The following is a 57671-nucleotide window of genomic DNA, read 5'->3' as shown; positions in this document are numbered from 1 at the left end:
GTAAGGCCTCAGCGCGCTTACTCGCGGCAAATTCTTCTGCGGTCACGCCGCTGGTGTCTTCCACCGTGTCAATGATTAGAGGCACCGCCATAGCGAAAAAATCACTCAGTGCCGACTGCACCTGTTCATATCGTGCTTGGTTCAACATGTGCCCATATTCTAAAGGCACTTGCAAGCGAATACCTTGATCACTAGCATCAACTAAACTCGAGTTCATGACAATATTTTGCACCAAGCCTGTCAGACTCAAACGCGGCGCCACCAACCACCAAAGCTTCATGGTTAAGTCTTGAAAATGCGCCAGTTCTGGCATAGGCATCCCTAATGCCGGCTGGGCAATGGTGTCTGGCACCTTCGCCAGACGAGTATCCATTCCGGTGCTTTCTAAACTCGTCTCGTCGGATGATTCACTCTCTGACGGTACAGGATCTGCGGCCAACGCATCGACTAAATCCGCCGCTGGATTAAAAGGATCGGTCACATCGGCGATCGCTTGCTCTTCGGCTTCTTCCTCATCCTCGTCTTCATCGCTGATGCTGTCATCATCGGCAAACGATGTCGCCGCCACGAAAGGCGTCTGTTCCTGTTGTTTTGGCTCGACATGATCGCTCGGCGCCGGCGACGCCACTTGCTCGGTGTCATTTATATGGGTTTGAGGCGCTACACTTTCAACGGGCGCGACCTCAACCGCTGTTTTTTTTTCATCTGAGCTTGGCGAATCTTGCCAAGGTGGGCGCTCGGCCTGCAATTGGGCTGTTGTTTTGCTTTCTACTGCTATGGCGGTTGGCTCAGGTTCAACGGGCGCTTGCGTATCTACTGGAGGCGGCTCAGACGCTACAACCGGCTTTGGTTGAGCCTCTTCGTAAGTCTTTTCGTATGTCTCAGTGTTCGTGATCGGTGCCGCTTGATGGCTCACCATCATGGGCGGCGCAGGGCGAAAGGCAATAAGCCTTAGCATCAGCATTTCAAAACCCGCACGAACCGAATGAGCGAGCGGCAAATCACGTCGACCGATCAACAAGCTTTGATACATCATCTGAATTTCTTCGGCGCTGACGCTGGACGCTACCGCTTGAATTCGAGGCAAATCTCCCAATTGATCCACCAGCGCGCCCGGCACCTGCTGTTCGATCGCTACACGGTGCAACACATCCAATAAACTGCCACAAATAGCGCCAAAATCAGGCTGATAATCCGCAAGCTGCTCGATGCGTGATAACACTTGTGCGGCGTTTTTTGCCGCCACACTTTCTAATAAATCTAGAATTTGTGTCTGATTGACCAAGCCCAGCATGGCCGTAACGCCAGATTCAGAAATGGTCCCGTTACCAAAAGCAATGGCTTGATCGGTTAAGCTCAACGCGTCTCGCATGCTGCCATTAGCCGCTTGGCCGATTTGCCACAAGGCGGGCTGGTCAAAACTCACTTCTTCTGTATTCAATACGGTTTGCAAATAATCCACCACCCGTTGTGGCGACATGTTTTTAAGGTTGAATTGCAAACAACGTGACAACACAGTCACGGGCAGTTTTTGTGGATCTGTGGTCGCCAATAAAAATTTAACGTGTGCAGGCGGTTCTTCTAGCGTTTTCAACAAGGCGTTAAAGGAGTGAGTCGAGAGCATGTGAACTTCGTCTATCAGATAGACCTTAAAGCGCCCACGAGTTGGTGCATATTGTACGTTTTCCAGCAGCTCGCGAGTATCTTCGACCTTGGTTCGAGACGCCGCATCCACTTCAATCAGGTCGACAAAACGACCCTCGGCGATTTCACGGCAACTGTCACAGGTACCGCATGGCTCAGGAGAAATACCGTTGGTTTCACAGTTTAAGCATTTGGCGAAAATACGTGCAATGGTTGTTTTACCCACGCCACGGGTGCCGGTAAACAGATACGCATGGTGCAAACGCTGTTGGCGTAGTGCGTTGACCAACGCTTGAAGAACATGGTCTTGCCCAGCCATTTCTAAGAAGGTTTGCGGGCGCCATTTACGTGCTAAAACTTGATAACTCATGATGGGTACTGGCTGATAAAAAAGCGGTTTTTCATTGTACGGCAGTACGAAGCATTTCGGAACCACTCATCGCTTACGAGGTGATCAGGAAAGGGAAGAAATAACAAAAAATGACGTTATAAAGATCTAAAATAAAAGATTAGAATGACTTTTGCTCACTGTATTGTTTGCAGCAAACAAAAGTCGTAACAAAAACAAGGATTAAGCCAATCGATTTAGCTGGCTTGCGCTTCGCGTATTTTACGTTGACGCTCTTTTTCGAGGGCTTTTTCAACGCGATGCTTCTCTACGGCATCCAAGACTTCGGCTCCAATGTGCTCTTCGCCTCGAGCGCGAGCCAATTGCACTTGACGTTCACGCTCGATAAATCGCTGGCGCTGTTCATCGGTAAACTTATCGATACAATGTACACAGCTGACGCCCTGAACATAATGCTCGCTTTGTTTTTCTTCTTCCGTGATCGGCATACGACAAGCATGGCACTGGTCGTATTCGCCCTTTTGAAGGTCATGGTTTACCGAAACGCGGTTATCGAACACAAAGCACTCGCCTTCCCACATGGTGTCTTCTTTTGGCACGTCTTCAAGGTATTTTAGAATGCCGCCCTCAAGGTGGTACACCTCTTCAAAGCCTTGCTCTAGCATGTAAGCCGTGGACTTTTCACAACGAATACCGCCGGTGCAAAACATGGCGACTTTTTTCTGCTTCGCTGGGTCCATATTCTCTTTCACATAACCTGGGAACTGGCGGAAAGTATCGGTTTTTGGGTTCACCGCATTTTTAAAGGTGCCAATTTGCACTTCGTAATCGTTACGGGTGTCGACCAACATCACATCGGGATCGGAGATCAACGCATTCCAATCGGAAGGTTTTACATAGGTTCCCACAACACGCTTAGGGTCTATACCTTGAATCCCCATGGTGACGATTTCTTTTTTCAGTTTTACTTTTGTACGGTAGAAGGGCATGTCTTCGTCGTAAGACTCTTTGTAGCCGATATTTTCTAAGCCAGGCTGCTGATCTAGCCAAGCTAACAAGGCATCGATGCCTTCACGAGAACCCGCAACCGTGCCATTGATGCCTTCGCTGGCCAATAGCAAGGTACCGCGAATAGCGTTGTCTTCAAGGGTATTTAATAAGGGTTCACGCAGAGATTCAAAATGCGGCAATTCAACAAACTTATACAAGGCACACACAACAACTTTAGACATACTTTCTCCTATGCGATCTGGAACGTAAAACCAGAGCAATTAAACAAGGCGCGCATTATAGAGACTTATCGATGTATTTTCGAGGCAAACAGCCTATAAACATCAGGATTCAAGGGAATATAACCGTACTTTTATTGATCTGGGTCAAGCGTCATGCTTGTGGTGTTGTTCACTCGAAACCACCCTGCGATGCTGTGTCGAGTGCGCTTGGCGACAATCACTTCATGATGAAAGCATTCACTCAGAAAAACCGCCAAGCGGCCTTTTTTTGGGAAAAAACGACCTATTTCAATATCGGGGTTGTTTTCATCGTAAATCACCAGCTCTCCGCCATCGCCATCTTGCCAGTCGTCATTAAGGTACAAAACCGTAGACAAAATTCGATTACTTTCACCTTTAAAGGCGTCTAAATGCTTTTCATAAAAGGCGCCTTTTTCGTAACGAGCGAAGTGCGCCTCATAATCAAACAAACCTAAAAAAAGTCGTCGATTTAACGCAATGCGAAGCTCTTCCATGGTACGCAAAAAGTCTTTCCGTATCGGTTTATCTGGGTCAATCCATTGAATGTAGTCACGTCGCGCGTCCAATACCAATTGATGATCTTGCTTGCGCCCCACTCCCGCTTGTAGCATAAAAGCATTTTGAATGTTTTCTGCCTCATCTTTGAGCGCCTGGGTAAATCCAGTTGAAAAAAAATCATCCTGTACGCTCCAACCCTGCGTTTGCAAATCCATTAGTAATGAAGAAAAAGGCGCCTCTCGGCTAAAAGCTGGGATGGAATTTTCAACATAAAGACGATTTAAGTCGGGTTCAAGGGTAGGCATAGATAGATTAATCACTGTCAAAAAGGCAAAATCACCGTGACGGCTATAGTACTGCAGCGCCCCCTTCAACACACCAAGATTTCGATACGCTATGACGACAAATCACACTTTTAAATTACGGGATTACCAAACACAAGCCGTTGAAGCGGCTTTGTCGCATTTTCGTCAAAGCAGCGATCCAGCGGTTATTGTTTTGCCCACGGGCGCAGGAAAGAGCTTGGTGATTGCCGAGCTAAGCCGCCTTGCTCGGGGTCGAGTCGTTTGTTTGGCTCACGTAAAAGAATTAGTGGAACAAAATCACAGCAAATTTTTAGCCACGGGCGCCACGGCAGGTATTTTTTCGGCGGGTCTAAATCAAAAGAATCACGCGTCTAAAACCACCTTTGCCAGCATTCAATCCATGGCCAGCAACCTAAACGCCTTCAATGATCCTGTTAGCCTCATTATTATCGATGAATGCCATCGTGTTGCCATGGAAGAAAGCGGCCAATATCAACAAGCCATTGAGCACTTCAAAGCGCTCAATCCAAAGGTAAAAATCTTAGGCCTAACCGCAACACCTTATCGTCTCGGCAGTGGCTGGATCTATAAACGGCACTACCACGGCTATATTCGAGCCGTCACTGATGCCTTTTTTAGCGACTGTATTTTCGAGTTACCCTTGCAGCACATGGTCAAAAAAGGCTATTTAACCCCTCCTATTCATTATGACGCTGCCATCACCCATTATGATTTTAGTTTACTCACCGAGAGTCTTGATGGGGAACAAAACACCGACGACATAGCCTTAAACGAACTCATTCACAAGCACCCTCGCGTTACCCAAGCGGTTAGCGAGCAAATTGTACAGTTAAGTGAACACCGCCAAGGGGTAATGATTTTCGCCTCATCCATTGATCATGCCGAGGAAATTGTCGGTTATTTGCCCAACCATAATACTGCACTGATCACAGGCAAAACCGCACTCAAACAAAGAGATAGCATTATCTCGGCATTTAAAGCCAAACAGATCAAATTTTTGGTCAATGTGTCGGTATTAACCACAGGGTTTGATGCTCCCCATGTGGACGTGATTGCAATCTTAAGACCGACTCAGTCCATTAGCCTGTTTCAGCAGATTGTGGGTCGTGGCTTACGTTTGAGCCCTGGTAAAAAAGACTGCCTAGTATTGGATTACACCAATAATGGCTATGATATTTTTCAGCCAGAAATCGGTGAAAAACGCCCTACTCCGGACTCTGTGGCGGTACAAATCCACTGCCCTGAATGTGATTTTGCCAACACTTTTTGGGGAAGAAAAGACTCAGAAGGTAATGTGTCAGAACATTTTGGGCGACGTTGTCATGGCTTGGTCGAAACAGAGCAAGGGGAAGCACAATGCGCTTATCGTTTCCGTTTTAAACGCTGCCCCCATTGCAATGAAGAAAACGACATTGCCGCCCGTCGGTGCCAACACTGTGACGAAAAACTCATCGATCCAGATGATCTACTCCGCAACGCTCTCAACTTAAAAAACAATAAGGTACTACGCTGTTCGGGCATCACAACAGAACTGGATAAAAACAAACAAGCACTAAAGATCGTCTACCATGATGAAGATGGTGTCACCTTATCAGAGACTTTTCGATTTAATTTAAATAAATCACGAAAGGTGTTTAATGAGCAATTTGCGAGAAGATTAGCTAATGGAAGCCACGTCATTGAGTTTGAAAAAGTAGAAGATGTCACACAGTTTTTAGAATACCTACCCTTTCCAGACTTTGTTATCGCAAAGAAAATGAAACAATATTGGCAAGTTACAGAACGATTATTTGACTACGAAGGCCCTTATCGTAAAGCAAATGAGCAGCACTAAAAGTCGACTAACGAACGGAGCTCATGTTTGGCATATCAGACCGTTCAAGCGCCAATGACAAGTCTGCCATAAAGGATTCAATTCGCTGAGCGTTGACGCCAAAATCTCCATTCCCCACTCTGGAGCAAGAACGCATATCCACCTTCACTTCGCCATCTTTAAAATCCGCCACTCGAATTACCACATCATCACGAAAGCCAAAAATGGGTGTGCGTGCTGTAGCTTCAATAATACCGGCGGCTGAATACAGAGCAACAATTTCCCAACCACGTTCTTGTACAAGCCTTACAGCTAGAGCGTATACATAGGGTTTGTCTTTATCAGAAAAAACAGGCTGCACATCTGGGTAATACTCTTGCTGAATAGGTGCAAAATCGGCATCGTAGTGAAGGTCGTTTTCTTTGGATTTTCGGATGAAATTAACGTTTAAGTAAGCTGGCGGCATGACGGTATCTGTAGTGATATCGCTAATTTTAGGCAAGTTTATGCGCTGTATGTAAAAACCTATCCACATGATGCTGTAGGCCACTGAAACAATGAGCACAAGGGAGAAGAAGCGCTTGTAAGCAGGGTTAGACTCTCGACGGCAAACCCCTAGAGACAAAGCTGCCAAAATAGATAAGATCAAGGAGGCAAAAACGCTTTTACGCAATAAAGAAAATCCGGTCGTTGGCTCAAACATACCAACACGAACTCCGGCAATAGAAATAAATGCTACACACCCGACCAACATAAGCAGAATGTACAAAACCGGAGAGATATAACGACCCATAAACAACTCATACCTAAAAAATAATATCTGTCACCATATCGCGACTAAAGAACCACGAACAGAAGCAAATCTTAGCTTTGTAAGCATTCCTTGGTATTTGCATATTTTATGTAAGGTTTTAGTGAAAAAAACCAATATGACAGGACTTTGTTTACGATCTGAAACATTCGAAACAAAGCAAACTGACCTAGACATTTTGAAAGAAAGGGAGATAATAATTGCTCAAATTTCGAGTGCAGCCTCTTCCATCTATGACAGCCTACAAGCACAGTGTCGATATATTACGCGAGCAATGCAGAGTCGACTCCACAAGACCCTTTTTAGCAAGAGGTTCTAATACCCGTCGTTGTGAAAATTGCCTTATGGCAGAGTTTGCTTGCTTTTGTTTTAACCGAACAAGCCAAACATCTCCCATTCATTTTATCTTGTTATTTCACCGTGACGAAATTCACAAACCCACGAACAGTGGTCGACTGATTGCAGACCTCTTCCCCCACGACACTGAAGCATTTCTATGGGATAGAACCCAGCCATCAAAGGCATTGTTGGCTTCGCTAGAAAAAGCTCAAAATAATTGCACCGTTTTATTCCCACGCACAGACAAAGCAAAAGAGCAGAAACGGTCAGAAAGAGCCCTGCCCATTCAACAATGTCCAGATAATACTAAACACACCTTTGTTATTTTGGATGGTACTTGGAAGCAGGCTAGTAAAATGTTTCATCAAAGTGAATGGCTTAAAGCACTTCCACACCTTGAGCTAAACAGTGATGTGCAACGCTCATTCCTTGTACGCCACTCAAAGCATCAAATGCAATTCGCTACCGCAGAAGTGACGGCTATGCTGCTGTCTGCACTAGGTCACAACACTCAAAGCGACACACTACTTCAATACTACACTTTGTTTAATGAGCGCTGCTTAGCAAGTCGAAAGCGTGGCAATGAGCTGACAGTGTGAAAGAAAATAACGTAATTTAATAACTTAGAACACGCGATAGAGCAAGTTCACCCAGCCATTTGAATGGAACTGAGCTGCTTGCTTCTTTTTCTTACCAACCAAAACTGGGCCATTATCCAGAAATAAACATGCCTTCCAAACTCTTTTGAACACCCCCCAGGGCATTTCAAACACCAACTCATTATGGCAACAAAAGTAAACCGTCGTATCTTCTCCCCATGCAGAAAAGTGCGCCAATAATAGCTCAGGCAAATCGTCATGATCGCTGTCCCATGCTTTTTCCCACAGCAGCTTACCATTTGGCACCTGAGCAGCCTCTTTTTGTTGCCAATCTTGTGTCGAGAAATGATCCGGATGCAATTGATCAGCACTAATGTAGTTACGCCAAATTTCTCTCGCCGCCAACTCAGTCAACATCTTAATTTGAGCAACATCTTCAGGCGCAACACTTGGGTCGCTGCGTTTAAATATCCAGCTTTTTGAAAAACCTTCTAACGGTTGGTACAAGACAACTCCTAGATACAATCTATATGATGAAAAAAACTAACGAAACAGATGAAAAACGATCGTTTGCTCGATAATCATCTCCCCCTTACACTTCTTTTTGTTGTAATAAAACAACATTTTTTAAGTAAATCAACAGGAGATAATCATGGACTCACAAGAACAGTATGAAGCACTTTTAGCTAAATGGGGCTATACAGACAACTCGGCTAAAATCCAACGTCGCCGTCAGGCTCGCGCTAAAATAGTCAAAGCCTCATTGGTATTTTTAACCTCGATCATTAAACGGGCCAAAAAACTCACCCACTCCCCTGCACAAGCAGGACAATTAAGTCATTAATTATTTAGCTATAAGAATCATCTACTTTTTCATGCTCATAATAAGCAGTCACTAAGTTATCGTAAACACTTCTTTTCCAAGGGATAAAAATAACAACCCGCCCTTTCTTTCTGTCATAAGAATTCGTTACTATCCAAACACAGCTTCAATATGGATTTTATCGTTATGGCTTATTCTTACAAAGCAATTATCTTTGATTGTGATGGCGTTATTGTCGATACGGAAACGCTTTCTAACAGAATACTCAAATCTCTTTTAATCGAACAAGGCTTACACCTAGACGACAAAACACTGCACGCGCAATTCACCGGCTTTACCAACCAAGAAAACTTGGCAAACGCAGAAAAGCTTTTGGGTCGAGCCTTACCTGTAGACTTTGATGCTAATTATCGCCAACAATTCCATAACGCCATCAACAACAAACTCACACCAATCAAAGGTGTCCTGCAACTATTGGAAAAAATACAAGTTCCCATTGCGATGGCCACTAATGCCCGTCGCGAAGAAATGGAATTTAAACTTCACAAAATACAATTGAGCCAACGATTTGCTACTCGTTTCTGCGTGGAGGATGTGAAAAATGGAAAGCCTGCTCCCGACCTTTACTTAAAAGCTGCGGCCGCGCTTAGTGTTTTACCCAAGGATTGTTTGGTTATCGAAGATTCAGTAGCAGGAATTGGCGCCGGCCGTGCCGCCGGCATGAAGGTGCTCGCTTTTAGTGAAAGCGTAGACAAAGCAATACAGCTAACAGCAGGTGCAAGCGAATGCTTTGACTCTATGGCGGAACTTGAAACCTTGCTTGGGCTTTAGGTGCACTCGACAACACAGCCTAAATTTAGCCCTGCTGTCGAAACAATTTAATTAGACATGGACTGAAGCTGCTTAAGTAGGCTTTTTGGGAGCTCTTTTATCGTTAGTGTGCCAGTATCCGCATCGAACACTATTGATTCACCCAATAAGTCACTGTCAAAACTCATCGTAAGGGCGCGAGAGCTGCCAGACAATCTTGTCAGCTTTTTAAGTGCTGCCTTTTCCACAAAGATTTCTTGTTCCATTTTAAAGGAGTCAGAGTCCGCTATTTCTAAAAATTTATTCGCCTGTTCTACCGAAAAACGCGACGCAACCTGAGAAGCTATGTCTTTTATCGCTAACGGCTCTCTTTCTTCTGCCTTCGCCTGGCATTGCTCTGCCACTACTTTTTTAAATTCATTAGCCTGCTTTGATGCCAAGCCCTCTGACTGACAAAATGCCGAGGTCAAATCTACTAATTTTCGCGTTTCTTTCGCTGCAACTTTAGGCTCATCACATCCAATAAATTGAGTGAAGTATTCGCTTTCATGTTTGGGAGCCCGACCAAAACGAAAAGAAATATAACGCCCTTCATCGCCAGCTTGCCACGCACTTAAGTTTATCCGCAAAGACATGTGCAATTTCTCGACTTCAATTTGTTCAATTTGAGACAAACTAAGGTCAGCACTTAATCCAATGCCCTCTTTTCGCTTAAGCATCACAATATAAAGGAAATGTGTGCCATGTAACTCGTAATGATTGAACCATAACAAGCCACCAGCGACCTCTTCGACAGGCTCTAAATAGGTCAGATAATTTGCAGCACATTCACGTGTAAAACTGGGAAAGTCGGTAAAAGCGTCCTCTTTAAAATACTTAGTCAACAAAGCGGGCAATTGTGCCCCATCCACACTGCCTTGCGGATTGGCAAAGCGACCGGTATTCATTCCGGACCGGTTAAATAAACTTGTCACTTGAGCAAACAAGGTTTCTGCTTGATCATCGATAGGGTTTTCGTTAGGCCGAGCAATCAGTATGGCTTTGCGCTCACCTTGTTGTTTTTGAATCTCATGCACAATTAAGTTGCTAATAGACATCAGCCACCTCTTACGTTTAATATGAATAGAATACGGTCAATATTTAACCCATCGACAGCAGGATCTTCTCCATTCCTATCACCATGATAAAACCAAAAACAACAAAAAAAGACACACGCAAAGAGCTTGAATCATTGGTCGATCAGTTTATTGAAAGGAATGGTTCGATCCAGCAAGTTGATATGGGAGAATCTGGATTAATTGATGGCAAGTATAACACGAGTCACATTGGCTTTAGTGAGCCGAAACAAAATCGAACGCCATTAAACCACGTAGTCGCCGCCATCCAACAAAAAAAGCATAAGAAAACCACGACACCAGTCATCGTCAAAAAGAAGCCAAAGAAAAAAGTCATTTATGATGATTTTGGTGAGCCTCTGAGGTGGGTCTGGGAGGAATAAGAAGGTAAAAAGAATTTTTAAACTCCTTTGTTGAACCTAGCTAATTTTACTGCATTAATTGGCCCTCTTAGTCACACTCATCTATTCCAAACACACACAAACAACAGGAATCCTGTATGTCTATACGCTACTTACACGCCATGATAAGAACCGATAAACCGGAAGAGAGCCACACTTTTTATACAAAGGGACTAGGCTTAATTCAAACTCGGCGCATGGACAGCGAGAAGGGTCAGTTTTCGCTTATTTACTATGCAACCGAAGAAGGTGCACCTGAAGTGGAGCTCACTCACAACTGGAGTGATCGAAGCTACACTGGAGGCGATCAATTTGGCCATTTGGCTTTCGAAGTGGAGAATATTTATCAGGTCTGCGAAAGACTCCAATCCATCGGTGTTACAATATTACGCCCACCAAGAGATGGCCATATGGCGTTTATTAAAGATCCAAATAACATTTCAATTGAATTGCTACAAAAGGGCGACGCTCTTGAAAGTGCCGAGCCTTGGGCATCTATGGATAACACAGGCAGCTGGTAGTTACAAAAGATTACACAAAAAGCGAAAAAATAAACAAACTTACAAATATCTGTTGGCTATTTCGCTTGTTTGTTTTTAATCTTATTGCATGAAAGCACTGTATAAGGTCTGAGCATGAAGTTACCTATTCGAATCATCAGCATTGTTAGTATGTTGTTTGCCTTTCAAACACACTACACTATTGCATCAGAGACTCTCTATACCTCTGATATACAGCCTCGCCTTGCTGATGCAGACAAAGATGGTGTTATTGATGCTAGAGACCTTTGCCCAGGCACACCCATAAGTGCGGCCATTGATAACAATGGCTGTTCTAACCAGGTAACAAAGCTACTGTCTGTGGAACTAAATGTTCTTTTCGACTCTGGAAAATCTGATATTAAGCCTCGCTTTTACAGCGAACTTAAAAGCCTTGCTGATTTCCTCAAGAGCAACCCAAACAGCAACGTTGTCATTGAAGGCCATACTGACAGCGATGGGTCAGCCGAATTGAACCTAAACTTATCTCAACAACGAGCATCAGCCATTTCAAATGTACTCATAGACAGCTTCAGAATTGATCCGAGCAGAGTTAAAGGCATTGGTTATGGTGAAAGCCGCCCTATCTCTGAAAACGATACTGCTGAAGGTCGCGAACTAAATCGTCGAGTGGTTGCTGAAGTTTTTGCACAACAGCAATTTGCAAATGAGCGCTGGACCATTTACAGCATAGATAATGAAAATACCGCGTTTAACAGCAAGTAAGTCTTTTTACTGTTAAATTAGAACTATTTTTCCTAATAACTCAATCCTATTGAAAGGCAACAGACATAAGTTTGTTGCCTTTGTATCAAGATCCTAACGATTTTGGATATCTTGCAGTAATTCATCAATCTTCACCACAACCTCAATACTTGCTGTTTCCATAATATCCAAATGAGTCAACATATCTTTTGTGTTGCCAGCTTGCGCTGCTGCCAATGCCGCTCGACCAGAATCATGCACTGCTTTATGCGGTCTTTCTATGGCCTGAAAACTGTTTGAGCTCTTATACTGTTTGGCACCATAGCCTTCGTAGTACCACTTTCCTAGACGACATTCTGTATGTAAGTTCACCGTTTCTGCGAAAGATTTTTTATCGATTCTCTCGTACACATCGTTTTTCCATACTGCGTGATCTAACTTCACCGTATTCAAAAACGAGTAGGTCGCGGCGATACCAATGACTTTTTGCATGTGATCAGATCGCTCGATTACGCTGTCCACGACATGGTCGATTTGCGTAGAAGAAGAAGACACATCCATGGCACTCGCTTGGCTTTTATCGACCATTTCTTTAATTCGACTAGTTTGATCAATAACCTGATTAACCAACTGCTCAACTTGCTCGCTGGCCGTGTGAGTTTTGCTGGCAAGGTTTCTTACCTCATCAGCCACTACGGCAAAGCCTCGCCCAGCTGTTCCGGCCCTAGCCGCTTCAATGGCGGCGTTTAACGCCAATAAATTCGTTTGATTGGATATTTCTTGAATGGTGGAAACAAGCTGACTGATGCTAATCGCTGTTTTATCAAGTACGCTTGCCGCATCCATACTGTAAGTCGCTTGATCATTAATAATACCCGCTCTTTCACTAAGACGAGCAAGAGCAGAATGTGTTTCATCAAACATTACGTTCAGTTGTTTGAGAGATTTACGCTCTTCAATTAATCTTTGCGCACTATCGGATAACCCAACTCGGATTTCATCCAACATAACACCACCACGAAGGTGATAACCAAGAATTTCTTCTTTTGCTTTTACATCGTCTTGCAAATGACGAGTCTCAGCTTTAGCGGCTGCCAATTCTTGTTTCAGCTGATCAACCAAAGCTTGGTTCGATTTTGATTCTACTCCCAACGCTTCCTTGGCGGCAGCTAACTGTTTTTTTAAAGTTGAGTTAAAAAACACACGCTTCTCCCTTTCTTTTTTATTTATATTGTCTCTCGTAACAGGATATCAATATCAACAACAAAAGTATGGATTCACATCAGTAATACCCTCTTTTCTAAAGAGATAAAAAAAACAGCGCTCAAATGAGCGCTGTTTTTCGCCATACCTGTTACTTGTACTACAAGTAACAGGGTTTGGGATTACATTTCCTGAACATTAAAAATTAACATTCACACCTGCCCAAATGATACGTCCAGCCTGATTGAACGCTTCATCAGATGCATAACCGAAGCCTGAGTTACCTGCTTTGTTTAAATGTTCGGCATAGGCCTTATCCGTGAGGTTATCGATACCCGCTCGGAATTTAACGTTTTCGGTGTAACGGTATTCGGTATTGATATCCATCATTGTGAATCCAGCAGATTCGCCAAAATCATAGCCAACCGCATTCCCCATATCTTCAGCAATGCGATTTTGCGCCGCCACCATTCTGAGCACGGCACTCGTTGTCCAGTCTTCATTTTCATGGGTCAAACCCAGCTTAGCTTCCAATGGAGATATTTGCGGTAACGGTGCATCACTATCTAAGTCCTTCCCCCATGCGTACGCTAAAGAGGCATTAGTACTCCAATTAGGAGTCACTAGATAACGTGCACCCGTTTCTGCGCCGGCTATATGTGCATCAATATTTCCAGACTTACCTTTCATGGTGGTCGTTCCCATCACAGTCGATGCTTCATAACCAAAAATAATATAGTCTTTTACAAGACCCACATAACCAGAAACCCACCAGCTGAGATTATCACGTTTGTAGTTTAGGCCTGCGTCCAGCTGTAAGGTTTTCTCTGGATTAATATCACTAAAAGCATCGCCAGAATCTATGGTATTTAACCCCGGCTTCATTTCCCAATAATCAGGAAAGCGCTCTGTGTACCCCAAACCTATATAACTGGTTGCTGGCATGGAGGTTAAGTCTCTTTCAAAACGAGAAAAACCACTGACCAAGGTATCAGCACGAGTATCACCTGCAGTCGTGTTCGTAGTAGTTTCATCTGTTGCACTGATGTGATCTAGGCGTAACCCAGATACTACTCTGTCATCATTCTCCATAAATAGCGTGAGCTCAGAGAACACACCCACCTGTTCTTGCGAATAATCCTCGACGCTTTCACTGCGATGCAGCTCTTGCTTTGCATCTAGCCCAGCAACAAGACTTTTTGTGTCCCAATCAAATGTCGAGGCCACACGACCACTGGTCGTTCTACGATCAACCTGCATACTCATGGAACCATCACGAAATGTACTGTTATCCATTATGTGATCGGCGTAACCGTAATTAAGCTGGGCTTCGATCTTGCTCCAGTTTTGTGACATGTTTTTCTTTTCAAACCGTAACGCAGCCGTTTCACGAAGAAATTGTGTGCCATCCATTGATCGTCCAGCGTACTCAGCGAAACCATCGCCACGACCAAGTTCAAGCTCTAATAAAGTGTCTTCATCTGGTGTTATTCCAAGCGCCACATTGGTGTTCCACTTTTCCCATGAAGACGCTACTTCGTCGCCGTTACCATCTTCATAATCATCCGATTCTGCTTTGTTGGCTTCCACTCGAACATAGCCTTTTGAATTACCTACAGCCCCTTCTAGGCTTCGATCAAATCGATTATTACTGCCTACCATGGCACTGGCTTCAAAGCGTGAACTTTTCTCAGAAAAGTCTTCCTCTTTGCGCTCAAAACGAACCGTCGCGGCAGAATTACCTGGCCCCCAAAGCACGGTTTGAGGTCCTTTAACAATCTCTACGGTGTCATACGCCGTTGGATTAATGTACGACGTTGGGTTATCCATACGATTAGGACATGCCCCCAACATTTGTGCGCCATCGGTCAAAATGATCAAGCGGGAACCAAACATACCACGGAACGTGGGGTCGCCATTGACACCACCGTTACCCACTGAGGAAAAACCTGGAATTTGTTTCAATACCGCAGCGCCGTCAGTCGCCGATTCAACCGCCGCCGTTTCACTAAGATTAACGCTTGTACGACTCGGCTCATCCAATTCTGGTGCCGTAATCACAATCGCATTGGCCGTATAGGCTGCTGTTTCAGCCATCGCTACACCTGAGTACAAAGCTTGGCTACCTAAAATAACCGACATAGCAACTGGGGTTAATAAATGCTGAGCGCGTGTGGATACGACTTTTTTTGACTGCAATAAAGCCTTATGTGTATTACTAGACATAATAAGTTCTCTGTTATCATTAGATTATTTTTTTAAAACATTAATACATTGGTGTAGAGAAACTCGGTGGGGCACGCTTTAAAGCCAGTACAAAAAGAGTGTCGGTGTCGAAGGCCGAACGAACCCAAGACGCCAGCATAGGCGGAGGCAGCGGGCTGCTTCCAGAAGGAATCGGTACGCTATTATGAATGAAAGGAAAATTATGACTGAGATCACAGTAACCGCACTGTTCATCCCAAGCCTTATGGTTCATTCCAGAATGATCCATTGCCATGCCAGAATGATGACTAGAGTGAGCCTCCATGCGCGCACCATCATGGAGCTTATGTTCAGACGTCACCGTGTTCATTGATGGCATAGTGTGCATTAACAAGGGCGACATTGAAGGCGCTCTTATCTGGGCGATTAAGGGCCCAAATGCGAGTAAAAGGATCGCAAATAAGCAAATATAACCAATTCTAGTCGTGGTTGTATGTGTTATAAGTCGCATTAACTCTCTACAGGTGCACCATAAAATGGCCTGCATCATAGCGAATAAATAAAAGCCAATCATTATTTTATGTAAAAAACTTACTCATATTCTTCACAAACATACATATTATGGTTACTTCTACTTGTGATCAGTTCAAAGAAATGTACTTTTCACGGTTTAAATTGATTTTTTCTCAAAAGTTAACACGTTGCTTACTTTTAGTAACTGATGTACTAAAAGAAGTCACTGGTTCACACCCTTATTATGGGTATACTGTATTTTCGAGTCGGCTAAATATTGATATAGATCAAAATCCACTTCAAAGCAGCTGCTACTATTTCGGTATTGCGTTAAGTGCCTCTTTTCTGATCTAAGGCCACCCCCTAATAATGACGAGAGGACTGAATGTTCGTTCACCAATCAAAACTACTGTTACTATGGTTATGTCTAACTATGTTTTTCAGTGCTTCCTTAACAAATGCAGCCACACCGCTTGCAGACTATTTTACAGACACATGGTCTACTCAGGATGGCTTGCCACACAACAGCATAAACGCCATTGCACAAACATCTGACGGCTATTTATGGTTTGCCACATGGGAAGGTGTTGCACGTTACAATGGCCGCGAATTTCGCTTTTACGAGCGCTCTACCCGAACAGGTATTATCGATTCTGGCACCCGAGCTTTAGTCAGTGATAACAGTAATGGCTTATGGGTTGCTGGCGCCCGAGGCGGCATCACTTATCGGGGGAAAAACGGTTGGCAACCTCAATTAGATGCCAAAAGCATGGTGAACTATTTAATACACGATCGCGATGGCAATCTTTGGGTAGCCGTAGAAGGTCTTGGAGTATTCTTTCGACCTAACCCAGACTCATTAAACCATCAAAACGATGAAGTTTGGGTGCTTAAAAATATCAGTGCTTACCGTTTACTCGAGGACAGTCAGGGTCGTATTTGGGCAGCAACTGCCAAAGGCTTATTTCATCTTAATGGTGAAAACAGCAAAGAAGACATTTTAGGTCAACATGGCCTACCTAGCTTACAAGTTAACTCCCTACTAGAGATGCCAGATAAGCAGCTAATCATAGCAACGAACAAAGGCGCGTATATTTTATCTAAGGAAAATATCAAACCCTTACATGATGAGATTGCTAAAGAAGCCATCACAACACTAATGCTTGATTCCTCTGGTAGTTTATGGCTTGGCACCATCAATAAAGGGGTAATGCGACTCACAAACGGTATCATTGAAACCCTGGATACTCAGCAAGGTCTGCCAAATAATCGTATTCTTTCCATGCTGCAGGATTTAGAAGGCAGTATTTGGATCGGCACAAACGGCGGTCTAATGCGTTTACGTAATGCCCCTTTTACTACCTTCACGAAAGATCGAGGCTTAGTTGGAAATTACGTACGTAGCGTTATGGATATCGATCAAGACTCGGTATTAGTTGGTTCTAGTGAAGGGCTGAGCGTTATTAAAGATAACAAAGCACAAAATGCACTCGCTGATACAAACTCTTCCTTGTCTGTGCTCAGTTTTGGTAAACGCAAAGGTGGCGGCGCTTGGGTGGGCACTTACCTACATGGCCTCATGTATTGGCAGAACCGAGTACTTACACCGTACCTTGACCAGCAAGATGGCTTACCTAATAACGAAATCAGAGCCGTGCTGGAAGATAGCCAAAACAATCTATGGATAGGAACCACCAATGGCTTAGTCAAAAAAGCCCCCGATGGTGAAATGCGAACCTACTCTAGCGAGCAAGGTTTACCGGATAACTATATTATGGCGTTAGCAGAAGACGAACGCGGTCAAATTTGGGTTGGTACAGGCCTCGGTGTCACTGTTTTATCTGAAGACAAAGTAAGCAGAGTTCCGATTCACTCACAAGAAGGTGCGGGATACGCATTTGGTTTCTGGGTTGAACCTGGTTACGTGTGGATCACCACAGATCGTGGCCTAATTCGCTACCGCCAACAAGATGGCCAACTTAGCTTAGTCGGGCGTAGTACTGGCCTGCCAATCGACAAGTTGTTTCAAGTGGTGTACGACGGCAAAGATGGTCTCTGGCTCACAAGTAATCGTGGTATTTGGCGAATCAGCTACAAAGCTGCCCACTCGATAGCGAACGGGCAACAACAAAACATCGCCTTTGAACATTTTGCCGAAAGTGACGGAATGGCCAGCGCACAAGCCAACGGTGGTTCTAACCCAGCAGCCGTTGCCACACCAGATGGCAGATTATGGTTTGCAACCGCCAAAGGCGTTTCTACCGTCAACAGCCAAGATGTGTCTAAAAAAAGCACTCTTCAACTGCCCATTGTTATTGAGTCCCTCTCTGTAGACGGTCGTCCATTGCCGTTTAACAAACAAGCCGAATTACCGGCAAACACCAATCGTATCATCTTCAATTATGCTGGCCTTGGTTATGTGATGTCCTCTCGAATTGAGTACCGTACGCGCTTAGTAGGGTTTGAAAAAGATTGGGCATTAAGAGGTAAAAGTACGGTGGCTGAGTATACCAATTTAGCACCGGGTCATTATCAATTCCTAGTGAGTGCTCGATACCCTTACAGTGATTGGAACACAGCCGAGCAGGTATTCGATTTTGAGGTTTTACCTCACTTTTGGCAGCGCTTAGGCGTGCAAATTCTTTTCGTATTATTGGTGCTGGCTCTCTTTGCAGGTGCTATGTATTGGCGTTTACATCGCTTAAAACAAAGTGAAATACGTTTAAAAGCCATTATCGATAAACAAACGCATGCTTTACGCCAAAAGTCAGAAGACTTCCAACGTCAGGCCAATGAAGATGATCTAACAGGATTGCCAAATCGACGTGCCTTTGATCGACTGCTCAGCGCACGCTTTGCACAAGTTAAACAAGACAACACTCAACTGATGCTGGTCATCATGGACATAGATCATTTCAAAAAAATTAACGACAACTACTCCCACCTAGCTGGCGATAAAGTCATTCAGTCTCTTGCCAAAACCCTACTTCGGTTAGAAGGGACTAACGTGCATGTTGCACGATGGGGAGGAGAAGAATTTACTTTGGTGATCGAAGGGCTAGATGAAAACGCCGCTCTTACTTATTGTGAAGCACTAAGGAAAAGTATCGAAATCACCACTTACAAAGACATAGCGCCTGGATTGGTAATGACCATTAGCATGGGAGGCGCTTTCGCCCATCAAGCAGAACACTACCAAGACTTGCTCAAACTGGCTGATCAAGCCTTGTACCGTGCGAAAGACCGAGGTCGTAATCGCATTGAGCTTTGGCACGACGATGTTTAAATCCAACAAAAAAGCTGATCAATGATCAGCTTTTTTTGGGTAACATCACTAGCGTTTAAGCTTCTATCACCAAGCCATATTCTAAACTGGCATCTTGAATCCACAGCCAAATATAATCGGCAAAAGAACGGCGAATGATCAACTCAAAACGCTGATCGTCCGTCCGACGAATCGTCGCTGTGCTTTTCGCAAACAAGGTGGAAACCACCTTCCCAACGGGGAACACAGACAGGTGCCAGTCTATCGTGGTGGATTTTTGCAGTAGTTCAACCGCATTGTCACCAGAGAGCATCAGCACAGTAGAGCCGCCACTGCTGTTTACTAATGAATAATGTCCTGGCATGGCGTCACGGAATTGACTTTCAATTGAAAATGCCTCAAGACCTGGCACCAAGATCAACCATTCATCTGGCGACATCCAACGAACAGAGTAAGCCCCTTTTTCAACCGAAGTGAGCGGTGTCAACGGTAGAGGCACGCCAAGTATTGCCTCAACAGCCGCCAGTTGCTCCAGATTGCCAGCATCACAACGCAAAGTAAGATGCCCCAACAAGGCAAGCTCACTCAAGTGAATTCCGCCCTTCTGCGCCCCTCGTTTTGCAGCGCTAGCAAAGTCCGCATGATGAAGGGGAGATTGTCCAAGCGATTCTTTATCAGCGGGTAACTGGTTCATCACCGCGGCTTTTGTGGCTGCCTGTTCTAGTTTTGTTGTGCTGGTTACATCAGACATTTTGACGCTCCCCTTTTGGGTCAAAGAAAATTGGGCTGCAGATCTCAGCCTCAATTACAGTGCCGTCGGCCAATGGATAGAACACGCTCTCGCCCATTTTATCCAGCCCACCTTTAATAAAGCCCATGGCGATCGAACGACCCAAGGTTTCACTCCAGTAACTAGAACTAATGTGGCCTTCAATTGACAGAGGTTTGACTCCATTTGGGTCCAGTACTGCAGCAGAGCCTTCCGGAATCACCTGTTTTGGGTTTTTGGTTTTTAAGCCGACTAATTGCTTACGGTTTTCACGCACACAATCCGAGCGATTCATGCCTCGCTTACCAATGTAACTAAAAGGTTTCTGGTTCGAAACACACCAGCCCATGCCTAAATCATAGGGATGAACCGAACCGTCCGTGTCTTGACCTGCAATGATAAAGCCTTTTTCAGCTCGCAAGATGTGCATGGTTTCTGTCCCGTAAGGCGTCAAACCATGCTTCTTACCCGCCTCAATCAGTTTTTCCCAGACCGCCATGCCGTAATTGGCTTGTACGTTTATCTCAAAAGAAAGCTCACCAGTGAACGAAATACGGAACACACGAGCAGGCACACCCGCCACTGTGATTTGCTGCCAGTCCATAAAACGAAAGGCTTCATTACTAACATCACCGTCGGTCAACTCTTCCAACAACTTACGGCTGTTTGGGCCGGTAATGGTTGCTGTCGACCAATGATCAGTGACGGTATTAAAATACACCTCTAGTTCTGGCCATTCGGTTTGATGGTAAATCTCTAGCCATTCGTAAACATGCGCGGCGCCGCCTGTGGTCGTGGTCATCAAAAAGTGATTCTCACCTAAACAAGCCGTCACACCGTCATCAAACACCATGCCGTCTTCGCCACACATCAAACCATAGCGACATTTACCCACGGGCAATTTAGCCCATGCGTTCGAGTACACACGGCCAAGAAACTCACGGGCATCTTTGCCCTGTATGTCTATTTTTCCAAGGGTGGAAGCATCTAATATACCGACTGCATTGCGAACAGCTAAACATTCACGATTCAGTGTTTGCTGAATGGTTTCGCCCGCTTTTGGGAAATACCATGGGCGTTTCCACTGCCCAACGTCTTCAAACAGGGCACCTTGTTCCACATGCCATTTATGCATGGCGGTATAGCGCTCTGGTTCGAATAACGCACCACAGTTACGCCCAATAATCGCGCCAAATGCTATCGGTGTGTAATTAGGACGAAACACGGTCGTACCGGTTTCTGGGATGGTTTTATTCAAGGCTTTAGCGGCCACCGCCATACCATTGATATTACCCAACTTACCTTGGTCGGTACCAAACCCCATCGCGGTGTAGCGTTTTACATGCTCGATCGCTTCAAAGCCCTCGCGACAAGCGATCTCGATACCCGCCGCCGTTACGTCTGTCTGGTAATCGACAAATTGCTTTGGTGCTTGTGAGGTCGGCTTAAGATGTGGAACATGAAACAGGCTCATTGGCGCGGCCATATTCAACGTCTTAACTTTAGGCAGCACTAACTCAACATCAGGCAAACCTAATTTGGCCAAGGCTTGCTGACCTGCCTCTAAACCTTCTTGTAACGCGTTGGCTGTCTCGTACTGGCCGTTAATGCCGCCCGCTGTAAGCTGCTTTTGCAATGTCGGACCAGGCAAAAAGCCCACCACCGCATCGCTCCACACAGGACGACTGCCCGTGTGACAAGACAAATGGATAACAGGACTCCAACCACCAGAGCTCGCAACCGTATCCGCTTTTAATTTGGTGACTGAACCAACAATTTGCGTACCACTTGCATTTAATGCAGCAACGGAAACACCTGTCACCCGTTTGCTGCCTTGTACTTCAATAACCGCCGAACCCGTAATGATGGTGAGCCCACGCTGACGTGCCGCTTCGACACGATCACCATTGGCCACACTTCGAGTGTCTACAATGGCCACGACTTTGCGCCCTGCGGCGGCCCAATCTAACGCCGCTTGATAGCCATAATCATTGGTTGTCATCACGACCAAATCGTTACCTGGCACAACCCCATAGCGATTAATATAAGCTGAAACCGCCCCTGTGATCATGCAGCCCGGCACGTCGTTATTAGCATAAACCAATGGACGCTCATGGGCGCCAGTGGCCAATATTACCCATTTTGCCCGAACACGATGCATTCGTTGACGCACCATTTTAGCCGGAGCTATATCGGCTAAATGATCGGTTCGGCGTTCGTGTACAGTCAAGAAATTATGATCGTGAAAGCCATTTACTGTAGATCGTGGCAGTAAAGTGACGTTCTCAAAAGCGCGCAGCTCTTGCACAACGTCATGCACCCAGTCTGCGGCAGGTTTACCGTCCAACGGCTCTGAACTGTTCAGTAGACTGCCGCCAAATTCATTTTGCTCATCGGCAATAATAACACGCGCACCACCACGAGCCGCCGTCAGCGCCGCAGCCAACCCTGCTGGCCCAGCGCCTACCACCATCACATCACAATGCTGATTGATACTGTCGTAGATATCTGGATCGGTCTCACGAGGCGCACGCCCCATACCAGCGGCCTTACGAATCATCGACTCGTAGGTCTCCCATAAGGACTCAGGAAACATAAAGGTTTTATAGTAAAAGCCTGGCGGCATCATATTTCCGCCAATCTTACCGATCATTCCCATTACATCGGTATCCACACTTGGCCAACCGTTGGTTGAAGAAGACACCAGACCATTAAACAGTTCTTGCTGAGTGGCTCTCACATTAGGAACTTGCGTCGCCTCCGTGGCCCCCAGCTGTAAAACAGCGTTTGGCTCTTCGGCGCCCGCGGCCACTATGCCTCGTGGACGACTGTATTTGAAACTGCGCGCCACAACATCAATACCATTGGCCAACATTGCCGAGGCCAACGTATCCCCCTTGTACCCTTGGTAGCTTTTGCCATTATAGGTAAAGGTCATTGAGGTTGAGCGGTCGATACGGCCACCGCTCGTTAAGCGATTATGTTGGGTCATGATTGCGCTCCAGAGACAGCTTGCAGCTGAACAACGACAGTCGGTTGTTCACCAATCTTGTACACTTCTTTGATTTCGTAGGTTTGTGTGTCGCGGGTCATATTAAAGAATTTCCGACACCCAGCAGAATGGACCCATAGTTCATGATGAAGGCCACGTGGATTTTTGCGGAAGAATAAGTATTCGCCCCACTCTTCATCGCTACAAGCTTCAGGATCTAATGGTCGAGCAATGTGAGCTTGGCCGACCGAATGAAACTCTTCTTCGTCTCGATATTCCCCACAATGCGGGCAGTAAATATGCAACATGTTAACCTCCTTTTAATGCGCTACACCGGCAGCACCGTGTTCATCGATCAAAGCACCTGTGTGGAAGCGCTTTATGGAGAACGGCTCCGCAATGGGATGCGGCTTGCCATCAGCCAAGGTGTGTGCAAATAAATTGCCCGAACCTGGTGTGCCTTTAAACCCGCCTGTTCCCCAGCCACAATTAAAAAACAGATTTTTAATGGGTGTTTCGGAGATAATCGGACTCGCATCTGGGCAAGCATCAACGATACCACCCCATTGTCGGTTCATCCGAACACGACTGGTACATGGGAAAAGCTCAACAATGGCTTGAATGGTATGCTCAATAATGCCGTACGAACCGCGCTGGCCATAACCCACCCAGCCATCAATACCGGCTCCGATAACCAAATCACCTTTATCCGACTGACTCATGTAACCGTGTACATGGTTAGACATGACTACGGTATCAAGAAAAGGTTTGATCGGCTCAGACACCAACGCCTGTAAAGGATGTGATTCAACAGGAAGCTCAAAGCCAGCCATTTTAGCCAACACACCGCTGTTTCCTGCCACAACACACCCCACACGATCGGCTTTAATCATGCCGTATTGTTTGGTTTTTACCCCAGTGATTTTGCCGTCATTGATTTCCATATCAATCACTTCGCAGTTTTGAATCAAATCAACACCCAAAGCATCTGCCGCACGTGCATAGCCCCAGGCCACTGCATCATGGCGAGCATTCCCTGCACGGCGCTGTACCGATGCTCCCATAATTGGGTAACGGGCATTTTTGGAGCAATCTAAAGTAGGAATTTCTTTTTGCAACTGCTCTGCGTCGACCATTTCATTATCGATGCCCTGTAGTCGATTCGCTGCTACCAAGCGCTCATTAGTGCGCATATCCTGTAGTGTATGACAGGTATGATAGACACCTCTTTGTGAGAACATCACATTGTAGTTTAGCTCCTGTGAAAGCCCTTCCCATAGCTGCATCGAATGCTCATATAAAGCCGCTGACTCATCCCAAAGATAATTTGACCGCACAATAGTGGTATTACGACAGGCATTCCCACCTCCAAGGTGACCTTTCTCTAACACAGCGACATTCGTAATACCGTGCTCTTTTGCCAAGTAATAGGCCGTTGCCAAGCCGTGACCACCACCGCCGATGATAATCACATCGTATTTCTTTTTCGGGGTTGGATTACGCCATACCCGCTGCCAGTTTTCGTGATGGCTAAAACTGTGCTTTAACAACCCAAAGCCTGAATAATGCTGCATCAGATCAGCTCCTTACTTGGACAAATCAACTTGTTGAATGAAAACGCATAGATCACTTGTTGATATTGATAATAATAAGAAGCCATTTATGGCTAGTGCTTGGGAACGTCGGAGGGATGACCATTTGCGACAAAGATAAATTACACAGATGACGTTTTTAGGAAAATAAAAAAAATCCCCGCCGAAGCAGGGATTTTTTAGATCGAAAATCAATTACTTTGAAAAATTACTCGCTTACCAGCCAGTGATCTCTTTCAAGCCAGCGCCGATATCAGCAAGAGAACGTACTGTTTTCACGCCCGCATCTTGCAATGCAGCAAACTTCTCGTCAGCTGTGCCTTTACCGCCAGAGATGATAGCACCAGCATGACCCATACGCTTACCAGCAGGCGCTGTCACACCAGCAATGTAAGAAACAACAGGCTTAGTCACGTTGGCTTTAATGTAAGCCGCCGCTTCTTCTTCCGCCGTACCACCGATTTCACCGATCATCACAATCGCTTCAGTCTGTGGATCGTTTTGGAACATTTCCAAAACGTCGATAAAGTTTGTACCTGGAATTGGATCACCACCGATGCCAACACAAGTAGATTGACCGAAGCCAGCGTCAGTAGTTTGTTTAACCGCTTCGTAAGTCAAGGTACCAGAGCGAGATACGATACCGACTTTACCTGGCATATGGATATGGCCAGGCATGATGCCAATTTTGCACTCACCTGGTGTGATAACACCAGGGCAGTTAGGGCCGATTAAGCGAACCCCTAGCTCGTCACATTTCACTTTGCAGTCAAGCATGTCCAAGGTTGGCACACCTTCTGTGATACAAACGATGAGTTTGATACCAGAATTAGCCGCTTCAAGGATGGAATCCTTAACAAAAGGAGCTGGCACGTAGATTACAGAAGCTTCCGCACCCGTTGTTTCTACCGCTTCTTTTACTGTGTTAAAAACAGGAAGACCTAGGTGCGTTTGACCCCCTTTTCCTGGAGTAACACCACCAACCATTTTTGTTCCGTATGCAATCGCTTGCTCAGAATGGAAGGTACCTTGACCGCCAGTGAAACCTTGACAGATGACTTTCGTATCTTTATTGATTAATACAGACATTATTATTTGCCCTCCGCAGCTTTAACAACTTGCTCAGCGGCGTCTTTCAAACTTACTGCAGCAATAATATCCAGACCAGAATTCGCAAGAACTTCACGGCCTAGCTCAGCATTTGTACCTTCAAGACGAACAACAACAGGCACGGTAACGCCCACTTGTTCAACAGCACCGATAATACCTTCAGCGATCATGTCACAACGTACGATACCGCCAAAAATGTTAACCAATACCGCTTTAACATTGTCATCAGAAAGGATGATTTTGAACGCTTCAGCAACACGCTCTTTTGTCGCGCCGCCACCAACGTCTAGGAAGTTTGCAGGCTTGCCACCGTGTAGGTTAACAATGTCCATGGTGCCCATTGCAAGACCGGCACCATTCACCATGCAGCCCACGTTTCCATCTAGAGCAACATAGTTAAGTTCCCATTTAGCCGCATCTGCTTCACGCTCATCTTCTTGAGATGGATCGTGGAACTCTTGCATTTTTTTCTGGCGGTAAACCGCGTTGCTGTCAATTCCGATTTTACCGTCTAGGCAATGAAGGTTACCTTCATCTGTAATAACAAGAGGGTTGATTTCTAGTAGCGCGAAATCATAATCGTGAAACATTTGAGACAAGCCAAGGAAGACTTTAGTGAACTGTTTAATTTGAGTTGGATTAAGGCCCAATTTAAATGCTAACTCACGAGCTTGGTAAGGCTGGGCACCAACCAAAGGATCAATGATCGCTTTGTGGATTAACTCTGGCGTCTCTTCTGCTACTTTCTCAATTTCAACGCCACCTTCGGTAGACGCCATGAAAACAACACGACGAGTAGAACGGTCTACGACAGCACCAAGGTACAGTTCGTTAGCAATATCAGTGCAAGATTCAACAAGTATCTTGGCAACCGGCTGACCATTAGCATCTGTTTGATAAGTAACGAGGTTTTTACCAATCCAGTTCTCAGTAAAGGCTGCAACTTCTTCAAGAGTATTAACCAGCTTAACGCCGCCAGCTTTACCGCGACCACCAGCGTGGACTTGGGCTTTAACAACCCACTTGTCACCACCAATTTTCTTTGCTGCTTCAACAGCTGCTTCTGGCGTGTCTACTGCGTACCCTGTGGATACTGGCAGACCGTATTCAGCAAAAAGCTGTTTTGCCTGATATTCATGTAAGTTCATTTTATTCTTCCGCTTATCTGAATGGTTGACATAAGCTCTGTCTACTAAGACAGAAATTGCCGGCTAAAACGCCGGCAAATCTAATTATTATTAACGTTTTTTACGATTTGCGATATGGATCGCATGGTTGTCTACCGCTAACGCCGCTTCATGTACTGCTTCACTAACCGTTGGATGAGCAAATACAGTCAAAGCAATGTCTTCTGCTGTAGAGCCGAACTCCATCGCAATAACAGCTTGCGCAATCAAATCAGCCGCATGACCACCAATAATATGGCAACCTAAGATACGGTCGGTTTCTTCACAAGCAATCATTTTAACAAAACCATCCGTGTCATTAGCCGCCATCGCGCGGCCAGACGCTGCAAATGGGAACTTACCCACTTTGAACTTAACGCCTTCGGCTTTAAGTTCTTGCTCGTTTTTACCAACCCAAGCAAGTTCTGGGTGAGTATAAATAACTGACGGAATGCAATCGTAGTTCATTTGTGCTTTATGGCCAGCAATAATATCCGCTACCATTACACCCTCTTCAGAGGCTTTGTGAGCCAACATTGGACCACGTACAATATCACCGATTGCAAATACACCAGGAACCGACGTTCTGCACTGCTCGTCAACAAAAACGAAACCACGCTCGTCCAGTTTCACACCTGAGTCATCAGAGAAACAACCTTCTGTGAAAGGTTTACGACCCACAGCAACGATTAACTTATCAAATGTTTGCTTCTGCTCTTCACCCTTGGCGTCAAGGTAAGTCACTTCTACTTCTTCACCATTAATTTGGCTACCAGTAACACGTGCACCAAGACGAATATCTAAATGTTGCTTCTTGAAGATTTTTGCCGCTTCTTTAGCAAGGTCTTGGTCGCAAACACTAAGGAAAGAATCTTGTGCTTCAAGAACAACCACTTCAGAACCTAGACGAGCCCATACAGAACCCAATTCCAAACCGATTACACCAGCACCAATGACGCCAAGACGTTTTGGTACTTGACGGAACTCAAGCGCACCAACGTTATCAACAATGATATCTTCTGTGCGTGGAGCGGGTGGAATATTCACAGGAATAGAACCCGTTGCCAAAATAACGTTTTCTGTTTCTAGAACCGTTACTGTGCCATCGTGTGCTGTAAATTCTACTTTCTTGTTGGCCAAAACTTTACCGAAACCTTCAAAGCTTGTAACGCCGTTTGCTTTGAAAAGACCAGAAATACCACCTGTAAGTTGGTCAACGATTTTGTCCTTGCGATTCACCATCGCATCAACATCCATCGCCACTTCACCAACGCTAATACCGTGAATCCCGTAAGATTCTTTAGCGTCATGGAATTTTTGAGAAGAGTCCAACAAGGCTTTAGAAGGTATGCAACCAACGTTTAGACAAGTACCACCAAGGCGTGATTTGTTGTCTTTGTCTAACCATTTTTCAATACAAGCTGTCTTCAGACCTAGCTGAGCAGCACGGATTGCAGCGACATAGCCACCAGGGCCACCACCAATTACAACAACATCAAATTTATCAGACATAACAGGTCCCATTTATTAAGTAAAATTAGGCGGCATTGGATAAATGCCGCCTAATATTCAATTCATACAAGTAGTTTGGTATGAATACTTAGATTTCAAGTACTTAGATTTCAAGTAAAAGACGTGCAGGATCTTCAAGCAGGTCTTTAATCGTTACCAAGAATTGTACGGCTTCTTTACCATCAATCATGCGGTGATCGTAAGACAATGCAAGGTACATCATAGGCTGAATCACGACTTGACCATTTACCGCCATTGGGCGATCTTGGATTTTATGCATACCCAAGATAGCTGTTTGAGGTGGGTTAATGATTGGCGTAGACATCAAGGAACCGAAGGTACCACCGTTTGTGATAGTGAAAGTACCACCTTGCATGTCATCCATGCCTAGCTTGCCATCACGACCACGCAATGCGAAGTCCATAATGTTAGACTCGATGTCCGCAAGGCCCATGGCCTCAGTATTACGCAATACAGGCACCATCAAACCACGGTTAGTGGAGACCGCTACACCAATATCTTGGTACCCATGGTAAACCATGTCGTTGCCGTCAATAGAAGCATTAACCGCTGGGAAGCGTTTCAATGCTTCTGTCGCTGCTTTCACGAAGAAAGACATGAAACCAAGCTTAGTACCATTGTGGACTTTAGCAAATTCGTCTTTGTATTTTTTACGAAGCTCCATCACTGGGCCCATATTAACTTCGTTGTACGTTGTTAATAGCGCCGCTGTTTGTTGTGCGTCAACAAGACGTTTGGCAATAGTGGCACGAAGACGCGTCATAGGAACGCGTTTTTCGATACGGCCATCAGCACTTAGTGGTGGCAACGCAGCTGGTGCAGAAGCTTTCGCTGCTGGAGCCGCTGCAACTGGCGCAGATGCTTTCGATTTAGCAGCAGCGTCAACGTCTTCTTTTGTGATACGACCGCCTTTGCCAGTACCTTTCACTTGAGAAGCCGTTAATCCTGCTTCAGACAAGGCTTTGCGAGCTGCTGGGCCAGCAACACCGTCTTCGTCAGTATCAGCCGCTGGTGCTGCAATTTCTGCAGGAGCCGCCGCTGCGCCAGATGCACCAACAAGGAAGTTGGCAAGAACTTCGTCACTAAGTACAGTGTCGCCTTCTGCTTTTAGTATATCGCCAATGACGCCGTCAGCTGGTGCAACCACCTCTAAAACCACTTTATCGGTTTCAATATCAACGATGTGCTCATCACGTGAACAAGCTTCACCTGGCTGTTTATGCCAGGTTGCAACCGTACCGTCAGCCACAGATTCTGGGAAAGTCGGTGTTTTAATTTGTACAGACTCTTGAGAAGCCGCCGGTGCTGCCGCTACTTTTTCTGCAGGAGAAGAAGCCGCTTTGTCGGCTGGTGCCGCAGAAGCCGCCGCGCCAGATGCAAATACAGCCAACACTTCATCGCTCAATACGATATCGCCTTCGGCTTTGATGATTTCGGTTAACACGCCATCCGCAGGAGCAACCACTTCCAAGACAACTTTGTCGGTCTCGATATCAACAATATGCTCATCACGTGAACAGGCTTCGCCTGGTTGTTTGTACCAAGTAGCAACGGTACCGTCGGCTACGGATTCTGGAAAAGTAGGTGCTTTAATTTCAATGCTCATTTTATACCCTTATCTCTCTGACAGGCTATGGTACTAACCAACTAGTGCGTCGTTGACCAGTGCTTCTTGTTCTTCAACATGGATTGACATGTAACCCGCTGCAGGTGCAGCTGATGAAATACGACCCGCAAAGCGGATTCTTAATTCTGGGTACAGTTTTTCCAATACTCGATTCATACGGTGACGATTGGCGTGCCAAGCACCTTGGTTTTTCGGCTCTTCTTGACACCATACCAAGCTCTCAACATTTTTGTACTGTTCCAACTCAGATTCAAGATCTGCGTATGGGAATGGGTACAACTGCTCTACACGAATAACAGCCACATCGTCTTTCTCTAGCTCTTCGCGACGGTTGATCAGATCGTAGTACACTTTACCGCTACATAAGACAATACGCTTGACCTTATCTGCAGTCACTGTTTCAGACGATTCTGGTAACACTGTTTTGAAGCTTCCTTCCGCCAAATCTTCCAATGTAGAAATCGCTTGCTTATGACGCAACAGACTCTTTGGAGACATGATAATCAAAGGACGACGCATAGGTCGAATCGCTTGACGGCGAATAATGTGGAAGATTTGCGATGGTGTCGTTGGAACACATACTTGGATGTTGTATTCCGCACACAGTTGCAAAAAGCGCTCAAGACGAGCGGAAGAGTGCTCAGGACCCTGACCTTCATACCCATGCGGCAACAACATGGTAAGACCACACAAACGGCCCCACTTGTGCTCACCACTAGTGATAAATTGATCAATAACAACCTGTGCACCATTTGCGAAGTCACCGAATTGCGCTTCCCAAATCACCAAGCCTTTAGGCGAAGTGCTTGCATAACCGTACTCAAATGCCAATACCGCTTCTTCAGACAAGTATGAATCATACAAATCTAATGTCGGCTGATTCTCAGACAGATGTTTTAGCGGCACATACGTACTGCCATCTTTTTGACTGTGAATAACTGCATGACGATGCGAGAAAGTACCACGACCAGAATCCTGTCCAGTGATACGGATCGGATAATCTTGCTCAAGTAAGGTAGCAAACGCCAAGGTTTCAGCGTACCCCCAGTTTAAGGGAAGTGCACCTGCTGTCATTTTATCGCGATCTTGATAGATTTTTTGTACTTGACGTTGAATCACAACACCATCAGGCACAGAAGTTAACTTTTTAGCCACTTCTTGAAGTTTCGCTAGAGGATAAGTGGTGTCCCCAGCGTCCGTCCATTCAACACCAAGATAAGGTTTCCAATCTACGAAAGAACCCGTTTGAGACTCAAGAACAAGGCTTTTTGCAACATGACGAGCGTTGTCTAGATCTTCACGGTTTTCATTAACCATCTGATCTGATTTATCTTGTGACACAACGGCTTCAGCCACCAAACGCTCAGAATATAGCGTACGGGTAGTTTTCAGCTTGTTAATCACGCTGTACATTAAAGGCTGTGTACCGGAAGGCTCATCCGTTTCGTTGTGTCCACGGCGGCGGTAACACACCATATCAATAACGACGTCACGACCAAACTCATAACGATAATCCAGGGCTAACTGAGTCACAAACAACACAGCTTCTGGGTCATCGCCATTAACGTGGAAAATAGGCGCTTGAATGATCTTAGCAACGTCGGTTGCATATTCAGTAGAACGCGAATCTTCTTGACGGTTTGTGGTGAAGCCCACCTGGTTATTAATGACAATATGAACTGTACCACCCGTACGGTAGGCACGAGTCTGAGACATCTGGAATGTCTCCATCACCACACCTTGACCTGCAAAGGCAGCATCACCGTGGATCGAAATAGGTACAACTGTTTTACCCGTAGTGTCTTTACGACGATCTTGACGAGCTCGAACAGAGCCCTCAACAACAGGTGAAACGATTTCCAAGTGAGAAGGGTTAAATGACAAAGCAATGTGTACTTCACCACCCGCTGTCATCACATTCGAAGAAAAACCTTGGTGGTATTTTACATCACCAGAAGTGTTTACAAGCTTCTTACCTTCAAACTCATCAAACAAATCTTTCGGGTTTTTACCCAAAGTATTAACCAGCACGTTAAGTCGACCACGGTGAGCCATGCCGATAACCACTTCTTTTGCACCAAGTGCGCCAGAACGTTGAATCAGCTCATTCACCATAGGAATAAGACTTTCGCCTCCTTCAAGACCGAAACGTTTTGCACCAGGGTAACGGCTGGCAAGATATTTCTCCAAGCCTTCTGCTGCAGTGAGTCGTTCAAGTAGACTTTCGCGGGTTTCTTGTGAGTATTCAGGACGGGAACGTACCGATTCTACACGCTGCTGAAGCCAAGCTTTTTCTTGGGTATCAACAATGTGCATGAACTCATAACCAATGCTGCCACAATAGGTTTTTTCAAGCTCAGATACGATTTCACTTAATTTGAGAGTTTCTTTGTTAAAAAACAAAGAACCGACATTAAAAGTAGTATCTAGATCAGCACCCGTTAACTGGTGATAACCAAGATCCAGATCTGCTACTCTCTCACGTTTTTGCAATCCAAGCGGATCAAGCGATGCATGCTGATGACCGCGAACGCGGTACGCATTGATCAGCTGCAAGACATTGATTTGTTTCTGCTCATGATCAGATGTCGCCACGGTACCTGTGGTTACAGGCAACGCTCGGAACTTATTCTTACCAATTTGAAGAAATTGCTCTTGAATCACGGAATGAGGAAGATCAGTTGATTGTGCTTCGCTTACACGAGGCAGTTGATCAAAACATTTACGCCATTCTTCCGATACTGAGTTCGGATCGACGAGGTAGCTTTCAAACAATCCTTCTACATACTCCAGGTTTCCACCTGAAAAATGAGAGGTGCTCCACAGCAACTCCATTAAACTTTCGTGCATTCTCGATCACCCTTATGTTCGAGCCAGCTACCGGGGTCCCGGTATCGATCTTGTATACAGATCAATCATTTTATCAGGCCCGTAAGGCTATTAAAGCCTCGATTTTTTGTGTATTTACAGCTACTTTCGCCCTTCTACGGTTAATACTAAACCATCAAGAAACATTTCGTTCGTAAACGAAACCCTTTGAATCCATTATCACTAAGCTGATGGCTTTTCTTTGTACTTCCTTGCCCGTAAAGATCGAATTTTAAATTCTTTTTATTGCATTCTCTATACCAGATTATGCAAAAATGGCGGCATTGAATATAGATTCAAGCCGCCAGCTCTGTGATCACATCAAATTGTCATTATGGACCACGCGAAGCGTCATTATGTTGCTCTTTGTAATAGCATGGTACGAATATTACCAATTGCTTTAGTCGGGTTTAATCCTTTTGGACAAACACTGACACAATTCATAATACCATGACAACGGAACACACTAAATGGATCATCTAATTCACCAAGACGATCTTGTGTTGCTGTGTCGCGGCTATCGGCCAAAAAGCGGTACGCTTGCAACAAACCAGATGGCCCAATGAATTTATCAGGATTCCACCAGAAAGAAGGACACGCCGTTGAACAACACGCACACAAGATACACTCGTAAAGCCCGTCAAGCTTTTCACGCTCTTCAGGTGTTTGCAAGCGCTCAATAGCTGGTGCAGGTGCATCGTTGATCAAATATGGACGAATTTTCTCATACTGCTTGTAGAACTGCCCCATATCGATAACTAAATCACGAACGACAGGCAAGCCTGGCAGTGGGCGAAGTACTAATTTACCATTTTTAGCCGCTTCAGAGACAGGCGTAATACACGCTAATCCGTTCTTACCTGACATATTCATACCATCTGAACCACATACACCTTCACGGCATGAGCGGCGGTAAGAAATTGTCGTATCTTTTGCCTTAAGCAAGTTTAATACATCAAGGACCATCAAGTCTTTGCCTGCTGGCAACTCAATTTGATAATCCTGCATGTAAGGCGCGTCGTCCTTCTCAGGATTGTAACGATAAATACTAACTAACATTGATACAACTCCTTAGTATGATCGAATTTTAGGTGGGAAAGCATCCATAGTTTTTGGCGCAAAGTTAACATCACGCTTAGTCACTTTTTTATCTCCTGGATGGAAGATAGAATGTTTCAACCAGTTTTCATCGTCACGCTCGGTAAAGTCATTACGAGCATGAGCACCACGGCTTTCTTTACGGAATTCTGCAGGTATCGCCGTTGACTCAGCGACCTCTAACAAATTTTCTAGCTCAAGCGCTTCAATACGAGCCGTGTTGAATGCCTGACTCTTATCTTCTAGGTATAGGTTTTCTACACGAGCTCGGATCTCTTTCAGCTGCGCCAAACCTTTTTGCATAGCTTCGCCATCGCGGAATACACCAAAGTAAAGCTGCATAACGCGCTGAAGATCTGCACGAACTTCTGCTACGCTCTCACCACCAGTTGTGTTATTCAAACGATTTAGACGAACCAAAGCCTCATCAATATTAGTTTCATTTGCATCTAATGCATCAAAACCAGCATCTAGAGATTTTTTCACCTGAAGACCAACAGCGCGACCAAATACAACCAAGTCTAACAGTGAGTTACCACCTAGACGGTTTGCACCGTGCACAGATACACAAGCCGCTTCACCACAAGCATAAAGACCATCGATAATGACATCTTCACCTGCTTCATTAGTCTTAAGCGCTTGCCCACCGATGTTAGTTGGAATACCACCCATCATATAATGACACGTTGGGATAACTGGAATCGGCTCTTTGACTGGGTCAACGTGCGCAAACGTTCGTGAAAGTTCAAGGATACCTGGAAGACGCTTGTTCAAAGTCTCTTCGCCTAGATGATCCAGTTTAAGCAATACGTGATCACCATCTGGGCCACAACCACGGCCTTCTAAAATTTCTAGAACCATAGAGCGAGCTACAACATCACGTCCAGCAAGGTCTTTCGCGTTAGGCGCATAACGCTCCATGAAACGCTCGCCGTCTTTATTGATCAGGTAACCACCCTCACCACGACAACCTTCTGTTACCAATGTACCAGCACCGTAAATACCCGTTGGGTGGAACTGCCACATTTCCATGTCTTGCATCGGGAAGCCTGCACGCAGTGCCATACCAACGCCATCACCTGTGTTGATGTGAGCATTCGTAGTAGACTGATAAATACGACCTGCACCACCAGTAGCAATAACAGTAGCTTTTGCTTTCAGGTAAACGGTTTCACCGTTTTCAACGCAAATTGCAATAACGCCAACAACGGCATCATCGTTGTTCTTAACAAGGTCAGTAGCATACCATTCGTTAAAGAAGGTGGTGCCGCCTTTAAGGTTACCTTGATAAAGTGTGTGCAACAATGCATGACCTGTACGGTCAGCGGCAGCACAAGTACGTGCAGCCTGAGTTGAGTCATTTGGACCTTTAGACTGACCACCAAAAGGACGCTGATAAATACGACCCTGCTCAGTACGTGAGAAAGGCAATCCCATGTGCTCGAGTTCAAAGACCGCTTGCGGCCCTACAGAACACATGTACTCGATAGCGTCTTGGTCACCAATGTAATCTGACCCCTTTACGGTGTCATACATGTGCCAGCGCCAATCATCATTTGGATCATCACTTGCAATCGCACAGGTAATACCACCTTGTGCTGATACTGTGTGTGAACGTGTTGGAAAAACCTTTGTTACACAAGCCGTGTTTAAACCAGACTCTGTTAACTGAAGTGCTGCACGCATACCTGCGCCACCACCACCAATAACAATGGCGTCAAAAGAAATAGTACGAATATTTGCCATTACTTATAGCCCCCAAAGAACCTGAACACCCCATACGATGTAAATAAACATCACAAGACCGCATAGAGATTGAAAGAAGAAACGAACACCCGTTGCTTTTAGATAGTCGGTAGAGATAGACCACAGACCAATCCATGAGTGCATACCAATAGATAGAAGCACCATGAGACTGAAAATGCGCATCCATGTTGCTTCAAATAATGTACTCCACTGATCGTATGTTAGATCAGGATTTAGCAACAAATAACCGATAATAAAAACCGTATATAGAGATAGTACAATCGCTGAAACGCGCTGCATCATCCAGTCGTAAAGACCAGAACGGCCAAAGCTTGTAATTTGAGTTACCATATCCACACTCCTGCTAACACAATAAGAACAGCAGCAATTACAATGTTTGCAACAGCCGCTTTGCGTCCACTTTCTAATTCCTCAAAATGCCCCAAATCCATAAACAAGTGTTTTACACCCGCTACAAAATGGTACATAAGAGCAGAAACGACACCCCAAATAATAAATTTCGCTAAGAAACTTGTTTGCAACGTGCTAACCACTTGATCGAACCCTTCTTGAGATTCTAAAGAAAGATCAAACGCATAAAACAAGAAAGCCAAACCTACAAAGAGGATGATTCCTGTTACACGGTGAAGAATAGACACGACTGCTGTGACGGGCATCGATATTGTTGAAATATCAAGGTTGACTGGTCTTTTTTTATTCACGACTTTATACACCATCTTAATCGATTGAATGGTCAATCACGACCCAATATCTATACGCGTATGTGTGTTTCAACAAGAAACAGCATAACGACAGTATAGGCCTGCTTTAACAATCTCATCGATTTGCAAACAAATGTTTAAAAGCGACAATCTTTTATACACTAGCACCAACAAATCAATGAAATCGTCTGGGGCGCAATTATAGACCACCAAAAAATACTAAGACAAATAGACTGCGCGCACCCTTTTCAATGGTCGCCATTCAGCAAATGAATGTAGCCATAAACTGAAACAATAATGGTATAAAATTACATTCACCCAAAAGACAAAAAAGGCAATTTTACTGTTTATTTTCAATGATTTGACTATAAGATATGAGAAAGCAAAGATGCTCAAGCACCTTGCTTTTGTTAGATAATTACAAGATATGTAAGCACATTACAAAAACCCCCAGACTTAACAAGATTGACTTTTGCCGCCTAGAAACAGTATTTTTTCCGCACCTTCTGGGCTAGACAAGAAAAACCTAATGAGTATTGGCCTCGAACCAGAATACGAAGGAGACAATAAATGACTGATAAAAAAGCGCTACTTACAGTGGATGGGATCGATAAAACGATCGAACTTCCGGTTCTTAAAGGTACTTTGGGCACAGACGTTATAGATGTTCGTGGCTTGGGTGCAAACGGTGTTTTCACCTATGACCCAGGTTTCATGTCTACAGGTTCATGCGAATCGGCTATTACCTTTATTGATGGTGATGCAGGTATTCTTTTGCATCGTGGCTACCCGATCGCACAACTTGCAGAACACTCTGATTATTTAGAGACCTGCTATTTATTGCTTTACGGAGAGCTACCTGACAAAAAGCAAAAAGAAGAATTTGATGCCATGGTTGGTAGACACACTATGGTTAACCAATCTATGCATAAATTCATCGATGGCTTCCGTAACGATGCACACCCAATGGCAATAATGTGTGGCTTGGTTGGTGCTCTTTCAGCATTTTATCAAGACAACATGGATATCACGGATCCAAAGCACCGTGAGATCGCAGCATTTCGTTTGATTTCAAAAATGCCGACACTTGCGTCTATTTGCTACAAATATTCAAAAGATCAGCCTGTTATGTACCCACGTAACGACTTATCTTACGCTGAAAATTTCTTATACATGATGTTTGCTACACCTTGCGAAGATTACAAGGTGAATCCTGTGTTTGCTAAAGCGATGGATAAAATCTTTATTCTTCATGCTGACCACGAACAAAACGCATCAACGTCAACTGTACGTCTAGCAGGCTCTTCAGGTGCCAACCCATTTGCGTGTATTGCTGCTGGTATTGCCACTCTATGGGGCCCTGCTCACGGTGGTGCAAACGAAGCCGTATTGACTATGCTTGAAGAAATTGGTGATGTTGAAAACATCGATGAATTCATCGCCAAAGCAAAAGACAAAAACGATCCTTTCCGCTTGATGGGCTTTGGTCATCGCGTTTACAAAAACTTCGACCCACGTGCGAAAGTAATGCGTGAAACATGCGATCAGGTATTGGCCGAACTAGGCAAATCAGATGATCCATTGTTGAAGATTGCGAAACGTCTTGAGCAAATCGCACTAGAAGATCCTTACTTTGTAGAGCGTAAACTCTATCCAAACGTAGATTTCTATTCTGGTATCATCATGAAAGCCATTGGCATTCCAACCAGTATGTTCACGGTAATTTTCGCCATGTCTCGTACGATCGGCTGGATTTCTCACTGGAACGAAATGATCAGTGGGCCATACAAAATTGGCCGTCCACGCCAATTGTATGTGGGTCATCCACAACGCGATTACCCAGAAGACAAATAAGTCCTATTAGTCATTGCACAAAAAACGCGCCCAAATGGCGCGTTTTTTTTGTTTTTAGCTGATTACACTAAGGTTTAGAAGTCATTCTTCCTCTTCAACTATCTCCGTAACGGTCACCTTGCCACATTTGACACATTCACCTTCAATCCAAATCCGCTCCTTGGTTTCGTACTCTTTCGGATTAACCATACCTAAATCCATCTCTAGGCAATGGTTACACCATGTTTGAGAAAGAAAGTCCTCTTGTTCTTCCATTGAACGAGCAGAAAAATCCCGTTCAATTGGCTGCCCATCTAATGATTCAGTCATCTAGTTCACTCCACTATATTGATAAGAAACAATTCGATTGGCGTCGGGATCTAACGCATTAAGAGGCGCATTCACCAACAAACGGCTCAACGAGATGCTGTTGAACAATTTTTGCCTGTCTCCGTCAATCTCAATCAAAAATTCGATTTTTTCACCCTCTACTCGCAGCAATCTAACGTCGCGTACCACACTGATACTTTCAAGATATGTTTGTACCTTGCTCATACTTGTGTAACTACTTATACCTGCAACCTGAATATTTAATATATTCGACGAACGGCTGTTACGTACCGAGGCATAGCGAGAAGAAAAGACCTTTGCCAAATGCACACTTGCTTGCTCAACGACCGCTTGTGTGGAGTCACCGTTAAGAGAGAAGCGCGCCACATCACCGCTTTTTAGTAAAATCAGTAAATTACCCGCCGCAGAATCAGCGTATTGACTAACCCTTAAAGCCGCTACCGAATCAGTTTGGTAGCGTTGACTCGCTTTCAAAATATTATCTTCAAAAAAGCCCCAGACATCGGATGCAGCAAGGTTTCGCTTATCGACCTCATCGAGCAGCGGCGCATACACAGGAACCCCTATTGCATTAGCCGCTTGAGCAAACTCGTTTAAAACAACAGATGGGGCATTTGAGCCCGATAAAGTTCGAAAGCCGTTACTTTCCGTGGCCAACCACACCAACACCGAAGGCCGATTCTCTCCCCATACCGCTAAATTATTTTGCGACAAAAAATTATCAATCGACGATTGATAAAAAGTTACCTTGATTTGCCGACCAGGCACCAAATCGCCTTGCCACGGCAATAACTCTGTCAAGTTCATTACGGAGTGTTGAGCAACCCAAGTCGATGCCTGTTTTTTTGCCTGCTCCAATAAGGAGGAAGACATGGCTGCTTTATCCCCAGAAACTTTAACAAGCACTTCTTCAGCTGCCATGCTAAAGGCGTCATCAAGCATCTTTGCCTCAGAAGAGCCAACGGGAAGATTTACCTCAGCACTGTACAAACCTTTAATAGGGACAGCGTTTGCTGATGAAATTAAAAAAACACTGATTAATAATAGAAAAATACGAAAATCCATAGCCCTTCCTTCGTTTATTTCCCTATTCTACTGTCTTAATTACAAAGAACCATAGCCCTAATACGTCACTATGTTAAAATGCATTTTTTCCTCGTACCATGATAGGGCATAGGCAATGACCAAATCGGATAAACCATCCATTAGCTATAAAGACGCTGGCGTAGATATTAACGCTGGCAATCAACTTGTTGAACGTATTAAAGGCGTAAGCAAAAAAACTCGTCGCCCTGAAGTTATGGGTGGTTTGGGTGGATTTGGTGCCTTAACTCGCTTACCAACCAAATACAAAAACCCTATTTTGGTGTCTGGCACAGATGGCGTAGGTACTAAACTTCGCTTAGCCATGGATCTAAATCAACACGACACCATCGGCATCGATTTGGTTGCCATGTGTGTAAACGACCTTGTTGTGGCGGGCGCTGAACCTCTGCTTTTCCTTGATTACTACGCAACCGGCAAGCTAGACATCGACGTCGCAGCAAATGTGGTAACAGGCATTGGCGAAGGCTGCTTGCAAGCAGGCTGTGCATTGGTTGGTGGTGAAACCGCTGAAATGCCAGGCATGTATCACGATGGCGATTACGATCTAGCAGGGTTTTGTGTTGGTGTCGTTGAAGAAGACAACATCATCGATGGTACAAAAGTAAAAGCTGGCGATAAACTGATTGCTCTTGGCTCTTCTGGCCCGCATTCCAACGGCTACTCTCTGATTCGCAAGATTCTTGAAGTCAGCAAAGCAGATCTAAACCAAGACATCGATGGCGTCGCCCTTAAAGATGCGCTCATGGAACCAACACGCATTTATGTAAAATCCATTCTTAAACTGATGGAAAGCATTTCTGTGAACGCCTTGGCGCACATTACCGGCGGCGGCTTATTGGAAAACATTCCTCGTGTTCTTCCTGAAGACGCGGCGGCTCGTATTGATACAGCAAGCTGGAAACGCCCTGCTGTGTTCGACTGGCTGCAAGAGCAAGGTAATGTTGAGCAAGAAGAAATGTACCGCGTTCTAAACTGTGGTGTTGGCATGGTATTGGCGATCGATGCTGATAAAGCCGACGAAGCCTTGGCCATTTTAAAAGCCGAAGGTGAAAACGCTTGGATCATCGGTGACATTTGTGCCCGCAATGACGGCAAAGACGTGCTGATCTCAGACCTTGAGACTCAGGCATGAGTTTTCCTATCGTTGTCTTAATTTCTGGCAGCGGCAGCAACTTGCAAGCTTTGATTGATCAAAGCTTGCAAGGACAATTGAATGTGAACATCAGCGCCGTCATCAGCAACAAAGCAGACGCTTATGGTTTAGAACGAGCAAAGCAAGCAGCTATTCCAACTCACACACTCGATCATAAATTGTTCGAAAGTCGTGAGGCGTTTGACGCTGAGTTGCAAAAAATCATTGATCAGTATTCGCCAAAACTCGTGGTATTAGCGGGTTTTATGCGTATCCTGACGGAATCGTTTGCGCGCCACTATGAAGGTCGAATGCTCAATATTCACCCTTCTCTACTGCCTAAATTCAAAGGCTTAGATACACACCAACGTGCTATCGAAGCAAATGAAAAAGAGCACGGTGTTTCCGTTCATTTTGTCAGTGCAGAGCTGGATGCCGGCGCTGTGATTATTCAGGCCAGTACAGAAATTTCGAGTAATGACACAGCAGAATCGTTAGGCAATAAAGTACACACACTGGAACACATCATTTACCCTTTAGCGGTTAAATGGTTTAGCGAAGACAGAATTACCTTCCATGATGGAAAGGCATCGTTTGATCAAACAGTACTCCCTGAAAGTGGGATACGATACAACGAAGCACTTAAATGATTTAGGAGAAAGCATGAGAGTTCGTAAAATCCCCCTGTTATTACTGGCTGTTTTTATGAGTTATCCCATGCTTTCTTATTCCAACGTAGACTCTGAACCAGGTTCCCAACAAAACACCTTTCTTTCCCCTTATTCTGCCGTCTACAGCACGGTATGGAAAAAAGGCATCAGTTTAAAAGTTGAAGGCAGACAGACCCTCTCTAAACTAGATGACACTTCTTGGCGCTTTGTTTTTTCTGCCGATAGTATGCTTGCTTCTCTTTATGAATCTTCGACCTTTTACATTAAAGATGAGCACATAGTTCCCACTTATTATGAATACAAAACCAGTGCATTAGGAAAAAAACGCAGTGCTGTATTGACCTTTAATTGGGAAAAAAACCTCGTCCGCAACGACATCAAAGATAAACCTTGGAATTTATCAATTAACCCAAACACGCTCGATAAATTATCGGTTCAATTGCAAGTAAGGCAAGATTTAAAGTTAGGGAAAAACGATTTTGATTACCAAATTGCCGATGGCGGTCATATTAAAAACTGGCGTTTTTCGCGCGAGAGCATGGAAACCATAGACACTAACATCGGTCGATTTCCTGCAATTAAGATCATTCGCACTGACAATCTCGATAAAGGCAAAAAAACTTCCTTCTGGTTTGTGCCCAAGTTTGATTATCTGCTCGTAAAATTAGTTCATAAAGAAGACGGCGAATCCTATCAGCTCGATATAGAATCCCTGTCCCAGTCTTAGTTCGTTGTCAAAACTTAACAGTTTATGTCAACTCAGAGGGCGTGTTAACGTTTAACAACTCCGCGTCATTTTCCCAACAAACTGAACGACTACCGACTGTCTCGTAAAAAGCCATCACCCGACATTGAGACTCTTCTCGAAAAAATTTCCGAAGCGCCAGAAGCGCAGGAGTGACAGGCAAAATGGCGTGCAAAGGATGAGCACCAGAAGCACTTTTCAAAAAGACGATATCGTCAGGAAACGCTAGGCTTGCTTCTTTTAACGTCGCAAACGCCATCGAGCTAATACATGGCGTATCGCAAGGAGCAATCATCAGATGGGAAGTATCGGCATAGATAAGACAGGCCATTAGCCCAGACAAAGGCCCTTTATCTTGATACTCAGGGTCGTCTTTGATGACATGAAAACCAAGCTCCGCGTAGTCTTCAATATTACGGTTGGCATTGATAAACACATAATCCGCAGACGCTTGCAACGCCTGCGCCACCCACTGAGCCATGGGTGTATGCTGAAACAATAATAACCCTTTGTCACGACCGGACATTCGCTCAGCTTTGCCGCCCGCCAGCACCGCCGCGGATAATGAGGTATACACCATCATACTTCCTTATTGAAAATCGCATGGAACCGTTATTGAAAATATTTCGTGTCTCGCTTTGACCAAATAGAGTCAGCCAATTCAAGACAGGCTTGATGAGAAGTCACACCATAAAGAAGACCCGCCACCGATGCAATCGTTTGTCGCACCGCTTGCTCACCAAAAGGGTCGCATGACTGCCCACTCCAATGCTCTGTGAGCCTAGACACATCCCGTTGATCTTTTAGGCGCTTATGCTGTTGCTCCGCTTTGGGCCAAGTCGTCCATGAGGTTTCACCGTTTTGCCATTTCCCCAGCGTCACATCACGCTCAGGATTCACTTCAGCTTCGCCATTGCCGCCACGAAACACCAACACAGAGGCATCCCCTAGTTGTTCACTCGCTGCCACATGCAATTCATCATAACCACGGTGAAACACCCCATGCACGCTATGGTCAGCAAAAAAAGGGTTCATCATGCGCACTACCGTATTCACTGGCGAACGTAGTCCAAGAATGTATTTAAAATCCATCATAGTACCCAACCGACGATCGATTATCGACAATGGCAGATAGGCAAACTGACGCTCTGATAAGACTTGAGACGCTTGTTCCCGGGAAGTACAGACAGTTAAACCAAGCTGTTCAATGGTTTGCTCGACATATATTCTGTCTTCACCATCGAAAGTGTGCCCGTGCATAACAATACGCACCCCCGTATTGGCCAACGCCAATGCGGCTAACAAAAACCACGGCAATTCGTTGCGTTTACCCGCATAAGCAGGCCAATCTAAATCGACTTTTTCTGCAAACATAGCCGTTTTCAAAAGGTGCTGACGTGTGGCTTTGGTGAATCCGACGGTTTCTTCTACCGTTTCTTCGCGTATACGAATCAACATCCAAAAAGCTCCGGCTTGCTCCGGCTCCACAAACCCTGACAGCATCAAGCTCATGGCGTGTTCGGCTTCTTCGACAGTCAGACTACGCGCGCCTTTTTTCCCACGACCTAGAATTTTCACATAAGTCGTAAAATCATTACTCGATTTGGCCATGGGCTGCTCTTTTATTGTCTGTGTATTCTGTGAACTCATGAGGTTAACTCCGTTGCCATGGGTAGAAAGCGCGTTAATTCGGGCACACATGACCCACAATTCGTACCGCATTTTAGCGCTGCACCTAGCCCATCGATCGTATCCACACCCGCCATTATGGCTTTGTTAATCTGCTTACTACCAATTTGATAACAAGAGCATACTATTTCCCCCTTGTCTTCCACATTCGCTGGCATGCCAACCAGTATGGCCAAACGATCTTGCTCAGTCAGGCGCTCATTAATCGCCAACTTAGACACCAACCAATCGGCGGCAATCGAATCTGGTTGTGGGTGACAGTACACCAACAGTTTGAAAGTATGATTGACGATCTTTGCCAAACGACATTGTCCTGTCAGTGGGTTCTGGTACTCCAACCATTCATTCTGCTCGCTTTCTTTGGTGAGCGCTTTTAATGATTTTAACGAATTTACCGACTGAGAAACTGACCAAGCCACCTCATAGTGATAACCTGACTTTGAGGGAACACGACACCAGTACACACAATCGCTCAAATCCATCGGCTCAGCCGACATAATCAAACCGTAACTCACTTCTAGCATGGGCTGAAGCTGAACTCTTGTATGTTTGGATTCTGGCTGGCCAGATAAAGGGTCCACCACTTGAGGTATCAAAGTCGATACGACTGAGGCATTGGCAAATTGTTGTGTCCAATGTATCGGTGCAAAGAGTTGACCAGGCGCTACAGCCCGGCTGATTTTCGCTTTCAACAAAACACTACCCTGCGGGGACGTCAATCGCACAAGAGACTTGTCTTCAATGCCCAAGCGCTTGGCATCTTTAGGGTGTATCTCGGAATAAGGCTGAGCCGTGTGATTGCTCAGCAGAGCCGCATCACCTGTTCTCGTCATCGTGTGCCATTGATCACGAACTCGCCCTGTGTTTAGCACAAACGGCCATTCGAGACAGGCTTGGTTTTGCGGCAATGTTGGCGTAATGGCAATAAAGCGTGCGCGTCCATTAGGAGTAAAAAAACGACCGTCTTCAAACATCCGCTTAGTGCCTTCCGGTCGACCTTTTGGCACCGGCCACTGCACTGGCACCAAATCATCGTACTCTTTCGCCGTCATACGACTAAAATGCCCAATATCGAAATCTCGCTTGCCATTATTTTCAAATGCCGACAAGGCTGCATGCTCTACAAAAACTTCATGAGCACTGCGATAGGAAAAACCTGACTGAAAACCCATGCGTTTGGCCACTTCACAAATCGCCCACCAGTCGTGCTTTGCCTCGCCTGGAGCTGGCAACAAACCTCGTTGACGAGAAATACGACGCTCTGAATTGGTCACTGTGCCGTCCTTTTCACTCCAACCAGTAGCAGGTAACAGAATATCCGCCATGGCGGTGGTATCCGTGTGAGCCTTGCAATCACTGACAATCACCAGCTCGCACAGGCCTAAAGCTCGACGTACTTGCGCCGTATCGGGCAAACTCACCATAGGATTAGTAGACATAATCCACACCACTTTAACGTTACCCGCTTCCATTGCCTGAAACAGATCGACTGCTTTTAAGCCGTTTTGTGTCGCCATATTGGGGGCTTGCCAAAAGCGCTGCACTAGTTCGGTCGCACCAGGCGTGGCGAAATCCATGTGAGCGGCAAGCTGATTCGCCAACCCCCCGACTTCGCGCCCCCCCATCGCATTGGGCTGACCGGTAATGGAAAAAGGCCCTGCACCCACTTTGCCGATGCGCCCTGTGGCAAGGTGACAGTTAATTATGGCATTGCATTTGTCCACTCCGGTTGCAGATTGGTTAATCCCTTGCGAGTAAAAACTGACGGTTTTAGGGGTATCGCACCACCAATCCACCAGCGTCATCAAAGCTTGTTGCTCAAGACCACAAAAGTCGGCTGCAGCTTTTAAAGTCGGTGTCGATACAGCTGCTTGCGCCAAGGCTTGTTCGAACCCTTCTGTGTGTGCCGCGATATAATCGCCATCGACAAGATTGGCTTGTGCCGAATAATTCAATAGAAACGAATAAACAGCGGCATCGCTACCAGGCGTGATGGCAAGGTGCAGGTCGGCGATATCACAGGTAGCGGTTTCTCTTGGGTCGATCACCACAATTTTCATAGTGGGGCGACGCTTTTTTTCAGCGGCAATGCGTTGATACAAAATCGGGTGCGTCCAAGCCGCATTCGAACCCACCATAATCAACAAATCGCAAGACTCTAAATCCTCATAATTACAAGGCACGGTATCGGAACCAAAAGCTCGCTTGTAACCGACAACAGCCGACGCCATGCAGAGTCGAGAATTGGTATCCACATTCGCCGTACCAATAAAGCCTTTCGCAAGCTTGTTTGCCACATAATAGTCTTCCGTCAAAATCTGACCTGAAAGATAAAAAGCAAACGCATCAGGGCCATGGTCTTTTACAACCTGGGTGATTTTATCGGCTATTTGCTGCGTGGCAGTGTCCCATGACGCTTCTTTTCCGTGAATCATCGGCGTCAGTAAACGATCGTCTGAAACCAGGGTTTGTGCAAGACTGCTACCCTTCACACACAAACGCCCAAAGTTAGCTGGATGCTCGGCATCGCCAGAAACGGGGGGAACAAGGCCCGTCTGTGGATCTGGCAGGGTTACCGTCACACCACATCCGACTCCACAATAAGGACAGGTTGTTTTTCCGCTTGTTGCTGTCATGACACCTCCTCGCCCGCTGGCTATTTTTTTGGCACAAAAAAAGGCCCAACCGCTTAAGAAAGCGATTGGGCCTCGTTGCCTTTTGTAATATCTGACTACTTTATGTGTAAACCATCGTCGGCCTACGGTGTATCAGTTAATTGAATAAAAGCAAAAGCCAGGCCAACTTTTAAAATCACCGAAAATAATCGATTTCATTAGGGTTTTCCTAGGAATCAGGCTTACCGAACTAAAAAAATACTCTATCTCAACACCATTTCGAAAGCCCAGCGCGCACCAAAAAAGCCCGCACACGTGTCTTTTGCACCAAAAGAGAAAACAGTCTTGGTTACCTGGCTATGGCAGCAACAAATACACCTGTTCATTTTCAAGCTTAGCTTGAAAATGAGGAACACTAACGGTTTCCTCAAGACATTGCCCAGAGGTCAGTTCAAAATGCTGCTTGTATAAAGGGCTCGCCACAACCCATTTATCTTGTAAATGCGCCACCAGACCGCGAGACAACACATTGGCTTTGCCAAGCGGATCCCAGTTACCAATCGCAAATACTTGATGCTCGGATTCAGGCACATAAAAGAGCGCCACTTGCTCGCCATTCACCATGGCCGCGACGCCAGCCCCAGCGACCAAATCACTTTGCTTACAGATTGATTTCCATGCCATCGCCATTTTTTAACCCACCTTCGCAATAAGTTGTTGTTTTTCCAATGCGGTTGCGGGGCGCATTTGATCGCGCTCTTCGACAAACACCACATTATTATCATCGCCGTCATGGTTCACAAATTGACGGAACGTCTGCAGTGCGTCTTCATCTTCAAGTGTTGTTTTCCATTCACATTGAAAGGTATCGACCACATGTTGCATGCGCGCTTCCAGCTCAGCACATAAGCCCAACTTGTCATCAATCACGACACTTTTTAGATAGTCTAAGCCGCCTTCTAAACCGTCCATCCATACGGAGGTCCGTTGCAGACGATCGGCTGTTTTGGTGTAAAACATCAACACACGGTCGATGTATTTTACCAAGGTAGCGTCGTCTAAATCTGTTGCGAACAAGTCCCCATGTCGAGGTTTCATGCCACCATTTCCGCACACATACAGGTTCCAACCGCCTTCGGTGGCAATAACACCAATGTCTTTGCTCTGTGCTTCGGCGCATTCTCGTGTACAGCCGGATACAGCAAATTTGATTTTATGGGGCGAGCGCAAACCCTTATAACGATTCTCCAAATCAATCGCCATGGTCATGCTGTCGTTTACCCCATAACGACACCAGGTACTGCCGACACAAGATTTCACCGTGCGCAAGGACTTGCCATAAGCTTGTCCCGTTTCAAAGCCAGCCTTGATTAATTTGCCCCAAATTTCAGGCAATTGCGGAAGGGTAGCCCCAAATAAATCAATCCGTTGACCGCCTGTGACCTTAGTATAAAGACCATACTCTTTGGCTACCTGACCTAATACAATCAGTCGATCTGGGGTGATTTCACCACCAGGAATACGCGGCACAATGGAGTAAGTGCCATCTTTTTGCATGTTTGCTAAAAAGCGATCATTGGTGTCTTGCAAACTAATGTGTTCTTTTTTCAACACATAATCGTTCCAAACACTGGCTAAAATCGATCCAATGGCTGGTTTACAGATCTCACAACCATGGCCTTTACCGTGCTTATGCAACAAGGCATCGAAGCTTTTGATTTCTTCCACTTTGACTAAGTTGTATAGATCCTGACGGGTATAGGCAAAGTGCTCACAAATGTCGGTACTGACTTCTACCCCGAGCGCCAGTAATTCATTATCAACCACCTTTTTTAATAAAGCCGCGCAACCGCCACACCCTGTTCCCGCCTTGGTTGTGCCTTTTACATCCGCCACCGACAACGCTCCGTTGCACACGGCGTCATGTATGTCTTGTTTAGACACATTGTGACAACTGCAAATTGACGCTGTAGCTGGTAAAGCATCAACGCCCAACGCCGCTGGCGCGCCATCCATAGTCGGTAATATCAACGACTGGGCTTGATCGGGTAAATCAATGGCATTTAAGTAATACTGCAACAAGGTGTCGTAATAACTGTTGTCGCCAACCAAGACCGCACCCAGCAATTTTTTACCGTCTTCCGACACGACCATTTTGCGATAGCTTTGACTGATCTCGTCTTGATACACAAACACTTTACAACCCTGAGATTGAGCATGGGCATCGCCCACAGAACCCACATCGCATCCCAATAGTTTCAACTTGGTGCTCATGTCGGCGCCCATAAAGGTCACCCCTGCATGACCCAACAAATGGCCAACCGCAGCTTTGGCCATGGCATAACCCGGCGCAACTAGACCAAAAATACGGTTTTCCCACAGAGCACATTCGCCAATCGCGTAAATGTGATCATCGCTCGTCAAGCAGTGATTATTCACACTAATGCCGCCGCGCTCACCAATGTCCAAACCAGATTGGCGCGCCAAGGCATCTTGAGGTCGAATACCAGCAGAGAACAAAATCAAATCGGTTTCAAGGTGCGTGCCATCAGCAAAATTCATACGATGAAAGGCGTCATCACCCGCCACAATCTCTTTGGTGGCCGTGTCTGTGTAGACCTTAACGCCTAGCCCTTCAATCATACCTTTTAGTACCGAACCGCCTTTGTCATCCAGCTGCACCGGCATTAGGCGTGGTGCAAATTCCACCACGCTGGTTTCTAATCCTAAATTCTTTAATGCATTGGCGGCTTCTAAACCAAGCAAACCGCCACCGACGACGGTGCCGCGTGTCACTTTATTGGCGCACTCGCGAATAGCGTCCAAATCATCCAAGGTACGATAAACAAAGGCATTGTCACGCTGGTGACCTGGAATCGGCGGAACGAAAGGATAAGAACCCGTCGCTAAAATTAGCTTATCGTAAGGTACAGTTTCACCGTTTTGCAGTACTAAGCGATGTTCCGCACGATCGATCTCAGTCACCAAACTGTTGGTAAAGTAACGTATGCCATGTTCGTCGTACAAACGACCATCTGTCATGGCCAAATCCGCGGCGCCCTTACCAGTAAAGTATTCGCTCAGATGCACACGGTCGTAGGCGAGATAAGACTCTTCGCCAAAGACACTAATATCAAAGACTTGATGGCCTGACTGCTCAATCAATTGTTCAACAAAATGGTGGCCCACCATACCGTTGCCGATCACCACGAGGTGCGGTTTGGTTGTAAGAAAAGACACTGTAGACGTCATTGTATTCCCCTTGCTTTAATACTTGCCAAATGGCTAACAGACTCTAAACACCTGAATTAAGCGACTTGAGGGCGGCAATACGCCTCACCAAATACCAGTAAATCCAGCATGTCAGAGACATTGGTCTTATTTTCAATGAGCTGGAAATACCAGCTCCCATCGGCCACCTTGCCATACAAAATAACGCCCACCAGTAGACCGCCGTTGATCACCAGTTTGCGGTAGTGATTGCCCGCCACATCATGTAACACAATGCAGGCATCGTCGTTTTGCGGATGGATTCTGCCCACTGAGAACAAATCCACCCCAGATACTTTTAATTTAGTGGGTGTCGGAGTGATGGAAAAATTCGCCATATCTTTCACCAACACCTTTATAAGTACTTTTATTTGCGTCCAAATGGGAGCGACTAGGCCAAAGGTTTGCTGGTCAAATTCACAACATTCCCCCAACGCATAAATATCGTGTTGCGAGGTTTGCATGTGGGCATCCACCACAATGGCGCGATTGACCTCTAAACCGGCCGCTTCTGCGACCGTCGTTTCCGGCGTAATACCTGCAGCCATCACCACCAAATCCACCGGAAGATGGTCGCCATTTTGACAAACCACATGGGACACACGACCAGCCTGTTCTTGCCCAAACGAAGCCGGTGACTCCCCTAAGCGAAATTCAATGCCCATTTGCGCGAGTCGAGCTTGCAATAGCGCGGCGGCCGGTTCATCTAACTGACGATTTAACAGCCACGCAGAACGATGAAACACTGTTACCTTGTGACCGCGCTTAATCAGACCAACCGCGGCTTCAAGACCCAATAAACCACCACCAATCACACACACAGATTGCGTTCTAGGCAACGCCGTCATGACATTCACATCTTGCCAAGTCCGAAACCCCATGACGTTTTCAGCATCGGCGCCAGCTATGGGCAAGATGCTGGCGCGAGATCCTGTGGCCATGACCAACTGGTCATAAGCGATGCGCTCACCACTGGCTAAATGGAGGCATTTTGTTGCGGTATCGATTTGCTTAACCGGGTCGTTAGAAACAATTTGCACACCCAACCGCTGCATTTTTTTCGTATCCACCAGTGGCATGTCGGCTGCAGTAATGTCCTTAGCGAGCAAAGACGACAGCATAATGCGGTTGTAGCCCACTTGCGGCTCTTCACCGATCAGTACAATCTCAAACTGATCCCCATGGGCTAGCTGAAGATCATAGGCCAATTTGCTGCCCGCCATGCCAGCCCCCACAATCACGAGGCGTCGCTTGACGATAGAATCAGTCGAATTAGGCATGAGCGGCTTTCGCTGTTTTTGTCTTTGTCGACGCTGAAGCCGCATGAATAGGCTCAACCTTGCGTTGTTTTTCGTATAAAAAGGTCAAGACTTGCGTGCGATAATCTACGTATCTAGGGTCGTTCGCCAAGGCCAAACGCTCCCTTGGTCGCTCTATATCCACATGCAAAATTTCTCCCACGCTAGCAGCGGGGCCATTCGTCATCATCACAATGCGATCTGACAACAAGACGGCTTCGTCCACATCGTGGGTGATCATGATCACGGTATTATTGAGGTCTTTTTGAATCTCCATCAGAGAGTCTTGTAGGTGAGCTCGTGTTAGAGCGTCTAGCGCACCAAAAGGCTCATCCATTAACAGAACACTTGGCTCCATCGCCAAGGCACGGGCGATACCAACACGCTGTTTCATACCGCCGGATATTTCATCGGGACGCTTATCAGCGGCGTGCGTCATGTGAACCAACTCAAGATTGTGCATAATCCACTCGTGCATTTCTTTCTTGGTTTTGGTTTTTCTAAACACTTGCTTCACGGCCAATTCGACGTTTTGGTAAGCGGTGAGCCAAGGCAAAAGCGAATGGTTTTGGAAGACTACAGCACGCTCTGGACCTGGGCCTTTCACTTCTTTTCCATCGAGTAAAATGCCGCCCTCAGTGGCATCGTACAAACCGGCGACTATGTTCAACACGGTAGATTTGCCACAGCCAGAGTGGCCAATCAGTGACACAAATTCTCCTTTTTCAATTTTCAAACTTACGTTATCTAAGGCTTTAAAGGAGCCTTTTGCTGTTGGGAACTCAATAGAAATTTGGCTAATGTCTAAATGTGTGGCCATGCTGTGGATCTCCAATAAAATGTATGAATCTTGCTGTTTAACGAGAGTTCTATCCGTTATTTAGCGCAATAATTGTGTTTTATCCCAAGAAACAAAACGTTGAATCGTGAGCATGACTCGATCTAATAAATAGCCGATAAAACCAATCATCAACACGGCCACCATGATTCGACCAAGGGAGTTGGAACTGCCGTTTTGGAATTCATCCCACACAAACTTCCCTAAGCCAGGGTTTTGCGCCAGCATTTCCGCTGCGATCAGCACCATCCAGGCGATCCCTAAAGACAAGCGCAGACCGGTAAACATCAGTGGAATCGCAGAAGGGATGACGATTTTCATCACATGAGTCACCCAGTTAAGCTGCAAAACCTTAGATACATTGAGTAAATCTTTTTCTATTGCCGCAACGCCAACGGCCGTATTAATCAAGGTCGGCCACATGCAACACAAGGTCACGGTAAACATAGACGTCAGAAAAGACTTCGAAAACATGGGATCGTCCGAGACATAGCTGGCACTGACCACCATGGTCACCAAGGGCAGCCAAGCTAACGGAGATACGGGCTTAAACACTTGAATCACCGGGTTTAATGCGCTGTAAACCGATCGATTCAACCCAATCAAGATACCCAGAGGAATCGCAATCAAGCTCGCCAAACCAAAGCCTGCCAATACCGTATAAAGGCTAGTAAATATTTGATCGAAAAAGGTCGGCTTGCCGGTGTAATCTCTTAACTTACCTTCGTAACTTGGGTCTTTCGCTTGACGCTCAGCAATGCGCTCTTCTTGACGGACGTAAAATTTGTCTTCTTTTACCCGTTCACGCTGGTGCTCTGCTACTAGGCTGTTCCACTGCTCGTAAACCACGACAGGCCCCGGAAACTCACCCAACGAAGTGTGCACTCGGCTGGCTCCGGCTTGCCACAACACAATAAACATCACGATGCCGAACAGAGGCAGCAGTAGCCCCTTAAAAGAAAAGGCGCTGAGCTTCTCTTTTACACTGGCCATGGTTAGAGTTGGTAGTATCATTTTTTTCACCTTGTATGACTCGTAATGTGTAGATCAGAGAGCGGCCACTGTGCGCGGCCGCTCATACCAACCTATTTAGACTTGATCGTCGCCCTTTAAGCCAATGTCAAAACGCTTTAAATACTCATTTGGGTATTTGCCGTCGTACATCACACCGTCAATAAATTCACTTTGTGGTGGTTTAAAACCGTCTTCGGTCGTGAAATCTGGAAACTCTGTGGCTTGCATCACACCGTCTTCAATCAAGGATTGCGCCGCTTGAGCGTAAATATCTGGACGATAGACTTCTTTGGCAATCTTCATAAACCACTCATCCGATTTAGGTTCAGCAATTTGTCCCCAACGGCGCATTTGCGTTAAATACCAAATGGCATCGCTGTAGTAAGGGTAAGTAGCGTGATGACGGAAGAAGACGTTGAAATCAGGAATCTCACGTTTGTCGCCTTTTTCGTATTCGAATGTGCCGGTCATGCTGTTGGCTATGACGTCGTAATCCGCGCCGACGTATTGGCTACGGGACAAAATCTCAACGGCTTCTGGTCGGTTGCCGTTGTTGTTATCGTCTAGCCATTTGGCCGCACGAATCATGGCTTTCACTACACGAATGTGGGTATTAGGGTATTGCTCCGCCCACTCATTGCTAACACCGAAGACTTTTTCTGGGTTGTTTTTCCAGATTTCATAATCGGTAATGACAGGCACACCAATACCTTTAAAGACGGCTTGCTGATTCCAAGGCTCGCCTACGCAATAACCAGAAATCGTACCGGCTTCCATGGTGGCCGGCATTTGCGGTGGCGGCGTTACTGACAACAAGGCATCGGCGTTAATTTGGCCGCTGGTATCACCGCGCGCTGGCGCATAATAACCAGGGTGAACACCACCGGCCGCTAACCAATAACGCAGCTCATAGTTATGGGTAGAAACAGGGAATACCATGCCCATTTTGAACGGCTTACCCTGAGCTTTGTAGCCATCGATAACAGGCTTTAATGCACTGGCGCTGATTGGGTGAACTGGCTTTCCATCGGCATCGTTCGGGATATTTTTCTTCATTTCATCCCAAACATCGTTGGAAACCGTAATGCCGTTGCCGTTTAAATCCATACTAAAGGCCGTCACTATGTGCGCTTTTGTACCGTATCCGATGGTCGCCCCTAGCGGTTGACCAGCTAACATGTGCGCGCCATCAAGCTGACCATCGATGACTCTGTCCAACAGCACTTTCCAGTTGGCTTGGGCTTCTAACGTGACGTACAAACCTTCGTCTTCGAAATAGCCTTTTTCATAAGCGATCGCCAATGGCGCCATATCGGTTAATTTGATAAAGCCAAATTTCAACTCTTCTTTTTCGGCGTAATCCAGCTCGGCGTAGGCTGCAGACGACAACAAAGCAGACCCCATTACAACGGCCAAACCAACGCGTCGGCTCGTTGTGGTCAATTCTGTTAAAGGCCTTAGTGCTTTAAAAAATGGTAAATTCATCATCATGCTCCGCTTAATAAAAAGGTGTGAGTAATGTTCAAAAACAAAAAAAGGCGCATGCGAGTCACATATCATGTGATCGCAGGCGCCTTTGCCATTCAAAGAAAACCCTACATTGGGTCATCAAAAATGTAAGTGATAATTAACTAACGTTGCTAATCTCACTAAATTGTCTGTTTCATTCAATGGCTGATTATCTTGTTTAGAGAGAACACCATTGTTGTATTCTTTTACTAAAGCACACACTGTGCCAGAAAAACCAAACTATTGATTTTTATCATTTTTATAGTTTCTTCGTGCGTATTTTATGCAACTTTTGATCGGATCATTAAATATGACGCCCAATCATCTGGCACAACGCACTAAAAAGGGGAGCTTTTCACAAACCCTTTTTGAATGCCTTCTGGGTGCAGGGTTATCTTTCCTGACGCTACAGAATCCAACCAAATAGCTTCCTCTTGAGATGATAAACACCAAGTTCGCTCAACCGGTTTATCTAGCCCAAATGCCTCGAAGTATACGTCTTGACGATAGACCTGCTCGGCAATGGCGTTGAGAGATTCCACATGACCCAATTGCTGCCAGCGATGCATTTGCGCCATGATCCACAAGGCGTAACTTGGCAATGGCTTATTAATGTCCCCTCCAGAGAAGCGCTGATAAGCCTGCATCGGCCAGTTAAACTGCCCTTTGGGCTTCACAGAGCCAAAACCATAAACGAGTTGTTCGACGGTGCAATTGAGGTAATCTGGCTGACTCAATAGATTCAGTAACTCTGTTTTGTTCTCGGGATCGTCCACCCATCGACAGGCTTTTTCCAAGGCACGTATCATCGCGAAGTGAACCATTGGATTTTGTTCCGCCCATAAAGTATTCACACCAAACACTTTTTCTGGCGTACTGCCCCAAATGTCATAACCTGTTACCAGCATGTGACCCACACCCTGCTCAACCGCAAGGCTGTTCCAAGGCTCACCCACACAATACCCGTCAATGTCACCCAGCTTTAAGCTGTCGACCATTTTCACCGGCGGAACCACTATGATCTGTACGTCTTTGTCCACATCGATACCGGCTCTGCTCAACCAATCTCGTAGTTGATAATTATGGGAAGAATAAGGGTACACCATGGCAAAACGCAAAGGTGGCAGCTGCTCACCGCGATGGTCGATTAAGCGTTTCAATGCTAGACCCGAGGGAATATCAGCCGGTGTTTGAGCAAATTCTTGTAATTGTTCATACAAGGCATTACCAATGGTGATGCCATTGCCATTATGGCTGACCGTAAAACTGGTCTGCATCGACGTTTTGATAGTGCCTATACCTAAAGTGGCGGCAATCGGCATGGAAGCCAACATATGAGCTCCGTCCAAAACATTAAACGCCACCTTGTCTCGAATGCTCGCCCATGAGGCCTCTTTCGATAACACCACATCAACGCCTTCTTCTTTGAAAAAGCCTTTTTCGTGCGCAATCACAAATGGCGCGCAGTCAATGAGAGGGATAAAACCAACCCGTACGGGGGCGCCGCCATTAAGCAGAATAGCAGTAGAATTGATCATCATTTGGCGTCTCCCATCAATTCCATAACGGAAATAATATTACGTGCCACATCGGTCATGCGCTGACTGCGGTCCATCGCCAATTTCCTCAACGCCTGATAGGCCGCTGGTTCATCGCATTTTTGATGCTTCATAATCAATCCTTTTGCCTTATCGATTAACTTTCTATCTTCAAGCTGACTTTTTACCGATTCAAGCTCAGACCGCAATGCTTGGAACTCCCGAAACCGTGCAATCGCCACTTGCAATAATGCCTTCACACTGCCGCTATTTACGCCATCAACCACATAGGCACTCACGCCTGCACGAATCGCGGCTTCAACGTGTTTTGAATCGTCTTCTTCTGCAAACATCACAATGGGTCTGGGATTGTCTTTGGTTAATCGAGACATATTTTCCAGCATGTCCCGATCCGGCGATTCGATATCTATGATCACCATATCTGGCTGATATTTATTGACCGCTTCGGTTAAATTTTTGGCATTTTCAAGGCGCCTAATAACTCGATAACCGCTGTCGGCCATGGCTTGCTCAACAATGGCCGCTCTGGCTGGCTCATTGTCGACAATCATCACCGTTAACTCTTTTTCAGGACGCGCAAGCATGGTGCACTCTCTTAAAACAACGAAGTAATATGAATAAGACAATGCAATTTATGCGCCATTAAAGATCATTTGAGAAACATATAAAAACAAAAAAGGCTCCTTAAAGAGCCTTAAAATAGTGTTGAGATAGGGTTAAGAAGTGATCTGCACAAAAAGTAAGCGGGTATAATTTTTATTAAGCACCACAAAAACGCAACATAAAATTGCTCACAGACGTGACACTCAAACGGAAGGTATTTGAGTTTGCGCAAGCAAGGCCAGTGCGAGCCTGTCTTTCGTGTTGGTTTTCTTAAAGATAGACGTTAAATGTGCCTTCACCGTTCGTTCGGTGATTTCCATATCTAATGCGATCTGTTTGTTAGACTGCCCTTGAGCAATATGTTGCGCCACGGTTAATTCCCGTTCAGATAAGTCACCCAAGGCATTTTTCGAATCGGCGACAGGAACTTGACCCGATGACTGCATAATGAGCTGCTGGATAAAGGCTTTTCCGCCCCATATTTCGCCAGACTCCACTACAGACAACACCAAATCTAACTGTTCTTTACCAATGTAAGGCGCACACTGACCACTTACACCGACGGAAAAAAGTCTTAATGCCGCGGCTTGACTAGAACGATTGGGGAAGACAATAAACTTTTGCTGAGGAAAAGCCGTACACAAGGCGACTACGTCTTCCACTTGCTGAGAAAAGGCATCATCGCCTAAATAGATAAAACAATATGAAAAAGTCGCTTGCTGTGTATTAAGCGCAGCTGATACTTGTTCAACAGACGATACTCTGACCATATCTGCGCCCACTGGGATGACTTTATTCCAGTGCTTCCATACGGCGCTGTCTGTGTTCCAACCTAATATTTTCAAAATGGGTCTCGTCCTATTGAGTGCGATCCAAGTATTGTAATCAGTGATACTTTAAGAAATGTAAACAATTGTAACCATCTCTCAACCACGAAATATTATTTGTAATCAACGTTCACGAAGTGCGTTTTGCTGGGCTTTTAAAATTGGCTTTAACAGAT

The 57671-nt window shown here is 45.5% G+C and carries 49 protein-coding genes (2 of these 49 running past the window's edge); 12 read left to right on the top strand and 37 right to left on the bottom strand.

What is annotated here, in order from left to right; all coding sequences use genetic code 11:
* The 3 genes from dnaX to J9B83_RS03015 all read right to left on the bottom strand — a co-directional run.
* On the bottom strand, nucleotides 1-2014 hold the 5' portion of the coding sequence (gene dnaX, locus J9B83_RS03025; RefSeq protein ID WP_211535252.1) for a DNA polymerase III subunit gamma/tau. Its footprint begins 101 nt before the window's first position; 2014 of the gene's 2115 nt are visible here — the first part of the coding sequence; it begins with the start codon at nucleotides 2012-2014; the stop codon falls past the left edge of the window.
* A 215-nt stretch (nucleotides 2015-2229) separates the two neighbouring features.
* The gene (trhO, locus tag J9B83_RS03020; protein WP_211535251.1) at nucleotides 2230-3225 is read right to left on the bottom strand and encodes an oxygen-dependent tRNA uridine(34) hydroxylase TrhO; all 996 of its coding nucleotides are present in this window, start codon (nucleotides 3223-3225) and stop codon (nucleotides 2230-2232) included.
* 131 nt (nucleotides 3226-3356) lie between these two features.
* Nucleotides 3357-4064, bottom strand: a complete 708-nt coding sequence (locus tag J9B83_RS03015; RefSeq protein ID WP_328797688.1) for a 2OG-Fe(II) oxygenase — start codon at nucleotides 4062-4064, stop codon at nucleotides 3357-3359.
* A gap of 76 nt (nucleotides 4065-4140) precedes the next feature.
* Here J9B83_RS03015 and J9B83_RS03010 point away from each other — a divergent pair, with 76 nt between their 5' ends.
* Complete coding sequence (locus J9B83_RS03010; protein WP_211535250.1) at nucleotides 4141-5904, top strand: DEAD/DEAH box helicase; 1764 nt, start codon at nucleotides 4141-4143, stop codon at nucleotides 5902-5904.
* Between the two features lie 7 nt (nucleotides 5905-5911).
* Here J9B83_RS03010 and J9B83_RS03005 read toward each other — a convergent pair whose 3' ends face one another.
* Nucleotides 5912-6676 (bottom strand): DUF1499 domain-containing protein, encoded by a 765-nt coding sequence (locus tag J9B83_RS03005; RefSeq protein ID WP_211535249.1) that lies wholly within the window; start codon nucleotides 6674-6676, stop codon nucleotides 5912-5914.
* 251 nt (nucleotides 6677-6927) lie between these two features.
* Between J9B83_RS03005 and J9B83_RS03000 the strand changes: the two genes are divergently transcribed.
* A complete protein-coding gene (locus J9B83_RS03000; RefSeq protein ID WP_211535381.1) occupies nucleotides 6928-7632 on the top strand; it encodes a tRNA-uridine aminocarboxypropyltransferase in 705 nt (234 codons plus the stop codon).
* A gap of 24 nt (nucleotides 7633-7656) precedes the next feature.
* Here the strand turns inward: J9B83_RS03000 and J9B83_RS02995 are convergent, their stop codons facing one another.
* Nucleotides 7657-8139: a DUF2947 family protein gene (locus J9B83_RS02995; protein WP_211535248.1), complete on the bottom strand. Its 483-nt coding sequence runs from the start codon at nucleotides 8137-8139 to the stop codon at nucleotides 7657-7659.
* A gap of 145 nt (nucleotides 8140-8284) precedes the next feature.
* Here J9B83_RS02995 and J9B83_RS02990 point away from each other — a divergent pair, with 145 nt between their 5' ends.
* Together J9B83_RS02990 and J9B83_RS02985 are read left to right on the top strand one after the other, a co-directional pair.
* Nucleotides 8285-8476 (top strand): hypothetical protein, encoded by a 192-nt coding sequence (locus tag J9B83_RS02990; protein ID WP_211535247.1) that lies wholly within the window; start codon nucleotides 8285-8287, stop codon nucleotides 8474-8476.
* 165 nt (nucleotides 8477-8641) lie between these two features.
* Complete coding sequence (locus J9B83_RS02985; protein WP_211535246.1) at nucleotides 8642-9286, top strand: HAD family hydrolase; 645 nt, start codon at nucleotides 8642-8644, stop codon at nucleotides 9284-9286.
* 47 nt (nucleotides 9287-9333) lie between these two features.
* Here J9B83_RS02985 and J9B83_RS02980 read toward each other — a convergent pair whose 3' ends face one another.
* Nucleotides 9334-10362, bottom strand: coding sequence for a nucleoid-associated protein (locus J9B83_RS02980; protein ID WP_211535245.1), 1029 nt, complete (start codon nucleotides 10360-10362; stop codon nucleotides 9334-9336).
* Between the two features lie 83 nt (nucleotides 10363-10445).
* Here J9B83_RS02980 and J9B83_RS02975 point away from each other — a divergent pair, with 83 nt between their 5' ends.
* The 3 genes from J9B83_RS02975 to J9B83_RS02965 all read left to right on the top strand — a co-directional run bounded on the left by J9B83_RS02975 (nucleotide 10446) and on the right by J9B83_RS02965 (nucleotide 12046).
* Nucleotides 10446-10763 carry a hypothetical protein gene (locus tag J9B83_RS02975; RefSeq protein WP_211535244.1) on the top strand — a complete coding sequence of 106 codons (318 nt, stop codon included), beginning with the start codon at nucleotides 10446-10448 and terminating at the stop codon, nucleotides 10761-10763.
* Between the two features lie 116 nt (nucleotides 10764-10879).
* On the top strand, nucleotides 10880-11302 hold the full coding sequence (locus tag J9B83_RS02970; protein ID WP_211535243.1) for a VOC family protein: 423 nt from the start codon (nucleotides 10880-10882) through the stop codon (nucleotides 11300-11302).
* Between the two features lie 114 nt (nucleotides 11303-11416).
* Nucleotides 11417-12046, top strand: a complete 630-nt coding sequence (locus J9B83_RS02965; protein ID WP_211535242.1) for an OmpA family protein — start codon at nucleotides 11417-11419, stop codon at nucleotides 12044-12046.
* A 93-nt stretch (nucleotides 12047-12139) separates the two neighbouring features.
* On the opposite strand, the gene J9B83_RS02960 is transcribed toward J9B83_RS02965, so the two are convergent.
* The 3 genes from J9B83_RS02960 to J9B83_RS02950 all read right to left on the bottom strand — a co-directional run bounded on the left by J9B83_RS02960 (nucleotide 12140) and on the right by J9B83_RS02950 (nucleotide 15944).
* Nucleotides 12140-13228: a methyl-accepting chemotaxis protein gene (locus J9B83_RS02960; RefSeq protein WP_211535241.1), complete on the bottom strand. Its 1089-nt coding sequence runs from the start codon at nucleotides 13226-13228 to the stop codon at nucleotides 12140-12142.
* Between the two features lie 198 nt (nucleotides 13229-13426).
* Nucleotides 13427-15454 carry a TonB-dependent copper receptor gene (locus J9B83_RS02955; protein ID WP_211535240.1) on the bottom strand — a complete coding sequence of 676 codons (2028 nt, stop codon included), beginning with the start codon at nucleotides 15452-15454 and terminating at the stop codon, nucleotides 13427-13429.
* Nucleotides 15455-15494: 40 nt separating this feature from the next.
* The gene (locus tag J9B83_RS02950) at nucleotides 15495-15944 is read right to left on the bottom strand and encodes a DUF2946 domain-containing protein (protein ID WP_211535239.1); all 450 of its coding nucleotides are present in this window, start codon (nucleotides 15942-15944) and stop codon (nucleotides 15495-15497) included.
* A 435-nt stretch (nucleotides 15945-16379) separates the two neighbouring features.
* Between J9B83_RS02950 and J9B83_RS02945 the strand changes: the two genes are divergently transcribed.
* Nucleotides 16380-19232: a ligand-binding sensor domain-containing protein gene (locus J9B83_RS02945; RefSeq protein ID WP_211535238.1), complete on the top strand. Its 2853-nt coding sequence runs from the start codon at nucleotides 16380-16382 to the stop codon at nucleotides 19230-19232.
* A 55-nt stretch (nucleotides 19233-19287) separates the two neighbouring features.
* Here the strand turns inward: J9B83_RS02945 and J9B83_RS02940 are convergent, their stop codons facing one another.
* The 13 genes from J9B83_RS02940 to sdhC all read right to left on the bottom strand — a co-directional run bounded on the left by J9B83_RS02940 (nucleotide 19288) and on the right by sdhC (nucleotide 36470).
* Nucleotides 19288-19962 (bottom strand): sarcosine oxidase subunit gamma, encoded by a 675-nt coding sequence (locus J9B83_RS02940; RefSeq protein ID WP_211535237.1) that lies wholly within the window; start codon nucleotides 19960-19962, stop codon nucleotides 19288-19290.
* Nucleotides 19955-22972: a sarcosine oxidase subunit alpha family protein gene (locus J9B83_RS02935; protein WP_211535236.1), complete on the bottom strand. Its 3018-nt coding sequence runs from the start codon at nucleotides 22970-22972 to the stop codon at nucleotides 19955-19957. Before J9B83_RS02935 ends, J9B83_RS02940 begins: the two co-directional genes overlap by 8 nt.
* Nucleotides 22969-23280 carry a sarcosine oxidase subunit delta gene (locus J9B83_RS02930; protein ID WP_211535235.1) on the bottom strand — a complete coding sequence of 104 codons (312 nt, stop codon included), beginning with the start codon at nucleotides 23278-23280 and terminating at the stop codon, nucleotides 22969-22971. The genes J9B83_RS02935 and J9B83_RS02930 overlap by 4 nt, the downstream gene beginning before the upstream one ends.
* Before the next feature lie 12 nt (nucleotides 23281-23292).
* The gene (locus J9B83_RS02925; RefSeq protein ID WP_211535234.1) at nucleotides 23293-24546 is read right to left on the bottom strand and encodes a sarcosine oxidase subunit beta family protein; all 1254 of its coding nucleotides are present in this window, start codon (nucleotides 24544-24546) and stop codon (nucleotides 23293-23295) included.
* 234 nt (nucleotides 24547-24780) lie between these two features.
* Nucleotides 24781-25653, bottom strand: a complete 873-nt coding sequence (gene sucD, locus J9B83_RS02920; protein ID WP_211535233.1) for a succinate--CoA ligase subunit alpha — start codon at nucleotides 25651-25653, stop codon at nucleotides 24781-24783.
* A gap of 2 nt (nucleotides 25654-25655) precedes the next feature.
* Nucleotides 25656-26822, bottom strand: a complete 1167-nt coding sequence (gene sucC / locus J9B83_RS02915) for an ADP-forming succinate--CoA ligase subunit beta (protein WP_211535232.1) — start codon at nucleotides 26820-26822, stop codon at nucleotides 25656-25658.
* 90 nt (nucleotides 26823-26912) lie between these two features.
* The gene (lpdA, locus tag J9B83_RS02910; protein WP_211535231.1) at nucleotides 26913-28352 is read right to left on the bottom strand and encodes a dihydrolipoyl dehydrogenase; all 1440 of its coding nucleotides are present in this window, start codon (nucleotides 28350-28352) and stop codon (nucleotides 26913-26915) included.
* A 103-nt stretch (nucleotides 28353-28455) separates the two neighbouring features.
* A complete protein-coding gene (gene odhB, locus J9B83_RS02905; protein ID WP_211535230.1) occupies nucleotides 28456-29979 on the bottom strand; it encodes a 2-oxoglutarate dehydrogenase complex dihydrolipoyllysine-residue succinyltransferase in 1524 nt (507 codons plus the stop codon).
* Nucleotides 29980-30012: 33 nt separating this feature from the next.
* A complete protein-coding gene (locus J9B83_RS02900; RefSeq protein ID WP_211535229.1) occupies nucleotides 30013-32850 on the bottom strand; it encodes a 2-oxoglutarate dehydrogenase E1 component in 2838 nt (945 codons plus the stop codon).
* A gap of 372 nt (nucleotides 32851-33222) precedes the next feature.
* On the bottom strand, nucleotides 33223-33927 hold the full coding sequence (locus J9B83_RS02895) for a succinate dehydrogenase iron-sulfur subunit (protein WP_211535228.1): 705 nt from the start codon (nucleotides 33925-33927) through the stop codon (nucleotides 33223-33225).
* Between the two features lie 12 nt (nucleotides 33928-33939).
* Complete coding sequence (gene sdhA / locus J9B83_RS02890) at nucleotides 33940-35712, bottom strand: succinate dehydrogenase flavoprotein subunit (protein ID WP_211535227.1); 1773 nt, start codon at nucleotides 35710-35712, stop codon at nucleotides 33940-33942.
* 3 nt (nucleotides 35713-35715) lie between these two features.
* Nucleotides 35716-36063 (bottom strand): succinate dehydrogenase, hydrophobic membrane anchor protein, encoded by a 348-nt coding sequence (gene sdhD / locus J9B83_RS02885; RefSeq protein WP_211535226.1) that lies wholly within the window; start codon nucleotides 36061-36063, stop codon nucleotides 35716-35718.
* A complete protein-coding gene (gene sdhC / locus J9B83_RS02880) occupies nucleotides 36057-36470 on the bottom strand; it encodes a succinate dehydrogenase, cytochrome b556 subunit (protein ID WP_328797686.1) in 414 nt (137 codons plus the stop codon). The genes sdhD and sdhC overlap by 7 nt, the downstream gene beginning before the upstream one ends.
* 534 nt (nucleotides 36471-37004) lie before the next feature.
* Here sdhC and gltA point away from each other — a divergent pair.
* Entirely contained in the window at nucleotides 37005-38288 is a 1284-nt protein-coding gene (gene gltA / locus J9B83_RS02875; protein WP_211535225.1) for a citrate synthase, read from the top strand.
* Between the two features lie 81 nt (nucleotides 38289-38369).
* Here gltA and J9B83_RS02870 read toward each other — a convergent pair whose 3' ends face one another.
* Together J9B83_RS02870 and J9B83_RS02865 are read right to left on the bottom strand one after the other, a co-directional pair.
* A complete protein-coding gene (locus J9B83_RS02870) occupies nucleotides 38370-38597 on the bottom strand; it encodes a hypothetical protein (RefSeq protein WP_211535224.1) in 228 nt (75 codons plus the stop codon).
* On the bottom strand, nucleotides 38598-39683 hold the full coding sequence (locus J9B83_RS02865; protein ID WP_211535223.1) for a DUF2066 domain-containing protein: 1086 nt from the start codon (nucleotides 39681-39683) through the stop codon (nucleotides 38598-38600). It lies immediately after the preceding gene.
* Between the two features lie 115 nt (nucleotides 39684-39798).
* Here J9B83_RS02865 and purM point away from each other — a divergent pair, with 115 nt between their 5' ends.
* From purM to J9B83_RS02850, 3 genes are read left to right on the top strand one after another with little or no spacing between them, the layout of a single operon-like run.
* Nucleotides 39799-40857, top strand: a complete 1059-nt coding sequence (gene purM / locus J9B83_RS02860; RefSeq protein ID WP_211535222.1) for a phosphoribosylformylglycinamidine cyclo-ligase — start codon at nucleotides 39799-39801, stop codon at nucleotides 40855-40857.
* Complete coding sequence (purN, locus tag J9B83_RS02855; protein WP_211535221.1) at nucleotides 40854-41507, top strand: phosphoribosylglycinamide formyltransferase; 654 nt, start codon at nucleotides 40854-40856, stop codon at nucleotides 41505-41507. Before purM ends, purN begins: the two co-directional genes overlap by 4 nt.
* Before the next feature lie 13 nt (nucleotides 41508-41520).
* Nucleotides 41521-42255 carry a DUF3108 domain-containing protein gene (locus J9B83_RS02850; RefSeq protein ID WP_211535220.1) on the top strand — a complete coding sequence of 245 codons (735 nt, stop codon included), beginning with the start codon at nucleotides 41521-41523 and terminating at the stop codon, nucleotides 42253-42255.
* Between the two features lie 22 nt (nucleotides 42256-42277).
* Here J9B83_RS02850 and mobA read toward each other — a convergent pair whose 3' ends face one another.
* From mobA to J9B83_RS02785, 13 genes are all read right to left on the bottom strand, one after another.
* On the bottom strand, nucleotides 42278-42853 hold the full coding sequence (mobA, locus tag J9B83_RS02845; protein WP_211535219.1) for a molybdenum cofactor guanylyltransferase: 576 nt from the start codon (nucleotides 42851-42853) through the stop codon (nucleotides 42278-42280).
* A 32-nt stretch (nucleotides 42854-42885) separates the two neighbouring features.
* Nucleotides 42886-43923 carry a glycosyl transferase family protein gene (locus tag J9B83_RS02840; RefSeq protein ID WP_211535218.1) on the bottom strand — a complete coding sequence of 346 codons (1038 nt, stop codon included), beginning with the start codon at nucleotides 43921-43923 and terminating at the stop codon, nucleotides 42886-42888.
* Nucleotides 43920-46598, bottom strand: coding sequence for a nitrate reductase (locus J9B83_RS02835; RefSeq protein ID WP_211535217.1), 2679 nt, complete (start codon nucleotides 46596-46598; stop codon nucleotides 43920-43922). The genes J9B83_RS02840 and J9B83_RS02835 overlap by 4 nt, the downstream gene beginning before the upstream one ends.
* A 336-nt stretch (nucleotides 46599-46934) precedes the next feature.
* The gene (nirD, locus tag J9B83_RS02830) at nucleotides 46935-47267 is read right to left on the bottom strand and encodes a nitrite reductase small subunit NirD (protein WP_211535216.1); all 333 of its coding nucleotides are present in this window, start codon (nucleotides 47265-47267) and stop codon (nucleotides 46935-46937) included.
* Between the two features lie 3 nt (nucleotides 47268-47270).
* Nucleotides 47271-49829 (bottom strand): nitrite reductase large subunit NirB, encoded by a 2559-nt coding sequence (nirB, locus tag J9B83_RS02825; protein ID WP_211535215.1) that lies wholly within the window; start codon nucleotides 49827-49829, stop codon nucleotides 47271-47273.
* A 56-nt stretch (nucleotides 49830-49885) separates the two neighbouring features.
* Complete coding sequence (locus tag J9B83_RS02820; protein ID WP_211535214.1) at nucleotides 49886-51127, bottom strand: NAD(P)/FAD-dependent oxidoreductase; 1242 nt, start codon at nucleotides 51125-51127, stop codon at nucleotides 49886-49888.
* Entirely contained in the window at nucleotides 51120-51965 is an 846-nt protein-coding gene (locus J9B83_RS02815) for an ABC transporter ATP-binding protein (protein WP_211535213.1), read from the bottom strand. Before J9B83_RS02815 ends, J9B83_RS02820 begins: the two co-directional genes overlap by 8 nt.
* A 60-nt stretch (nucleotides 51966-52025) precedes the next feature.
* Nucleotides 52026-52997, bottom strand: coding sequence for an ABC transporter permease (locus tag J9B83_RS02810; protein WP_211535212.1), 972 nt, complete (start codon nucleotides 52995-52997; stop codon nucleotides 52026-52028).
* A 75-nt stretch (nucleotides 52998-53072) separates the two neighbouring features.
* Nucleotides 53073-54401 carry a CmpA/NrtA family ABC transporter substrate-binding protein gene (locus tag J9B83_RS02805; RefSeq protein WP_236037094.1) on the bottom strand — a complete coding sequence of 443 codons (1329 nt, stop codon included), beginning with the start codon at nucleotides 54399-54401 and terminating at the stop codon, nucleotides 53073-53075.
* Between the two features lie 443 nt (nucleotides 54402-54844).
* On the bottom strand, nucleotides 54845-56047 hold the full coding sequence (locus J9B83_RS02800) for a CmpA/NrtA family ABC transporter substrate-binding protein (RefSeq protein WP_236037076.1): 1203 nt from the start codon (nucleotides 56045-56047) through the stop codon (nucleotides 54845-54847).
* Complete coding sequence (locus tag J9B83_RS02795; protein ID WP_211535210.1) at nucleotides 56044-56649, bottom strand: ANTAR domain-containing response regulator; 606 nt, start codon at nucleotides 56647-56649, stop codon at nucleotides 56044-56046. Before J9B83_RS02795 ends, J9B83_RS02800 begins: the two co-directional genes overlap by 4 nt.
* A gap of 222 nt (nucleotides 56650-56871) precedes the next feature.
* Complete coding sequence (locus J9B83_RS02790; protein WP_211535209.1) at nucleotides 56872-57513, bottom strand: response regulator transcription factor; 642 nt, start codon at nucleotides 57511-57513, stop codon at nucleotides 56872-56874.
* Between the two features lie 105 nt (nucleotides 57514-57618).
* Nucleotides 57619-57671 carry the 3' end of an HlyD family type I secretion periplasmic adaptor subunit gene (locus tag J9B83_RS02785; RefSeq protein ID WP_211535208.1) on the bottom strand. It continues 1279 nt past the right edge of the window, so the window shows 53 of its 1332 coding nt (coding positions 1280-1332); its start codon lies off the right edge, out of view; it ends in the stop codon at nucleotides 57619-57621.

This window comes from Marinomonas vulgaris, assembly GCF_018145875.1.
In the GTDB taxonomy this organism is placed as follows: Bacteria; Pseudomonadota; Gammaproteobacteria; order Pseudomonadales; family Marinomonadaceae; genus Marinomonas; species Marinomonas vulgaris.
This window is presented reverse-complemented; position numbering and strand designations above follow the sequence as displayed.

What these genes read in the sequence shown, in the direction of transcription:
- trhO (WP_211535251.1), bottom strand. Translation starts at nt 3,225, where the DNA reads ATGTCTAAAGTTGTTGTGTGTGCCTTGTATAAGTTTGTTGAATTGCCG.
- J9B83_RS03010 (WP_211535250.1), top strand. Translation starts at nt 4,141, where the DNA reads ATGACGACAAATCACACTTTTAAATTACGGGATTACCAAACACAAGCC.
- J9B83_RS03005 (WP_211535249.1), bottom strand. Translation starts at nt 6,676, where the DNA reads ATGGGTCGTTATATCTCTCCGGTTTTGTACATTCTGCTTATGTTGGTC.
- J9B83_RS03000 (WP_211535381.1), top strand. Translation starts at nt 6,928, where the DNA reads ATGACAGCCTACAAGCACAGTGTCGATATATTACGCGAGCAATGCAGA.
- J9B83_RS02990 (WP_211535247.1), top strand. Translation starts at nt 8,285, where the DNA reads ATGGACTCACAAGAACAGTATGAAGCACTTTTAGCTAAATGGGGCTAT.
- J9B83_RS02985 (WP_211535246.1), top strand. Translation starts at nt 8,642, where the DNA reads ATGGCTTATTCTTACAAAGCAATTATCTTTGATTGTGATGGCGTTATT.
- J9B83_RS02980 (WP_211535245.1), bottom strand. Translation starts at nt 10,362, where the DNA reads ATGTCTATTAGCAACTTAATTGTGCATGAGATTCAAAAACAACAAGGT.
- J9B83_RS02975 (WP_211535244.1), top strand. Translation starts at nt 10,446, where the DNA reads ATGATAAAACCAAAAACAACAAAAAAAGACACACGCAAAGAGCTTGAA.
- J9B83_RS02970 (WP_211535243.1), top strand. Translation starts at nt 10,880, where the DNA reads ATGTCTATACGCTACTTACACGCCATGATAAGAACCGATAAACCGGAA.
- J9B83_RS02965 (WP_211535242.1), top strand. Translation starts at nt 11,417, where the DNA reads ATGAAGTTACCTATTCGAATCATCAGCATTGTTAGTATGTTGTTTGCC.
- J9B83_RS02955 (WP_211535240.1), bottom strand. Translation starts at nt 15,454, where the DNA reads ATGTCTAGTAATACACATAAGGCTTTATTGCAGTCAAAAAAAGTCGTA.
- J9B83_RS02950 (WP_211535239.1), bottom strand. Translation starts at nt 15,944, where the DNA reads ATGCGACTTATAACACATACAACCACGACTAGAATTGGTTATATTTGC.
- J9B83_RS02945 (WP_211535238.1), top strand. Translation starts at nt 16,380, where the DNA reads ATGTTTTTCAGTGCTTCCTTAACAAATGCAGCCACACCGCTTGCAGAC.
- J9B83_RS02940 (WP_211535237.1), bottom strand. Translation starts at nt 19,962, where the DNA reads ATGTCTGATGTAACCAGCACAACAAAACTAGAACAGGCAGCCACAAAA.
- J9B83_RS02935 (WP_211535236.1), bottom strand. Translation starts at nt 22,972, where the DNA reads ATGACCCAACATAATCGCTTAACGAGCGGTGGCCGTATCGACCGCTCA.
- J9B83_RS02930 (WP_211535235.1), bottom strand. Translation starts at nt 23,280, where the DNA reads ATGTTGCATATTTACTGCCCGCATTGTGGGGAATATCGAGACGAAGAA.
- J9B83_RS02925 (WP_211535234.1), bottom strand. Translation starts at nt 24,546, where the DNA reads ATGCAGCATTATTCAGGCTTTGGGTTGTTAAAGCACAGTTTTAGCCAT.
- sucD (WP_211535233.1), bottom strand. Translation starts at nt 25,653, where the DNA reads ATGTCTGTATTAATCAATAAAGATACGAAAGTCATCTGTCAAGGTTTC.
- sucC (WP_211535232.1), bottom strand. Translation starts at nt 26,822, where the DNA reads ATGAACTTACATGAATATCAGGCAAAACAGCTTTTTGCTGAATACGGT.
- lpdA (WP_211535231.1), bottom strand. Translation starts at nt 28,352, where the DNA reads ATGTCTGATAAATTTGATGTTGTTGTAATTGGTGGTGGCCCTGGTGGC.
- odhB (WP_211535230.1), bottom strand. Translation starts at nt 29,979, where the DNA reads ATGAGCATTGAAATTAAAGCACCTACTTTTCCAGAATCCGTAGCCGAC.
- J9B83_RS02900 (WP_211535229.1), bottom strand. Translation starts at nt 32,850, where the DNA reads ATGCACGAAAGTTTAATGGAGTTGCTGTGGAGCACCTCTCATTTTTCA.
- J9B83_RS02895 (WP_211535228.1), bottom strand. Translation starts at nt 33,927, where the DNA reads ATGTTAGTTAGTATTTATCGTTACAATCCTGAGAAGGACGACGCGCCT.
- sdhA (WP_211535227.1), bottom strand. Translation starts at nt 35,712, where the DNA reads ATGGCAAATATTCGTACTATTTCTTTTGACGCCATTGTTATTGGTGGT.
- sdhD (WP_211535226.1), bottom strand. Translation starts at nt 36,063, where the DNA reads ATGGTAACTCAAATTACAAGCTTTGGCCGTTCTGGTCTTTACGACTGG.
- gltA (WP_211535225.1), top strand. Translation starts at nt 37,005, where the DNA reads ATGACTGATAAAAAAGCGCTACTTACAGTGGATGGGATCGATAAAACG.
- J9B83_RS02870 (WP_211535224.1), bottom strand. Translation starts at nt 38,597, where the DNA reads ATGACTGAATCATTAGATGGGCAGCCAATTGAACGGGATTTTTCTGCT.
- J9B83_RS02865 (WP_211535223.1), bottom strand. Translation starts at nt 39,683, where the DNA reads ATGGATTTTCGTATTTTTCTATTATTAATCAGTGTTTTTTTAATTTCA.
- purM (WP_211535222.1), top strand. Translation starts at nt 39,799, where the DNA reads ATGACCAAATCGGATAAACCATCCATTAGCTATAAAGACGCTGGCGTA.
- purN (WP_211535221.1), top strand. Translation starts at nt 40,854, where the DNA reads ATGAGTTTTCCTATCGTTGTCTTAATTTCTGGCAGCGGCAGCAACTTG.
- J9B83_RS02850 (WP_211535220.1), top strand. Translation starts at nt 41,521, where the DNA reads ATGAGAGTTCGTAAAATCCCCCTGTTATTACTGGCTGTTTTTATGAGT.
- mobA (WP_211535219.1), bottom strand. Translation starts at nt 42,853, where the DNA reads ATGGTGTATACCTCATTATCCGCGGCGGTGCTGGCGGGCGGCAAAGCT.
- J9B83_RS02840 (WP_211535218.1), bottom strand. Translation starts at nt 43,923, where the DNA reads ATGAGTTCACAGAATACACAGACAATAAAAGAGCAGCCCATGGCCAAA.
- J9B83_RS02835 (WP_211535217.1), bottom strand. Translation starts at nt 46,598, where the DNA reads ATGACAGCAACAAGCGGAAAAACAACCTGTCCTTATTGTGGAGTCGGA.
- nirD (WP_211535216.1), bottom strand. Translation starts at nt 47,267, where the DNA reads ATGGCGATGGCATGGAAATCAATCTGTAAGCAAAGTGATTTGGTCGCT.
- nirB (WP_211535215.1), bottom strand. Translation starts at nt 49,829, where the DNA reads ATGACGTCTACAGTGTCTTTTCTTACAACCAAACCGCACCTCGTGGTG.
- J9B83_RS02820 (WP_211535214.1), bottom strand. Translation starts at nt 51,127, where the DNA reads ATGCCTAATTCGACTGATTCTATCGTCAAGCGACGCCTCGTGATTGTG.
- J9B83_RS02815 (WP_211535213.1), bottom strand. Translation starts at nt 51,965, where the DNA reads ATGGCCACACATTTAGACATTAGCCAAATTTCTATTGAGTTCCCAACA.
- J9B83_RS02810 (WP_211535212.1), bottom strand. Translation starts at nt 52,997, where the DNA reads ATGATACTACCAACTCTAACCATGGCCAGTGTAAAAGAGAAGCTCAGC.
- J9B83_RS02805 (WP_236037094.1), bottom strand. Translation starts at nt 54,401, where the DNA reads ATGGGGTCTGCTTTGTTGTCGTCTGCAGCCTACGCCGAGCTGGATTAC.
- J9B83_RS02800 (WP_236037076.1), bottom strand. Translation starts at nt 56,047, where the DNA reads ATGATGATCAATTCTACTGCTATTCTGCTTAATGGCGGCGCCCCCGTA.
- J9B83_RS02795 (WP_211535210.1), bottom strand. Translation starts at nt 56,649, where the DNA reads ATGCTTGCGCGTCCTGAAAAAGAGTTAACGGTGATGATTGTCGACAAT.